Consider the following 57,671-nt stretch of genomic DNA (forward strand, 5'->3'; position numbering starts at 1 on the left):
TGCCGACAGCGTGATTGAGGAACCGGACGCGAACGCCAGCTTGCCGGCATCCATCAAATCGAACGTGGAGTCCTGCAGCACTTCCGAGTACATTGTCATCGCTTCGAATGGCGAAGCACACAATCCGCCCAGCACCGCGTTGGCGATCGTGCCGATACCCGCCTGAAGCGGCGGCAGTCGCGCCGGCAGGCGTGCGCGAGAGACTTCATGCTGCAGAAACTCGATTAGGTGCTGCGCGATGCGCGTGGTGTCGCTGTCCGCCGGCAGCACGGCCGAGGAGCTGTCCTCGTCGTTCGTGATGACAATGCCCGCGATCTTGTCCAATGGGATGTCGATCGTGGTCGTGCCGATCCGGTCACGCGGGCCGGCGATTGGCACTGGAGCGCGGTCGGGCCGGCGAGCCGGAATCCAGATGTCATGCAAGCCCTCTAGCTCCAACGGCTGGGCTAGGTTCAACTCGATGATCACCCGTTTGGCCAGGATGGCAAAGCTAGCGGAATTGCCAACAGACGTGCTGGGTACGATGCCCCCGGACTCGGTAATGCCGGTGGCCTCGATAATGGCCACGTCCAGTTGGCCGAGCAGATTGGCTCGCAGCATCTCGACCGTCTCGGACAGATGCTGGTCGACAAACAATGTGCGTCCTGAATTAATCTCGCGCCGCAACGTCGGGTCGGCCTGGAACGGCAGGCGGCGCGCCAGCATGCCGGCCTCGCTCAGTGCCTTGTCGTTGTCGTGACCAAGCGAGGCACCCGTCATCAATGTAATGCGAGGCCTCGTCGGCTCGGTGCGAGCGCGCTCGGCCAGCGCGAGCAACACCGCCTTGGGATCGCCGGCTCGCGTGAAGCCGCTGGTGCCCACGCGCATTCCATCGTGAACCAGGGCCGCCGCGTCGCGTGCGGAAATGAGGCGGTTACGCAGGCTCGCGCACCGAATGCGTTCTTCATACATAGCGTTTCTGCTCCAACAATCTGACGGGACCCTGATTGACGGGGACTTGCTGCGGCCACGCTCGATCTAGGCGGCGATTGGTCTGTGCGACCGCCCGCGGCGACATGCGACATGCGACATGCGACATGCGACATGCGACATGCGACATGCGACATGCGGCGTGCGACATGCGGCGTGCGGCGTGCGGCGTGCGGCGTGCGGCGTGCGGCAGGACCGACGCTCCTTCGTCACATTACGTCCCGCGGCCTACGCAACGGCACGCTGACGCGCGCTCTGCCCGTGTATACGCTGCTGCATACGAACATCTATGAGCTGTATCCGTCACGCCGTTTCGTCGATGCGCGCACACCGACCTGGCTGCCACTGCTGCGCGCATTGATACTTGAGCGGGTCACGTACATACCGGAACGGATCACGCGCGACTAAGATTGCTCGATGCGTACGACGTCGAGCAGCGCGAGCCGCCGGCGAATCGAGCCGCGAACTTCATCCCGGCCCGGTCCGCGCTCGCGGCTTAGCCGCCCAGCCCTCGTAAGCAACGAACGCATCGACGACTTCAGTACTTACCGCTACGCCGCGGCGGCGCGGCGGGCCCGCACCGCGCCAGCCAGCATCTCCAGCAGCGGCTCGGTCTGCGCCCAGCCTAGACACGCGTCGGTGATCGACACGCCCCATCGCAGCGGCACGCCGGGCCTCAAGTCCTGACGCCCTTCGTCGAGGTGGCTCTCGATCATCACACCGCTGAGGCGACGCTCGCCGCGCGACAGCTGCGCGGCCAAGTCCCGCGCGACGTCGGCCTGGCGCAGATGTGACTTGCCGGAATTTGCATGTGAGCAATCGACCATCACATGCTCACGCAGCCCCGCCGCCCTGAGCACCGCGCAGCTTTCCTCAATGGCGGCGGCATCGTAGTTCGGCCCATTCTTGCCGCCGCGCAGGATCACATGCGCGTCACGGTTGCCGCGCGTCTCGAAGATAGCCGCCATGCCCATCTTCGTCATGCCCATGAATGCGTGGCTGGCGCGGACGGCCACAATCGCGTCCGCGGCGACCTGCACGCCGCCGTCGGTACCATTCTTGAATCCAATCGGGCAGCTTAAGCCTGACGCCAGTTGGCGGTGACTCTGGCTCTCGGTAGTGCGCGCCCCGATTGCGCCCCACGCCACCAGGTCCGCGATGTACTGCGGGCTGAGCAAATCCAGGAATTCAGTGGCGGTCGGAAGCCCAAGACCGTTGATTTGCAACAGTAACTCGCGCGCGCGGCGCAGCCCCTCATTGATCCGAAAGCTGCCGTCCAGCCGCGGATCGTTGATATAGCCCTTCCAGCCAACCGTGGTACGCGGCTTTTCGAAGTACACCCGCATCACGATCAACAAATCCTCGTGCAGCCGGTCAGCGGCGCCTTTGAGCCGGCGCGCATAGTCGAGTGCTTGATCGTGGTCGTGAATTGAGCATGGGCCGACCACCAGAATCAACCGGTCGTCCCGGCCATTAAGCACATCGGCAATGCGCACGCGGCTGTGCTGGACGAGTTGCTGCACCGACGCCGGCGCCGGCAACTCGTCCAGCAACAACGCCGGCGGGATCAACGGCCGCACGGCGCCGATGCGTACGTCATCGACGCGGGTCGTGTCCTGCGTGGCGTCGGCCACGCCCACCTCCTGATCGTGTGACGGATTGTCGATGCGAGTCAAAATCGTCTCCAGGGAACTAGCGGCAAGACGACATTATCGCATTGGTGCGCGGCCCAATGCCCTATCGCTACTGCATCGCGACCTTCAGTCCCAGCGAGATGAAGATCACGCCGATGATCTTCTGTTGCCAGCGACGCAGCCAATGCAGCTTTGCGACAAGGCGCGCCAATGGCCGCATCGCGACGACGAGCAACGTCGTATACACCAAGCTCATCGCGACAAAAATCAGTCCCAGCACAGTAAACTGGACGAACGTCGCGCCGCGCGCCGGCTGTACAAACTGTGGCAGGAAGGCAAGAAAAAACAGCGCAGTCTTCGGATTCAGCACTTCGGCCGGCACGGCCTGAAGGAACGCCTTCAGCGGCGAGATCTCGGCTGCCGCAGGCGCCAGCGCCTGCCTGTCGACGTTTTTTTTGCGCAGCGCACACACGCCCAGGTACAGCAGATAGGCGGCGCCGACCAGCTTGACGATGTTGAACGCCAGCGCCGACGTCATCAGCAATGCCGACAGGCCCACAGCGGCAAACACCGTGTGAATGAAATCGCCGGCTGCCAAACCCAGCCCGGTCAGCACGCCGGTCTTGCGCCCGCCCTGCGCCGTGCGCGTGAGCACCAGCAGCACGGCCGGCCCTGGCATCAGAAACAGGCCGAGCACGACCACGACAAAAGTGCCCAATGTCGAAAGCTCAAACATCGCACGCTCCTTGGGTCAGCCGATTGATTCAAGCTGAGCACAAATCTGCTGAGCGATCGCCTCAAGCTTGCCCGGCTCGGCTGCCGCTTCTTTCGGCACTACCCATACGTGGCCGTTGGCCTGCGGCATCAGGTCCATAAAAGCCAGTACGTCGCCGGTCTCCGCAATTTTGACGCACGGCAACTCGCCGCGCAGGATGCGTGCGAAAGGGTTATTTAGGTCATAGGTCATCGCGGCTCTCACTCCGGGTCGTAAGCATGCAGAACGCAAGCGTAGCCGAGTTCCACCTGTTCCGTCACCTGGGCCGCCGCAAGGCGTGCCCGTCTGGCGCCCATGTTGACGCGCTACGCTTACGTTCCGCGCCTTGTTTTGCGCTTACGCCGACGTCCAGTCCCAGTCCCAGTCCCAGTCCCAGTCCCAGTCCCAGTACCAGTACCAGTACCAGTACCAGTACCACGCTCAGCGCGGCGGCTCATAATCGCCGAGACGTGGCCCGTGTGCTGCGGTCAGTGACATGATCCAGCGGGAAAGCGGTCGTATGTTTGACCATCTCCATCGCGAAGCTCGCGCTCACATCAAGCAGCTCGGCGACCTTGATCAGCCGCTTGTATACGTTGTCATAGCCGGCGATGTCGGGCACCACCACTTTCAGCAAGTAATCGACGTCGCCGGTCATCCGGTAAATTTCCACGATTTCCGGGATCGCCGTCACCCCCTTCAAGAAACGGCTCGTCCATCCGTCGTTGTGCTGGCTCGCACGGATTGTCACGAATGCGGTCAATCCGAGATTAAGTTTAGTCGGATCGCACAACACGACTTGCCGCTGGATCACGCCATCCTCGCGCAGTTTCTGTATGCGGCGCCAGCAAGGCGTCGGCGACAGATTTACCGCCTTAGCAATATCGTTCAATCCGAGGGATGCGTCGTGCTGCAACAACGCCAATATTTTGGCATCTATCTTGTCCATGGACGAATTAATTTTAGAAAATTTTTCTAGTTTTATCTATCATCGCGCAAAAATTTGCAACCCTTTTTCGCGCCCTCTATTATAAGATCGCCTTTGTCACGCACACGGCCGCCGGCTTGAGGCGCGTCGGCCTGTTGAATCAAACCTATCGACTCGAGCGCTGCCCATGAAAATCCTGTTCGTCGCGTTTACGCGGCACCCGGCTTCTGTCGGCGAAAGTTATTTGCAACACATGAGAGCGTCATTCTCGTTTGGCGGCCCGATGCTGCTGGCTGCGTTTGCTGCGCTCGTGCATGGTTTATTTCCGTTTCTGTTCGTCAAGACGGGCAGCACAACCGTGTCCCGGCTCTACGAGCGCATGGTGCTCCACCGGTCTGGCGATGCTCTCCGGCGCCAGCCGATATCCGGCCAGTCGCCGCACGCCTGAGCCACGCCTGTGCCGCACTCGCGCCACCATGCGGCACAAGCCCTAGGCAGACCTGCGACGTGGCCCCGGCCCGGTGGACCGGCACGCCGGATTCGCGCCGCTGTGCCCTCCCGACTGCCTGATGAGGCACCTATGGGCGGGTCACCATCATTGCGCGCTCGTATAAAATCACACGGTTGTGACAAACCGCAAGTAAGCATTCGCCTGGGATGGCTCGCTGCCGGACAGATGGTGGAACCACGCCCATTGTGCATCACGTCCCTGTAGCAGGATCAGATGTCCAGCCGGTCGCGAACGCCCACGCACGGGTCAGCGACTACAATAGGGACGAACTAGTATCGGGCCGCACCGATTGTCAAGGGATACTGAAGATTGACAAGCCTTTGGAGCCGCTCAAGCGCTGTGGCGACAACAAATTTCCCTCATTGTTCGTCTCGACGTGCATTGACGACCCGAAAACCGGCTCGGAAATGACCTTCGTGCAAACGAGCTACAAGCGCGAGCATCATCGTAACGATGATGCTATTCAACAGCCATGCCCACGCACATTTGAAAATGCAATCAAGCTCGCGCACGGCAAGTGGTTCCTGCGCGAAACGCAGACGTCGACAGTCTCGTTCGCCGCCGCGGCGTGCACGACGGAACAGCGCTCCGCGGCACGGGGTGTCGTACGCATCGGTGCATCTACCGAAGGTACGATCGTTGTGCAGGAGCCTGATATCCCGGCCGCTCACTGGCTTCGGGTGTCGCCCGGGCCGTCATCTGCTGGAGCAAGTAGGCGCGCACAGCAAAGTAATCAATGCCGTGCGCGCCGAGGTACGCTGTGCATTCATGCGCGCCAACGCCACGCGCCGTCCACAGCAGTCCGCGCAGTAAAGATCAGAAGCCCATCGTGAAGAACACCGACCCCATGTCCTGCGCGACAGCCGCACCACTTGCAAAGCGGCGGCGGTATCCGATATCCAAGCTTGATGCTTTCACTGGCGTCGCGAATCGGCCACCGACACTAATCTCGCTCCATTGGCGTGTCGACTCCGCGCCGACCACGAACGGATCGAATGATGGCACACTGGCCGACACCGGATCATTGCTCCTGCTCAATCGTTGGACATGCTTGACGCCCGCCGAAATGACCGTTTGATCTGTGAAGCGCAAGTGGCTGCTCAGACCCACTGTGCCGTATACGTTCCCGTCGGTACGAGCACTGAAACGAACTGGGAACTGGCCAGACGTCTCAGTGTAGTCACCGAGCTTTGTGCGCAAATAGTCAATGCCCAGATAAGGCATGATGCTGGCGTTCCGTACGGTGAACACGTAGCCACCCTGCGTCGATACTGCGCGCTGTGCAACCGTTGTGTCGCCTTTGGACCGGTCCACGCCGGAGGCAGTCAGATAAGACCGGTCGATGGACAAGTCGCCTTGCTGGTAACCCAACGCGACGCGGGCAAACACGCCCGGGCGAGTACGGGTTCCGTACTCGGCGAATAACCCGAACAAGCTGGCACGGTTACGCATTGTGTCGTTGCTTACGTCAAAGCGATAGCTCGGCGCCTGGTAGCCCAAGCCAGCAATCCAGTCGTCGTTGATTCGGTATGCCGCATTGAATTCGCCCTGCCAGTTTGCACCGTTCACTTTGCCCGCATTGTGGCTGTATAGCGCGCCAGCCGAAACGCACACGCCGTATTGGTCGAAGTTGCTGCAACGCATGCTATCCTGAACAAACGTTTGTACCGCAGATTGCAACACGGAACTGTACAAGGTCGCGTTGTTTAGCGAGTCGTTTAGGTCGAGCAAGCCCATAATCCCAGTCTTGCCCTCATCATCACGCGCAATAAATGACTGTGCACGTCCGTTGATGAAGCCTTCACCCACCACAATGGTACCGTCTTCCGACATGTGATCGGCACTGTACAGCACGTTGCCCTCCAGTAGAGAGTACGAAGCGATCATGTCACGCAGACGATCGTCGGGCGAAGGCTTGCCGTCGATCAATGCTGCGGCCTCGCGCGGCTTCGAGTCGACGGCCATGCTCTCTTGCTGCGCCGGTTCCTCTTCTACGTCACTCTGGATTTCTTCCTGCTGCCCCGCCTCCTCTTCGACAAGACTCTGGATCTCTTGCAACTGCCCCGCTTCCTCTTCGACGAGGCTTTGGATCTCTTGGTGCTGCCCCGCCTCCTCTTCGACAAGACTCTGGATCTCTTGCAGCTGCCCCGCTTCCTCTTCGACGAGACCACGGATCTCTTGATGCTGCCCTGCTTCCTCTTCGACGAGACCACGGATCTCTTGATGCTGCCCTGCTTCCTCTTCGACGAAACCACGGATCTCTTGCAGTTGCCCTGCTTCCTCTTCGACAAAACCACGGATCTCTTGCAGTTGCCCTGCTTCCTCTTGGACAAGACTCTGGATCTCTTGCAGCTGCCCCGCTTCCTCTTGGACGAGACCACGGATCTCTTGATGTTGCCCCACTTCCTCTTCGACGAAACTCCGGATTTCTTGATGCTGCTCCGCTTTCTCTTCGACGAAACTCCGGATTTCTTGATGCTGCTCCGCTTTCTCTTTGACGAAACTTCGGATTTCTTGATGCTGCTCCGCTTTCTCTTTGACGAAACTTCGGATTTCTTGATGCTGCTCCGCTTTCTCTTTGACGAAACTCCGGATCTCTTGATGCTGCTCCGATCTCTCTTCGACGCGATTCGACGCCTCCTCCTGTTGGCCTCCTTCCCGCCTTTGTTCTAACTGCATCTTTAAAGCGATCTGATTCAACTGTTCAGATGCCCGCAGCGCTTCCTGCACATATGGATCTAACTGCCGCACTTCCTGCCCTTTTTTCCGCTGCTTCTTCTGCGCCTTTTTACTTAGTCCTGCCGTCGGCCCAGAGTTGGAAGAACCCGATACGTGCAACTTGTTTTTCCCTTCTTCTGTAGCATTTACGTCCGTACTATCTACTGCGAAATAGACGACCGCGCACGACATAATCGCGCGCAGCACGCGGTTCGATGAAAATAGACGGGTACGTTCTGCGCATTGACCGGGAGTGAATTTTAATTTCATATCTTCAAAATAATGTTAATTTATTATTAAACTAACAAGTTAATAATTCTAAGACTATCCAAAACGACTTTTCCTGCTTGCACAAGCAGCAAGCTGGCTCTTTCACGCTGTCCCTCTATAAGCCGTCGACGGATGACCCACGGCACTCTAACGACTTACTGACGATTTGCTTACAGTGACTGCGCTATAGGGTAAGAAAATGTCGGATAAGGACCTGGAATGATCTTCTCAGCATCGAAGACGTTGAGCGCCATCTGACCGATGCCGACTACAAATCCACGTAATAGATTTAACTTCAACATTAATTACGGATTTGCAGAAAACAAATGCCGAAATGAGCAGATACGACGGCGATTGCGCTTGTCGACGCTCCGACCTGATCTTCGCCGCTATACTGCTTGGCAAGCCCAGTGACGTCGCCGTCTATCCAATGACGCAGGAAACGGTCTGGAGTTGGACATGGCGCGAGAGTAGCCTGCCGCAGAAAGGCTATTTCAACATGCACTTCGGCGCTGACCACACGGTGCCGACGACATCACGCTCGGACGTGATGTGCGGACACGAGTGCACGCAGTTCTCCACAGATTTTGTGAACGTCCCTGTGAATATCCTCGGGACAAGCGGCGCAAGTGCTTGAGCCCGCGGCATTTGTTCCCCACCGCGCAATAACGGGCAACGAGCGGCTGACCTTGAGCAGCTTGTGCCGGCCGGCACCGCTGTCGCGCCACATTGGTCGGCTCGATGATCACCGACCCAAGCGGCACATGCTACTTCACGGTGGATGGATAGTGCTATCTGACAGCGAATGAATAGCAGCCATGCGTGCGGTACCCGTCCAAAGCGACAGCCGCCAGTTCACGGCATGAACACCAGGCGCCATTGCATCGAGCGCGATCGAGATGCGCTCGTGAGCCGTCGGCTCGACGACCGATTGGGCTGGACATGCACAAGCGCAAGTGGCACAGCGGCAAAAACAACGCGACGAGCCACAGACACGCGAGCCAAGGCCGGCAAGCGAAGATCGTTTTCACGACGAACGCTCATTGAATTAAATGACACCACTCGGCATCCGACGGGTGTCGCAGCCACCAACGTTCAAGCATACGCCGGCTTATTCACAGATTTTGTTTGCAACGATGTGGAAAACCATTGGATACGCATGCTAAGTGCCTGTCACGCCAACAGGAAACGGGGCTGCTACGGCTTGATGCAGCGGCGTGCGGTACCGACGCAATCGCCGCTGCAATCGGGACAATAGTGGCGCGCGGCCAGGCCGGCGCCACGCCACCCTTCACTGCTGCATGGCACAGGCGTGCCGATCGACTCGCTCCCCTCCTGCGCATAGAACACGGGCTCGCCGGCCAAGCCGCTCGCAATCATTGAATCGATTTCCACGTCGCCGAACGCCGCCCGTAGCGCATCCACGAATGCTGCCACCTGCGGCATCGAGCGGCGCATGGGTTTGCCGGGCATTGCGGCACCTCCGAGAAACGTCACTTGCGCCAATAACTGTATAAATATACAGTATACGCACGCAAGGAGATAAAGATGGACGATGCATTTTTCTCGGAGCGGGCGTTCGATCGCGCCGCCGCCGATCTGCGGCGAATCGTGCATGCGATCGCCGGCCGATATCGGGTCCGCGGCGAGCCGCTGACATGGCGGCGCCTTCACGACATCGAAGCAGAGGCGCTGTCCGACCTCGGGCTGCGCTGCCGCCATGACGATTCGTTGCTTGCTCTGTTCTCGCCCTCGCCGGAGCACGACTTCCCGCACTCGGATGAGGTGGTATGCGTGTCAGGCGCGCAACGCGTGCCGCTGATCACGTGGTTCGTGTTCGACATCTATGATCTGGTCACGACGCCGGCGCCCCGGCCACCGCAAGTCCAATACGCAACGGCCGCAATGCCGTAGCCCGTGCAGGCGCGGCGGCAGCCGGTGCCAGTGCCAGTGCCAGTGCCAGTGCCAGTGCCAGTGCCAGTGCCAGTGCCAGTGCCAGTGCCAGTGTCGGTGCCATCGGACCGCACGCCGGTGTTTCGGTGCCGATACAGTGAGTCGATCAAAAGGACACCGCTCCACCAATACACATACACCCGCAGTCGGACCACGCTGCCTGGCATTGCCCTATGAAAGTGCGCGCGGCGACGCTCGTGCCATTGCTCTACCTGGCGTGCATCGCGATGGCCGCGCTGGCTTGCGCGGAGATGGCCACGGGTGATGGTCTAGCCATGGCGCCGAACTCGAAGGCTTCAACTATTCGGCAGCGCGGCTTGAACGGTATCCGAACTTGCGCGTGCCAACCGCGACGCGATGTCGCGCGCGACGCTGATCCAATTTGAGCATCTCGGTCACACGCCACACATGCAGGATCCACCAGCCTGCCACGAGGCACTGCTCGATTGGCTAGGCCGTGCGAATCGGTAGTTTGCCGCGGTGTCGTGTTATCCCCAGAATATGTTGGGAAGGCTGTGGATAAGCTGGGCATACGCAGCGCAAGCCGTTGACAGAACGGCAATTGCCGCCGACGATCGCACCGCGTGCAAACGCTGCCGGTCGCACCAACGCGACGTACCGGTTTGTGTCTAGGATTGTATATATGTACAGTATCACACAGTACTACACTGCATTGGAATGGCGTACGGCGCGTTGCCGGCGATACGTCCGAGGGAGGAGGTTGATTGCAAGCGATCCTGTTGTTACTCGTGCTGATCATACCGGCTTCGGCGACGTATGCCGACTCACGCTACGTTAAAGTCTGGAACCCGCTGGAAGCCCGGCTCGTCCATCCCTGCAAGTTGTCGCACAAGCCGGCGACGAGCCACAAGCATACAGCGAAGCAACCGCCCACCCGTATCGCCAAGGCCGCGGAGCCCGCACGTGGTGGGGCACTGCCGAGCATGGCCGGCTACGTGCCGCCCGGCCAGCCCTGGCATGCCGACCACATACCGCTGCCGCCCGCGCTTTAGCGCCGTACCGAAACAGGAGCTTGGCGTGCGCGCCATGTACATATAAATAGTCGCCATCCCGCCAGCACGCCATTGGGATGCCGTACGCGTGGCGCTCGTCGGCGAACGCAGGGTGACGCACGTACGCGCCATCAAGGATGGCATTCAGCGTTTGGCGATCATAAGCGCCCCGCCCCATGACGCGGCGTATCCGGGTGCGTGAGTCGGCGGTCGTGACGACCGGCGCACGGGTCAGCGATTCACTACGACCGACAGCCCACACGACCGCCGCCACACGCGATCCGCTCGATGACAAACTGGGCCCGCTCACTCACCGGCTCGCAAGGCAGCTCGACCAACCGGTAGTCCAGCGCCTCATATGTCGACACCATCACGTCGTACGTGCGCCGTGCTTCGTCGAAATCCTGCTTTCTCTCGGCATCCTGCACAAATATTTCGCGCCAAGGAGGCGCAATGAATACCCGACGGTTGTAGCGAAACGATTGCGCGGCGCGTAACACGTGTGGCGGTACTGGCAAGCCGCAGAGACGAAGATAGCCGACGACGTCGGGCACGCCTCGATCGAACAGGACCGGCATGCCACACTCGCGAGCCAAATGATACGAGCGCATTTCCCAGCACAGCATCAATTGCGCAAATAGCGCGGGATCATGCCACGGCAGCGCTGGACCGCCGATCCGTACCTGGTCCTGGATCACCCCCCTGCCTGCCTCGGCCGAACGTGCATAGCCAGCCGCCTGCAGTGCGTCGAGCAGCGTGCTCTTGCCTGACCCTGGTCCCCCGGTGATCACATGGAAGCGGTCCACACAAATGAACTCATTGTTTGCCATTGAAGTCGCCCCGATTCAATCCTTCGCAGCTTTAGCTATTCGCAGATCCACTATTTTCAGACCCAACTATTTGCAACTATTTGCAGATTCAACTATTTGTAAATTGCATCATTTGCAAGCTCCGCTGGCTCAGTCATGCGGAGATCCCTTTGCCCGCAAGCTCATCTGCCTGCGGATGCAGCCGTTTCCAGCCCCCCGCAGATTGAGCCGCTCGCCAACCCAGCCAGTCGCGGATTCCGCTACTGTAGATTCGGCTCTTTGCAAATCAGCCATATATTAGCCTGTCCAAATGCGGCATCCGGCTGGCCGCAGCACGCTGCCTTTTGCAAACAGCGTCCGCTTGATGCACTACGGGTCCAGCGCGAAGGTTTCCGCTGCTGCCGTCGCGGTTCCATCGTTCAAGTTGATGATCCATCGCCAGTACGCGCGCCTGCATCGTCACACGCCATAGGCGGTGCAGTTGCGGATCGCCGTTATACAGTTGAGTGACACGGAGCAGCAAGTCGTCCGGGGTCTGCGGCAACGACGATAGCGCATATGAGGTCATGTCAGCAGCACCGCGCAACACCAGCTGAATGATCGGAGCAAGCGCAATCGCCTCGCCACGCGCGGCACCCATGCCGAGCAGAGCGGGCGACCAACGGGTTCAATCAGCCGTCCCGGACCTGATACGGCGATGTCCCGCCGGCCTGAAGCACGTTCTAACTGTCAAAATGCGACTTGTCGCGATACAGCGACTTGGCCGCGTACATGAACAACGCAATGCGTGCTCTATACCTCCGGCCGATCTCGATCAGCGACGGGTGATGCATCGAGGTGCCGTCGAGCCTTATTGGCGAGGACGGATCGATGGCCAGCGCGTTGCGCAACCGGCTATGGCCGAGGCCTCAATGATCACTTGCACACACCAACTGACGATGGCCAGACACACATAGCGGCCAGTGGCCAGCGCCATGCCGTCGCGCCCCGCCGCGAAGGCATCAGACGCTTGGCAGCCTACGCGTCGCGGCGCGCTCCTCGGCGCGCGCGTCGAGCAACCGGCGCATCGTCGCAAACAGTTCAGGATAATCCAGCGGTTTGCGCAGGAACGCGTCGTAGCGGACGAACGCGGGCGGACTAGATTCGCCCGACACAAGAATGAACAACGTGTCGGCAAGCGCGGGATTATTACGTATCGCCTGACACAATGCGCTGCCTGACATCCTGGGCATGCGCCAGTCGGCCACGACAATATCGATTTGTGTCGCATCGAGCAGTGCCAGCGCGTGCCCGCCGTCAGTAGCGCTCTGCACCCTGTAGCCCTGCTGCGTGCAGCAAATGGCCCAGGCAGCAAGCGTTTCCGGGTCGTCGTCGACAAGGAGTACAGTCGTCGTCACGTTTAGCTCCAACCATCCGAGTGCCGCCGCTCCCGGATGCGGCAACTCGCGTGCACTCAAACATATAACAAAACATCCGCGTGCACGATCGGCGACCGGTTCAGCGGGCGGACGCTCGTGTGCAAGCAAGCAACACGCCCGCCAACGCGACGGCGAATCCGATCTATTGCACCGGCAGCAACATTTCGCCAAACGCCAGATAACTTTCTAATGCGGCCAGCGGTAGCATCAGGAGCAGCAGAGTCGTCGCCCATGATGCGTCACCGCGTCGCACCGTCAAACCAACAAGGTCGTCGCGACACCCGACAGCATCACGATGCCCTATGTCAGCAACGCCCACAGTTGCGGCGCGACGACAAAGCGGTGCTCGCTAAGCACCAGCGCGAAACCAGCGGCGATCAGCGCGACGCCAGCGCTCTGTCACGCGGTGGCGCTGGTCAAGTGCACGTTCGACAATGAAGTTTCTGGTACAGCGTCCCCACCGTGATCGACAATCCCGCGAAGGTCGCCGCGGTCACCACGCTCCACTGCGCGCCGTGCCGGTCGCGCCGGCGACCGCATGGGGCACGCAGCGGCGTCGTGTGCAGTGAGTTTAGGCAGTAGGATCACTAGCGGTTGCAGCGTGCCGACCAATAGATGTTTGCCCGTCACAGCGGTCGGGCCGGCGCATGCGCACGGCAATAAAACCCGTTGAACACAACGCGACAAACGCGGCAGCAACAACGAAAGCCTGGAAGACGTACTGTTCGCCAAAACCAGCCGTATTGCACTGTGTAAAGTTCGGGTTTCGTTCAACCCTGCATGCGCAACGCCTGGAGCAGCCTTGCCGCCAACCGCACGCCGCACAGCCGCCACGGCTGCGGCTTCCAGCCATGCGACGCCGCAGCCGCGCAGCGCCGATAACATGATCACCAGTTACTTGGAGTCGGTTGCCCAAGCCGGCACCGACCGCACGCCTTTTGCCGGAACCGATTGCGCGCCAACGCCCTGTCGGGTGGTGGAATGGCGATATGCATCGCCACTCCATGCGCCCTGCGGCAATATCGCATCCAAGCCGGTGATCGTATGCCGATTGAACACGGGTTGCGCGATGCCGGCGTTACGCTGAGCACAATAGTCGAGCCAAGCGGCGCGTGCATACTTGCCGAGCGCGAGAACCGCCAACAAATTGATTGTGGCCATCAGCCCCATGCTCAAGTCGGCCATCGACCAAATCAGCGGCAGCTTGCCGACGCAGCCAAACATCACCATGCCGAGCACCGCGAATCGAAACCCGACCAGCACATCCTTGCGCTGCGTGATGAACGTGACATTGCCCTCGGCACATGCGTAGTTCCCCATGATCGACGAGAGCGCGAGCATGAAGATGGCACACGTCAGGAACGTCGCGCCCCAATCGCCCACATGACTGGACATCGCGCGCTGCGTGAGCACCGCGCCCTCAACCGGCGCGCCAGGCTGGTACTCGCCGGACAGCAGAATGATCAACGCCGTCGCGCTGCAGATCAGGATTGTGTCGACGAACACGCCGAGCATCTGGATCAAGCCCTGCGTGACAGGATGGCGCGTGGTCGCGGTCGCTGCCGCATTCGGCGCGCTACCCATGCCCGCCTCGTTCGAGAACAACCCACGCTTGATACCGACCGAGACGATCTGGCTGATGGCGTAGCCTGCGACACCGCCGGCCGCCTGCTCGAGACCGAACGCACTGCGCACGATCAACGCGATCATCGCCGGGAACGAACTCAAGTGCGCCAACAGCACGTAGCCAGCCAGCGCAAGGTAGCCGAAGGCCATCACCGGCACGAGGAACTGTGCGATCCGTGCAATGCGGCGAATCCCGCCAAAGATCACCGGCGCGATCAACACGATCAGTAAGCCCCCCGTGACGATACGGTTCGTACCAAACGACGCATGCAGCGCGTCCGCGACCGAATTGGCTTGCACCGCGTTGAACACGAGGCCGAACGCAAGAATCAACGATGCGGCAAACACCATCCCGAGCCGCCTGGAACGCAATCCGACCCAGATATAGTAGGCCGGACCGCCACGGAAGGTATTGTCGTGATGGGACACCTTGAATATCTGCGCGAGCGTGGCTTCGACGAACGCGAGCGCCATGCCGAGCAGCGCGGTCAGCCACATCCAGAAGATCGCACCGGGGCCGCCGGCGCTCAACGCAACGGCGACACCCACGATATTGCCCGTGCCGACCCGGCTAGCAAGCCCCGTAGCGAAGGCTTGGAACGAGGAAATGCCATCGCCCTTGCGCTTGCCCTCACCATCGTCGCAAAACAACGTCTGCACACTCAGCGGCAACGCGCGAAGTTGGATGCCAGCAAAGCGCCATGTGAACCACGCTCCCGCACCCAACAACAGCGCGATCAGCATGTAGTTCCACAACACTGCGTTCAGGTGGCCAATGGTCGATGCCAGAAAAACTCCCACGCTCATTCCTGTTACAACCCTTACGAATTGATTTCAGCGTCCGAATTTTACACATAACAAGCCGCCGTAGGGGTGGTTCTAGGAGAATTAATTACGGGTATTCGCGGTACCGCCGCTCGGATCGGTATTAATTACCTGAATCCATAACACTGAAAGATTCGTTCGAGGAAGGCGGCGCCCATCACGCGCATCGCAGCCATGGCGGCTCGCCGAGGTTCCCGGCTTGTGCCAGCCAGGGTGACAAGCAGCGCGAGAAGGTACGTTAAGAACGCCAGAACTTAACTCATCGATAATTGCGGGTATTTCCTTATTGACGTCGCCTGTCGCGTTGCCCTAAACCGCTGGCGACCATTATTGACAGTCCACGGATTCCCCGTCGAATGCCCATTCGATTGGTCGGCTACACCGAAAAAACAGTGACACATAAAACGTATGCCCCGCCCTCCAACAGCACGCGGCCATTCGTTTCCCGAACCGTTTATGCGGATCCGACAGGCAGACAGAAACTGATGGCGGCGTAATGTGGACCCACCTCCTATCCTTCCGCCCATCATGAACATTAAGATCAACCTATTCCGCCAAGCCAGCCAATCCGTTTCGACACCCCGGGGCAATGTGATGACAACCAGCCATATCGCCGCAGGACGCGAGCGATCTTGGCAAAGCAAATTCGACGGCTTGCTTTCGCGCAACAAAAAGACGATATCGACGCAACCGCCAGCGGAAAAGCGGACCTCCACCGACTCAAAAACGTCACGGACAGCCCAGAATGTGGTCAAACGACTGAAACAGTTCTTCCGCCCATGCGGCTCAACGGAAAGCAAGCTTTTGTCGGAGAGCGAGCTTATTAAGCAGTTTCCTCAAGTTCCGCCACGCCTCGTCCCCGCTAACCATCACGTCGGCGCTGGCACAAAAGCTTCTACACCACCCGGCACGACAAAGAGTGCTCCTCCACGCATCAAGCCACCCAAGCGAACGGACTCGCTTGCGCATCTGAACGGCCATAAGGCTGGCTCGGCGCCCCGAAGCAGGGGTACTTCGTCAAAAGAGGCGTTGGCGAAGGTAAAAATAGGCCAAGTCAATGTCAAAAAAGTCAAATTCGAAAAAGTTGAAGTTGAAATTAAAACAATGAAGACTGAGTTAAGCACAAAGACTCTAATCTCCGAAGAGGAGAAAACAGCGAAAAAGTCGGGGCGCTGGCTACCTGTCGAGCCTGGGGATCTCACTCCGCCCATAGGGCTGAGCAAATCGAATAAAGGCCCCGTGATGGAATGACCCAGGAAAACCTGCTCCATATAGGGCCTTGCTGCAGCAGAAACCGGGATCCTGCGCATAGCGGCAAACATCGAGCGACGTGCCGAAGCCTGAGAATTTTAGTGTGCCGAGGGCATGAGACGATCAGGAGAATAAATAACCGCCCTATAATCAAAGCAACAGTGACTAAAAAGAGCAAGAACCTGAAGGCCCCGGAGTTGTTCCCCGATGAACTGATTGTTCAACTGCTGGCGCGGATGCGAAACAGGGATGCCGAGTCGATTCACGCACGCCATGCGTTGAGATCTTTTAACCGACCTCGGCACGCAAGATTCCTGGCACGTTCCCGTCTCTGGATGCGCCGCGTTTCGCCTCGCCCGCCAATATCTCGGATATGACCGAAACGGGCAGTCTAGCGGCCGTTACGCTACTCCTACTTTCTCTAGCATCGACGACCATCAGTGTGGACGAATCTGTTATTCGTTCCGTCCCATTTTCCGCACGATCGGTAATCCGGCATTTACTGCATCACGAAGTCTCGAACCGTTTGTATGGATCCGATATTTACACAGAAACTGATGGCGGCGTATGTAAACCACTTCTATTCCTAACCACCATCATGAACATCAAGTTCAACCCATTTCGCCAAGCACGCCAATCCGATCCGGCACCCCGGGGCAATGTGACGACGTCCGGCAACACCGTCGCGGGACACGAGCGGTTTCGACAAGGCAAATTCGACTTATTGCCTTCCCGCAAGAACAAGTCGATATCGACGCAACCGTTAACGGAAAAGCGGGCCCCCATCGACTGGAAAACGTCACGGACATTCCGGCATGCAGCCAAGCTACTGAAAAAGGTCTTTCACCCGTGCGGCGCGTCGCAAAGCAAGCTTAGTCAGGCTGCTACAACCCAGTTGACTATGCCGGAGAACGAACTGATTACACCGGAAAGCGAGCCCATTAAGCCGTTTACTCAAGTTCCGCCACACCCTGCCCCCGCTGACAACCTTGCCGGAATTGGGCCAAAAAACTCGGTACAAACTGGCGCGGTCGCGGTAAATGACACGACCATACCGTTCCGCCCACCGAAGTCAACAAAAAGACCGTCCATCCCGGCTTTCCGCCCTACCGAAGGCAACATTTCATCGAAGCCAACCACTCCGACAGCACCGCCCCGTCCGCCGAAATCGGATAGAAGACCCTCGCAAAGAGTTTTACTCAGCCCTAAACAAAAGGAATCGACATCTTTGCGCGAAAAGGCCCTGATGTCCAAAGGCTTGAAAACAGCGAAGGAGACAGGACAGTGGCTACCTGTCGAGCCTAAAAATCTTGCTCCACCAACAGGTCTACGCAAATCGGATAGGGCCCCCGTGACAAAATGACCAGAAGAACTTGCCACATGTGAGTCCTTCCCGAAGCGGCAGAATCGAGCCGCACAGCCACAAGCACCGGGCAGCATGCCGGCCCACATGGCTCCACAGCGACGTGTTGATGGCCGCCTCTCGACACGCCGCGCTTCGCTTCGCTCGCCAATACGTCGGATATGGCCGAAACAGCCAGTCTAGCGGCCGTTACGCTACTTCTACTTTCCCATTTCTACCGGCACGATTAGCAATCCGGCTTTCATCGCATCACGAAAAACAGGTAAGGAAACAAGTATGAAACCTCAGATCTCGCAAAACTTTTCTAATGCTATCCATAGACTGATTTCGCCAGCCAACACGTCAACACAATCGAATGGAGCGCCAGATCGGCGTGCAGCCGAGCCCAGCACAATAGATACTGGCAAATTCCGTGGACTTTTCTCGCGCAAGCCTCTCTCCAAAGAAGAACGCGACGCTCTCGATAAGAAAAAGGTGGATAAGGAGTGGCCAAAAATTAAAAAAGAGTTGGCCAAATCGAATAAATCTCAACGTCTTGAAATGGAAAAGAACAAAGAAAAAAAAGAAAAATGTCTCATAGCCATATACAACGAATTTTATGATCGAAAGGCTTTAATGAAAAAAAATCCACCAAAAACTTACAATATGAAAACACTAGACGGTGTAGAGCCACCACTGACCAACCTCGCTAATGTACCCAAAGAAGTGATCCGCTTGGTTTTTCCAGACCAGAACTAGATCGAGTTTTTCGGTGTTTTTGATCCGCTTGGGTTTTCTAGACCAGATCTAGAGCGAGTTTTCCGGCGTTTCGGGCCCAGCCGGACCCGGCAAAAGCGCCAGCAACGGGCAATTCAGCTGGCGCCAACTCTTTGAGAGCAAAGTGAGGAGGCGTTGCCGAGTACTTCTTTACGGCCGTCGGCGCGAATACCCAGCGCCAGATACACCGCCTTGTTCTTGACCGTGCCTTCGTCTCGGATCTTCAAGCGCAGTGCGTCGAAATACACGATCGGGTACATCGCTTCGAGCGGGCGCTGCTGCCATTGCGACTTCGGCCAGCACTTCATCGGTGACGGTAGAAATCAGCTCGGGCGACACCTGCAGCCCATACAGCGCTAGCAGATGAGCTTAGATCTCACGAACGCTCATGCCGCGCGCGTACATGCTGATGACGTGATCGTCAAAGCCCGGCAGCCGCCGTTGATATTTGCCGACCCATTGTGACTCGAACGTGGCCTGCCGGTCACGCGCAATATCAAGCTTTAACTCACCATCGGGCGTGATCACCGTCCAAGCATGCGCTGGGCCAGTTGCTTCTTCAACTGCCCGGCCAAGCCCAATTCGCTCAGAATTGCCTCGGCATCCTTGTTCTGTACCTGTATCAGCAGTGAGTCGATCAGCTCATTGGGGAACAGCTTTGGCGCCTTGGAATGCTTGTTCTTTTTGCTCACTGTTGTGTCGGTCATAGTACGTGATTCCCGTTATCGCCTCATGACCTCGGCACACTACACTTCTGACAGGCTCACACCATCTTGCACAGTGCACCGCAAGGAGCAACCAATTAATTCGCTTTGGTGACCAGCACATCGGATATGGCTTTTTTAGGCTATTTCACAGCATCTAAGCTATATATAGTTGGACAATACTTCCCTAACCTAGGACAGCTATGAACATTTCACTTTTTTCTTGTGTACCTTTGAGTCGCCGGTCAACTGAGCAAGTTCAAAGTACAGAAAATCGCAACAACAATAACTCGACTCTACCTACACAACAAGGTATGCCAAGCCACCTTAACCCGTTGAATTCCAAGAGCAGATTCGAAATCTCACACGGGGAAAAGTCAAACATATCTAATGACAGGAACAAAAACTCAGCTCCTACCAGAGCAGTTCCATCGTCGTTTAAAAAAGCCACCCCAAAAGTCCAAAAAACATTTTCTCAAAAACTTACCCGCGCAAACACCGAAATCAACGGATATAAAGATGATATCTTAAATGACATCTCAAAAAAATATCGCCAAATTGTTCCAAACAAAGAAACCAGAAAATACAAAAAATCCGAAAATCACAAGCTAGCAAAAGCCAGCGGGAAAAACAGCAAGGAGTTAGAAAATATTTTAGCGAAACTCGAAAAGTTAGAAAAAAAGGAAATTTTTTATGAAGAAAATAGAGCAAATTTTGATGAAAAAAAGATAGTTAAATTCAAGCAAAAATATGGCGAACACCTAAAAATTTACAACAACGCTCTACTCGACCTAAATTACATTGAAAATGGCAAAATACCTCCTCGCCAAAAAGACAAGACACCCCAAAAAAATAAATAATCTTGAGCTTCCTCCTCTATAATTTATACTTACAACAATGAATATCAATAAGACCGGAACCACATGAAACGGCACAAACATTGTCTGGAATCATAGATTTCAGACAATGTTATTTACTCGACCGCCAAAAAATATCAAAACACCAACCTTTCCACCCACAAACCGGAACAGTAACAACAAATCACCTGAACTAGCACATCCTTTTTTCAACGAAGTGGCGCGCCGTATGGCTCACACCACTTGACCTACTTTAACGCGAATGCAATCTGTTTTTCAGTGTATTTGCTCTTCTTCACGACATGATCTTCTGCTTGTCAAAGTAGCCTCATATGCCAGATTTTCTACTTCTGAATGGCCCAGTTTTTTATTTAGCTTCAAACCGACAAACCTAACCGTTTGTAAAGGTGCTCGCAGATCAAAAAAGCATCGTAAGGTGGAAGCCGGGCCCACCCAATGACTCAACACTGTCAACGCAAGTGCCGGCATAGACGTTCTGTTGACGTCTCTGCGCAGCTTAGCCGTCGCGTTCGGATGGCCAAGCCGTGGATTCCTTGAAGTCGCGCACACTCATGCATTCCCAAATCAAACTGACTCTTTCGACTGCACGCGCCAAGGCCAATCACTGGTCAATGCTGCGACACGCGCGACGCCTGATCCCCCCGGCAATCGCCTTGGGCGGCTGCGCGCTATTGCTCGTCCTGTTCCAGCATCTGTCTCACGCGGTCCATTACCGCTCGGTGATCCATCAGCTGCGCCAGCTAAGCGCCATGGAATGGACCGGCGCGCTCGCCGCCACGGTCATCAGCTATATCGGACTAGTCGGGCGTGACATGGCTGGACTGCACCACATCGGCGCGCGGGTGCCACGCGCATGGCTACTGCTCGGTGCGACGGTCGGCTCGGCCATCGGCAACGTAACAGGCTTCGGCGCGTTGACGGGCGGGGCCGTACGTTGCAGGATCTACGGCGTGGCGGGCGTAACACCGGCACGAGTCGGGCGCTTGACCGTCTTCACCGGCATCGGCCTGGCCGCGGCGCTGGTGCTAATGAGCGCAGCCGGCATGCTGTTCGCAGCCGGCCAACTCGAGTCGGCACTGCACCTGCCAGCATCCATGCTGCGCTGCGCGGGTGCGCTCGCGCTCACGGCGATCGCGGCATTGGTGGTGGCGTGCCGCCGCCAACCACGCATAATTGGCGGCGGCAGCACGTGGCGCTGGCTCGCGCTGACAATCCCGTCGCGGCGCAATCTGATCGCCCAACTAGGCTGGGCGATCGTCGACGTCGCCGGCGCCGCGCTGGCGCTGTGGGTTCTGTTGCCCGATACGTCAATCGGCTTCGCCACATTCATGACAGTCTATGCGGCGGCGTTGCTGCTCGGGATGGTCGGCCACACCCCTGGCGGCATCGGCGTATTCGAAGGCGTGGTATTGATCGCCTTCGGGCGAGACCTGCCGATGCCGCAACTGGTGGCCGCGTTGCTCGCCTACCGAGCCATCTACTTCGGGCTGCCGCTGCTCGTTTGCGGTGGCGCGCTGGTCATGTTCGAAGGACGCGCGCTCAAGCGCTTAGTGATGACTTCTCCTGCGCTGCACGCAGCACGCGGCTTCGCACAACTCGCCCCGCTATGGCTGAGCACCATCACGTTCGCGGTTGGCTGCATGCTAATCGTCTCCGGCGCGACACCGGCGTTCATGCACCGGATTGCTGTGCTGAGCACACTCGTGCCCCTGTGGGTCCTTGAAAGCTCGCAGTTGCTCGCCAGCGTACTCGGCGTGCTGCTGTTGTTCGTCGCCCGTGGACTGCTGCGCCGGCTCGATGCCGCATGGTGGCTAGCCTTGCTGCTGGCCAGCGTCAACCTCGGGCTGTCGCTGGCCAAGGGGCTGGCGTTCATCGAAGCCGGCGTGCTTGGGATCTTGGTGCTGCTGTTGATCGCGACGCGGCACCACTTCAACCGCCGCTCGTCGCTGTTCGCCGAGCGCTTCACGCCCGGTTGGCTCGTGTCAGTCGGCATCGTGATCGTCATCGCGGCGTGGATCATGCTGTACGCGTTCCGCGACGTGCCGTACACCCACGAGCTATGGTGGCAATTCGCGTTCGACGGCCGGGCCCCGCGCGCACTGCGCGCTACGTTGGCGGCCGCGCTGTGCGCAGCGGCTTTGGCCTTCTGGCAGTTGCTGCGGCCGGCGGCCGGCCGCTTCGTGAAGCCGGCCGAACAGGATCTTGCCGACGCGGCGCGTATCGTGCGCGCGCAGGAACGCAGCGACGCAGGGCTCGCCATGATGGGCGACAAAAGCTTCCTGTTCTCCGCGTCGCGCCAGGCCTTCCTGATGTATGCCAAACGTGGACGCACGTGGGTGGCGCTGCACGACCCAGTCGGCCCACGCGCCGAATGGTCCGAGCTGATCCACCGTTTCGTCGCGCTGGCGCACACGCACGGCGGCCGCGCCGCGTTCTACCAGGTGCGCGCCGACGCGCTACCGTTCTACCTTGATACCGGCTTACATCTGCTAAAGCTAGGCGAGGAAGCGAACATCGCGCTGGCCGACTTTGATCTGAAGGGATCGCACCGCGCCCATCTTCGCTATGCGCTCAAGCGCGGTGAACGCGATGGGTTGGCCATTGAAATGATCGAACCAGCGCGCATGCCAGCATCCCTGCCAATGCTTAAATCGATCTCCGATGCATGGCTGCAAAGCCGCGTGGCGCGAGAAAAAAGCTTTTCGGTGGCCGCATTCAACCCGGCGTATCTTGCCGCGCAATCGGTTATGCTGCTGCGCCAGCACGGCCGTCCGGTAGCGTTCGTCACGTTCATGACGACGGACTTACACACTGAGGCGACCGTTGGCGTGATGCGCCACCTGCCGGATGCGTCCGGATACGCGATGGACTATCTGTTCACAAAGCTGGCGCTGCATTTGAAGGATGCCGGGCTGCGCACGTTGAGCTTGGGCATCGCACCGCTGTCAGGCGTGCAGCCGACGCCATTTCCGTCGCTTTGGCAGCGTGTCGCGCGACTCGCCTGGCACCTTGGCGGACGCTTCTACAATTTCCGCGGCCTGCGTGGGTTCAAGAGCAAGTTTCAACCGCGCTGGGAACCGCGCTACCTGGCGGTGTCCGGCTCACTTGGCCTATTCGTGACACTGGCCGACATCTCGCTGCTGGCAGGAGGCTGGCGCTCGTGAAAATCCGCTTTTTGATTACCGTCGCGACTGGCGCGATCGTCGCGTATGCGCTCGCGCTGCCCGATGCCCACGCCGCCACCCCCAGCACGCTGCCCGGCGGCCGCTATGGCGAGGTCACGCTGACCCGTCCCGACGGCCCCTTGCGCGGCTTCGTCGTGCTGTTCTCCGACGCAAGCGGCTGGCATGCCTCGGATCATGATACGGCACAGGCGTTGGCGCGCGATGGCGCGCTGGTCGTCGGCGTCGATACGCATCGCTATGCGGTGAATCTGGCTGCCAAGCCGCAAAGCTGCCAGCATCTGGTGGGCGACGCCGAAGCCTTGAGCCATCAGTTGGAACGGCAGTTAGATTCGTCCCGCTATTTTGCGCCAATCGTCGCGGGAACCGGACAAGGCGCGACGCTGGCCAGACAGATCCTAGCCCAGGCGCCAGCGAACACGGTAGCTGGCGCACTGTCGTTGGATCCAGCGCCCACGCTGGACGCGCGGTTCCAGCCGTGCCCGCCTGATCCGACAGTAAGCCGCGGCACCGGGCTGCCCGGCTTTTTTGTGACGGGTACGGCCGCGGGCAAGAGCCAGGCAGAGCAACTGCGCACATGGGCGGCGCCATACCTGCGCGCGCCGTCCACCCGCGACGAAGATGTCTCCGATCTGCCACTGGCCGAATTGCGGGCGCCTAAGCCCTCCGGCATGCTGGCAATCGTAATGTCTGGCGACGGCGGATGGCGCGACCTGGACAAGACCATCGCAGAAAATCTGCAAAAAGACGGCGTATCGGTGATTGGCTGGGACAGTCTTCGCTATTTTTGGAGTCGCAAGACACCGGAGCAAGCCGCGCGCGATCTCGCACGCGTGCTGCGCGTCTACGGCGCCCGTTGGCAAGCGCGGGACGTCGCGCTGATCGGCTATTCGTTTGGCGCCGACGTCATGCCATTCCTGTATAATCGCTTGCCGGAGCCATTGCGCGAGCGCGTGTCGTACGTGTCGTTGCTCGGCTTCGCGCCAGCCGCCGACTTCCAGATCCGCGTAACGGGCTGGCTTGGCATGCCGGCCAGCACAGACGCACTGCCCGCTAAGCCCGAGGTCGTGAAGCTGCCCGCATCGATCGTCCAATGCGTGTACGGTGAGCACGAAACCGACACGCTGTGCCCAGCGCTGGCTGACACTGGCGTCGACGTGGTGCAAATGCCCGGCGATCACCATTTCGGACGCGACTACGATACATTGACGCAACGGATCCTGGCCGGCTGGAAAAAGCACATCGCGCAGAAGCACATCGCGCTTCGCCGCTAGCGGCTCGCTGTTTCGCGTCGGCGGCGACGCGTGTCTGGCCGATCAAAACCGGTGACGAACCCCCACGATGGCGAGCAGTTGCGAATTGGCTCCGGCCTCCACGTTGTACGAGCCGATCACGGCTTGCGCGGGCCCCAGGCCGTTCTGACCGCAGGCACGCTGATAGCCGAGTATCGAATACATATCCGTGCGTTTGCTTAGCAGATAATCGACGCCGATGTTGACCTGCTGGTACGCGGCCGACGAGGCGCCGCTGGACCGGGTGTAGTTGTATCCCACCAGCGCTTGCAGCGATGTCAATCCCTGCCAACGTGCGAATATCGAGCCGTTGCCATACTTCTGCGCCTTGGAGAACCCAGACGAGGCATCCGGATTGTATTGTGAAAAACTGAAAGCGGCACCCACTGTGACGAGGCCGAACACGTATTGCCCCCCTGCCCTGAAGATGCCGACCGAGCGCGCGCGGGCGTATGCCGAATTGACCGAGGTGTTGAATAGCGAATCGGACGACGACATGCCTCGCGCCGAACGCACCGCATTGCCATTATCGATATGCAGGAACCCCGTGCCCAAACTCAGCGGCCCGCCCGCATACACCAGCGCACCGGCATACGCCTGACCGGACCCGGGTGCCCCGGCGATTCCGCCAAATGCGTACATCGCCTCAACGCTCACCCCGCTCCAATTCGGACTCGCCCACTTCACCGCGTGGTTGAACGTGGCACTGCCGCCACAGCTGTCGACATCACCCGGCGTCACAAACACCCCGCTGTACGAACCAGCCGTCAGCGGTTGCAGCAGATCCGACACCGGGTCATTTTGCCGGCCAAGCGTCACCGCGCCCCAACGCTCGTGCGACAGACCCACGGACGCCTTGGCCCCGAACATCTGACCACTCCTGATCGACTGCCCGTGGCCGATGTCGAAGTCGTTCGCGACCGCGAAGTGGGCCGCGAGGCCGCGACCAAGCGCCTCGGTACCCTGCAATCCCCATTCGTTCGATGACAGCGTCCCGGGTGACATCTTCCATTGTGAATGCTGCCCCGCGCTGTGACGAATATACGCGACGCCCGTGTCCACGGTGCCATGCAGCGTCACCGAACGCTGCGCGTGGACCGTCGTGGCTAAAACCGTGCAGATAGTGGTACTCGTGGTCAATACAGCTCTACTCAGCATCTAGTTAATTAGCCTTACAGATTTTATTTCCCTATGCGCCGTTAGCTGGGCACCCCGGCCCGGCCGACAGCGCGCGACGCGGCATCGAATTCGACCAGCCCAAGGTCATCAGTGACTATTCGCGCAACGCTTACGCACCGATCTGCTTTATCGAGGGCAGGCCCAACCGCGTGCGCGCGGCCCCGTTCCACCGATTGACGGGCACAGACCCACCTTGCGGAACGTGTCCACGATCCATTTGCTATAGCGAAAGTCGGTCCCGGCGTGACCAGCATGCGAACCACACCAGGAGAGCACGTAGAAAAACTCGCTGCACGAAAGCTGACGAATCGGCGGGGCTGCGTCCATCCTCCCCACCACGCAAACATCCCGATTTCGCCGATGCACAAGGAAGCAGGCCTTCGCGGCTACCAGGGCGCAGGCCCGCACGAGCGCGAGAGCGCTAGGCAGCCCAGCAGCGATTCTTGACGCGCGATGACTGAAAAGCAAAGCACACAAAAGCGTTTGCCATCGCGTGGTCTGACGACTTTTGATCACTAACCCATCACGATACACCGGCAAGGTCCGAGCGTCACTGCCAAATAGCGCATGACCGCCTCTATGCGGCCGTTGCGAGACGAGCTTGCTCAATGCTCCGAGTCAAATTGAGCAGCCAAAGTGCTTCTTCGGCAGGCAAGGCGATTGCACGGTGCGGTAACGCGTCGCTGCCTCGCCGGAACGGCAAAACAGCGGAACGCTGAGACAGTCCCCGCTCACCATCCTTGGTGCGGCCACGGCTCGGCGCACGCCGCGTCTCCGCAGGTTAATTGACAGCACTGCACAGTGAGCGTCTGGGCGTGTATGCGAAGGACGAAGGACAATGTGCGACCTCAATGCGCAGCTCGGCCCTGCGCAAGCGGGGATACAACGCTACGCACGGATCCGAACGCGTGGTGCAGGCGTTGCAAGCAAACTGAAGCAGGCCGCCCGGCCGCCGTGAATCGGCCGAGCGGCGAGGACAGACTACGCGGTCGCCTCGATCGACTGCTGCGGTGCCGCGTCGGTCGGTGCAGAGGTGCGAATCAGGTGCTCGAACGCGCCCAGTGCCGCCTTCGCGCCTTCGCCCACGGCGATCACGATCTGCTTGTACGGAACTGTCGTCACATCGCCGGCCGCGAATACGCCCGGTAACGACGTCTGGCCCTTGGCATCGATTTCGATCTCGCCACGCGGCGACAGCGCGACACCGCTGCCCTTGAGCCATTCGGTGTTCGGCACCAGGCCGATCTGCACGAACACGCCCTCCAGCGTTAGATGGTGGCGCTCGCCCGACGAGCGGTCCAGGTAAGTCAAGCCATCAACCTTGCTGCCGTCGCCAGTGACCTCGATCGTCTGCGCATGCGTGTGCACCGTCACATTGCCCAAGCTGCGCAGCTTGCGCTGCAGCACCTCGTCGGCACGCAACTGGCCATCGAACTCCAGCAACGTCACATGCTTGACGATGCCCGCTAGATCGATCGCGGCCTCGACGCCGGAATTGCCGCCGCCAATCACCGCCACGCGCTTGCCCTTGAACAGCGGACCATCGCAATGCGGGCAGTACGCGACACCACGGTTGCGATATGCGCGCTCGCCAGTCACGTCGATCTCACGCCAGCGCGCCCCGGTGGCAAGCACCACGCTACGCGCACGCAGCCGTGCGCCGCTGGCCAACTGCACTGCGATCACGTCGCCGGGCTGCAATGATTCAGCGCGTTGCAAATTGATCACGTCAACGTCGTAACATTTCACATGCTGCTCAAGCGCCGCAGCAAACTTCGGCCCGTCCGTTTCCTTGACCGAGATGAAGTTCTCGATCGCCAGTGTGTCCAGCACTTGTCCACCGAACCGCTCAGCGACGACGCCGGTGCGGATACCCTTGCGCGCAGCATAGATCGCCGCGGCGGCGCCGGCCGGCCCACCGCCAACGATCAGCATGTCGAACACGTCCTTCGCGTTGAGCTTATCGGCCACGTGCGCGTCGCCACTGCTGTCCAGCTTCGTCAACAATGCCTCGACACCCATGCGGCCCTGGCCGAACACCTCGCCATTCAGGTACAAGGTCGGCACCGCCATGACCTGCCGCGACTGCACCTCGTCCTGAAACAGCGCGCCATCGATTGCCACATGGCGAATCCGAGGATTAATCACCGACATCGCGTTCAATGCCTGGACAACCTCAGGACAGTTCTGGCAAGACAGCGAGACATAGGTCTCGAACACGTAGTCGCCGTCCAGACTCCGGATCCGCTCGATCACGTCCGGATCAAGCTTGACCGGGTGGCCACCGACTTGTAGCAACGCCAATACCAGCGATGTGAATTCGTGACCCATCGGAATGCCAGCGAAGCGCACCGCGATATCTGTGCCGGCACGCCGGATCGCGAATGATGGCACGCGCTCCACGTCATGGCCCGCGTGCTCGGTCACCACGATGCGCGTAGACAGCGATGCGATGTCTTGCAGCAGTGCGCGCAACTCGCCTGATTTATCGCTGTCATCCACGAACGCGTCGATCTCGATCGCTTCGGTGACGTTATCCAGGTAGCTTTTTAATTGGGTCTTGAGATTGGCGTCAAGCATCGCGAGGATTCCAACGGAGGGAGCGCAGAAAGGGCGTGCCGGGCAGGCGGCACAGCACAGTGCCGTGCCGCGCCGCCGCGTTCATGCGCCGTCCGGTGACGGACGGCGCATGAACGTCAGATCTTGCCGACCAGGTCCAGCGACGGCTTCAGCGTCTCGGCGCCCGGCGTCCACTTGGCCGGGCACACTTCGCCGGGGTGCGACGCGACGTACTGCGCAGCTTGCACCTTGCGCAGCAACTCCTTCGCGTCACGGCCGATGCCGTTATCATGAATCTCGTACAGCTTGATCTGGCCTTCCGGGTCGATCACGAACGTGCCGCGCAGTGCCAGGCCTTCGTCCTCGATCAGCACCTCGAAGTTGCGCGCCAGCGTAGCCGTCGGATCGCCAACCAACGGATACTTGATCTTGGCAATCGTTTCCGACGTGTCGTGCCAGGCCTTGTGCGTGAAATGCGTATCCGTCGACACGCCATAAATCTCGGCACCGAGCTTTTGGAATTCAGCGTAGTGGTCTGCCAAATCACCCAACTCGGTCGGGCACACGAACGTAAAGTCAGCCGGATAGAACACGACGACCGACCACTTGCCCTTCAGGTTTTCTTCCGTGATTGTCACGAAATTGCCATTGTGGTAGGCAGTTGCCTTGAACGGTTTGACTTGCGTGTTGATAAGAGACATTGCACTTTTCCTTCTTGGGTTGAAGACGACCATCCCGAAGCTTACGACAAATGGTGCGGTGCGGTGAAGTTGTTTAGTTGTATCGGACCGATTGGTCGCATCTATCGCCGAGGCTGTTTCGGAATATGAAACGGGCGTGAGTGCTCGTGCGAATGAGTAGGGACCGTCCGCGCTTCATCAGTGAGTACATTAGCCTGTAAACGGAAAGGGGCCCTATTCAAGCCTGGCCGGTCAAATGCCGAATGAGGCACACTTCGCGACGCTGCCCGCAATCAAATCGGCAGCATGACTGCCCCGGATGCTGCACTTAAAATTTCATAACACTGTCCGAGCAGCTAAGACCACCTCCTTCTCATCGCACAACTTCCGCAGCAACCAACAAGAGCGAGCAGCGCAAGACCATCGAGTACAGCCCCTCGTCGCGAACATCGGGTTTCTCTACCACGTGTAGAGGATGTCGCGCAAGAGCGAAGGGCAGGGACGCTCCGTTTCGCCGCTCAATCCAGTGATCGATTTTTATTCAAACCAGCATCTTACACTGAAATATGGCGGATTTTTTAAGAATTTAGGCCAATTAGCAAAGCCTATCGCTTCGGCAAAGTCTGAGGCAAACTACTGCCGGCAACTCGTTAGCGCGATCGCTATAACGGCCGCGACTTAAACCAACTCGGAGCGGTGCTGCTCCCTACAGATAGAACGGAAGCGACGGCTTGCTTTTACCAGCGTTATCAGGGTTGCATAGTAGCAACACGTATTGGGCGATTGCTCAGTGTGGAGAAAATAGTGGTTCGAGGCATTGCTGCTGTCTACGCAATATACCTGTTACTGCCCATCCTATTGTTGAGCATCGGCAGTGTGGGCGAGTTATGGATGAATTCCTTACTCCCTAGCGGGATAACGGGTCAATGGTATGTCGATGTTTGGCTGGATTCGTCTTTTCGAGATGCATTTACGACGAGCCTCGTGGTGGCGCTAAGCGCGTGCACGATCAATACGATTTTAGCCATCCCGCTTGCGTACTCCCTATACCATAAAGCTGGACGGGGCGGAAGCATCGCGGCTAAAATTGTGAGTATGCTGCCTACAGCTGTACCGACCATCACATTGGGTTTTGGCTATATCATTGTATTTAATACAGATATTTTCCCTTGGCTTGGAACCTTGCCATTGCTGATCGTAGTACATGCTGTCCATACGCTACCATATCTTACTAATACTTTGCTGACTGATCTTCGACATCTGGACTTGGCAAGGTTAGAACAGGCAGCCGCGACGTTAGGGGCTACAGAATTACAGCAGTTTTTTGGAATTTTCATACCTAATTTACGACAAAGCCTATTAAGCGGTCTCGTAATGGTTGCTGCCATTTCGGTAGGCGAATTTGGTTTATCCAATTTACTTGCCAGCTTCCAGAATCGCACTTATCCAGTTGTCTTGTGGCAGGCTTTTTATGGTGCAACCGGGTTTGCTTGTGCGGCCACCGTTATTCTTCTTGTGTTAGCCAGTACGGCGGCATTTATTTCTTCTACCGCCATCAAAAAATCATGAGCCTAGTTCTGAGTCAAGTGAGTTACCAATACCCGGAGACTGGGCATGGGTTAACTGACATTTCGTTTGAGGTAAAGACCGGTGAAATGGTTGCTGTAATTGGTGCAAGCGGTTCTGGTAAGTCAACACTTCTAAAACTTATTTCGGGTCTAATTAGCGGAGCATCGGGGTCAATCATCCTAGATGGCGAAAATTTAGCAAAAAAACCTGTACATAAGCGCAATATTGGAATGGTATTCCAAAGTTATGCACTTTTCCCACATTTCAATGTGATCGAGAACGTAGCATACGGACTCGCATTAAAAAAGATCCCACTGAAAAAGCGATTAGCTAAGGCAGCCGAATTATTGGAAACAGTGGGTTTAGGAAATTTTTCCACCAGACCAGTTTCCAAACTATCAGGCGGACAGCAGCAAAGAGTTGCGCTGGCTCGAGCTTTGGCGATCGATCCCAAAGCGTTATTGCTCGATGAGCCATTGGCTGCACTCGACGCAGGCATTCGAGTATATTTGGGCGATCAGATCCGGTCAATTCAGAAAAAATTTAACATAACAACTATATTAGTCACACATGATCAAGAAGAGGCGTTGAAGTTATCCGATTATGTTGCCGTGCTTAAAGATGGCAAGCTTCTACAGTTTGGCTCGCCGAAAACAATTTACCGTTATCCAAATAGCCGGGCAGTAGCCGAGTTTGTAGGGTTATCGACATTGCTTCCTGCGAAAGTTTCAGCATATAATCAAGTAGATCTAGGATTCGCTCAAATCGCTGCCAATACTGATGGTCGCCGTTCGGGAGAGAAAGTACTTGTTCTGATCCGTCCTGAGCATGTGGTGACAGATCCTCCAGAAGGAACGTTGAACTATTTGGCAGGTTGTGCAGTTAACCAGCGTTACTTGGGCTCAGTGGTTCGGTACGACTTTCAAGTAAACGGCGCATCTAAACCGATCCTAGGCGAAGCAATCGAGGTGCCGGTAAACAGCATTTCTATCCCACCACAGGGTATTCAATTGCTTGATGACGACCCTTCATAAAAGATCTTATGAAACGCAGACAATTTGTTCAATCGGCAGCTCTAGTGCCATTTGCAGGGTTTGAGTCTCCTGCTTCTACTGCGGCTCCTACTCCTGCTAATGCTTGGGAAAAAGCGCAGCTTTATCCTGGTGAGCTTGCGCTTTACGAGGCTGCCAGGAAGGAGAGAGAGGTCGTTTCGTGGGATACGGGGCCAACATGGGCTAATTGGAAGGCGTTATTTGATGCGTTCAGCAAGCGCTATCCGGGAATCAAATTGCACTATAATGATTTGGGTTCCGCTGCGACTGCGGCCGCACTGGTCAAGAGCCGGCGCAGGCCTCAAGCAGACACAGCCTATTATTTTGCGGCGTCCGCAGTAGAGGCTGTAGACCAAGGCGTGGTAGCGCCTTTCAAACCGATCCACTTCGATACGCTGCCCGAGGTATTTCGGGATCCGGAAGGCAAGTGGTTCACCGTCCATACGCTAAACTTAGCATTCGTCGTGAACAAAAAGCTGGTGCGTAATACGCCCACTTCTTGGGCCGATTTGCTTAAGCCAGAATACAATAGTAGCATTGTCTACCTCGATCCCCGCTCCGCGGGTGTGGGCCAAGTTGTCGCCTTCGCTGCAGCCTACGCCAATGGAGGTTCAGTGGACGATGTTAAGCCCGGCATCAATTATTTGAAAAAACTGCATGCCACAGGCAATGTCCTTCGAACTGAAGGAATAACGCCTTATTCGAAATTCATGAAGGGGGAGATACCAATCTGGATCAGTTATGAGAATGATGGGCTTAAGGCTAAATACACAGAAAAGGGCATGACCGATGTTATCGATGTCGTGATTCCTAAAGAAGCCAGTGTTGCCGCACCTTATGGCATTAGCCTCGTGAAAAATGGTCCGCACCCGAATGCGGGCAAATTGTGGCTTAATTTCATCATGAGCAAAATCGGACAGCAATTGTTTGCCGAAGGTTTTGTCCGACCCTCGGTGAAAAGTATTCCACTGCCTCCCGATATTCAGCAAAAGATGCCAGAAGCGCCACAAATACGGCCTCTTGATGTAATCAAGGCGTCTGCTCGCAAGAGCGAAGTCGATCGTTTATGGGCGAAAGCCGTTTTGATAAATAATTCATGAAGCGATTTGGTCTGCTTCCAGCTTGGGCGTTTCTCATCTTGTTTTTTGTTTTGCCGCTCCTTGCTCTCGTTCCAGAGACCGCTAGAAGCGGCGGCGAGGCATTCGGCCAAGTGATTACCGACCATTTATTCCTAAGCGCATTTAGGAATACGGTGATACTCGGTCTATTCTCCGGCGGCATCTCAGCTATCGTCGGTACCGTGATTGCCATCGAACTGGCGAGGCAGCCGGAATCCCGCCGCCAGTGGCTAATGATGTTACTAGGGATTCCACTTGCTTTTTCGGGTCTGGTTATTGCTTATGGCTTTATTCTAGCTTACGGTAGGGCGGGCTTTGTGACGCAGCTTATAGCAATGTTGGGGGGCGACCCCGCTCAGTTCGGAGGATGGCTTTACTCAATTGGCGGGCTTGCTTTAGCTTACGCGTATTATTTGATTCCGCGCGTGGCATTATCGCTTTATCCAGTCTTCGCCAACTTGGATGAACGACCGTGGCTCGCAGCGCGTACGCTGGGCGCCTCGCGTACACGCGCATTTTTCGATACGATCATACCTGAGGTTGCGCCATCGATCATTGCGAACGCTTGCCTCGTTGCGGCTTTGGCCATGGGTACTTACGGTACGGCGCTTGCTCTGGTAGGAACACAAGTAAATATTCTGCCATTGCTATTGTTTGCCAAAATCAGCGATAGTTGCGCTGATTTGGCTGAAGCATCAGCCATTTCTCTAATATTATTGGGTCTTTGCGTTTTTGTCTTGGGAGCGGGTAATGTTTTTACAAACCGGCGCGAATATGCCACTGCCAAAAAAAATTAACAAGCAGCTTCGCCGGTTGATTGAAATTCAAGCGGGGCCTCATCGTAACCCTCAGCCTGTAGGAATAATTGGGCCAAGTGTTTGTGACGAGGTATGCCGCTCGGCAGCGTACAAAGTGGCAAGCGTTTTGGCAAGTGCCGGCGTGCCTATCATTTGTGGAGGACGGGGTGGTGTAATGGAAGCTGCATGCCATGGCGCATATGACATGGGAGGAATGACTATCGGTATTCTCCCAGAAGAAGACCGTCGTAGCGCTAACAAATATGTTACGTTGGCGCTTCCTACAGGAATCGGTGAAATACGCAATGTGCTAATTGTGCGCGGTAGCGTGTGCGTGGTTGCCATTGGAGGCGGAATGGGAACGCTTTCTGAAATGGCATTGGGCGTGAAGTGGGGGAAAGCCGTTTTCACATTATACGAAGAGTTTAATCTACCCGGAGCCCAGGCAGCGGAAAGTATCGATCAGCTTCTCGGATGGGTGATCGAATATCTAGTCCGTGAGTCTGGTGCTGGACTTCAATAATAGTATCGAACTTTGCACTTTTCGTGGACCGGCGGTGACACCGCCGCCATTGGATTATGCCACGGGAACGTTGTAGCATGACTGTTCTGCTTTGCCAAGCATAAGCATCCAAGAGTGGAACGCTGCAAATATTGGCCGATTCATCCGGTTTGGATTGAAGCATAGGTAATGTCCGAGGTTAAATTCCAGCGCTGGCCCCAATTGCAGCACGACGCCTTGCGCAAGCTCTTCTTCTACAAGAATCCGAGGCACAAGGCCTACCCCTAGACCGTTCACGACTGCTTGGATTATGGCAGAGTATTGAGTAAAGCGCGGTCCTGAAAGAGTACTTGTTTCGTCTATGTTCCAATGCGCTGCCCATTTCCGCCAGGCAAAAGGCGCTTCTTCGTGGTGTAATAACGTCTGCTTTAATAGGTCGCTCGGTTTAAGGGGACGGCCTAGTTGTTGCTCCAGCTTGGCAGCGTAGATACAGATAAATTCTTTGCCTGCAATGTAAATAGAGACGACTGATGGCCAGTTACCTGCGCCAAAACGGATAGCCGCATCAATGTCAGCTGGCTGCGAGTCGTTCAGCCTGAGATGCTGGCCAAAACTGAAGGTGACGCCAGGATGAAGCTTGCGGAAGCTGGGTAGCCGCGGAATAAGCCACTTTGTTAAAAAGGTGGGTACGCTGGCTAGAGTTAGTATGCCTGCGCTAGACTCGTCTAACCTGGCTTCAAAGGTCGCGGATTCAATAACACGCAGACTTGGAGATATCTTTCCCCAATATTCCCGCCCTACAGCGGTCAGTGTGACTCCGCGTCCCGCTTTTTGAAGCAAAGGGCGCCCCACGAAGGACTCTAAGCTGGCAATTTGCTTACTGACGCCACTGACCGTCACGCACAGTACGTTAGCTGCACGTGTGAAACTTTCATGCTTAGCGACTGCATCGAACGCAAGCAACTCTTGGATGGTCGGGCATGCTCTCTTCATTGGCCTAATTATTTCCTGTCACTCAACCTTGAACGGTTAAATATTCACTGGTCGCAAGTGATTCAGTCAACTTAAACTAAGAGATCGTACAAAAAGAGCCACAAAGGGCCGCTAACTTTTCCAGGCAAGAGGTAGTTCAATGCGCTGTGTAGCGACTTCTTGTTATAGTCCTGACGCCATGCCGCGGCGATTGCGCGGGCATGGGCCAGCATTGTGGACCCGGGCTCGTTGAGACATTCGTCACGGAACTTACCGTTGAACGACTCGATGTGCGCATTTTTCGTCGGCTTGCCCGGCTGAATCAATTTCAACGTCACGCTATTGACGTACACCCATCGGTCAAGCACCTGATTCGTCAATTCCAGTCCCTGGTCCGTGCTCAGCGCTTTGGGACAGTCCCGGAAACACGCTGCTCGGCCAACACTCGAGCAACATACACGCTCGAGATGCCGTGGCTTACGACGATATCGACGGCCTCCTTGGAGGAATCGTCGATGCTGGCCACACTTCAAACGCCGCCCGTTCGACAGCGCGTCCATCACGAAATTAATTGATCCAACTTCATTCGTCCCGCTCGGCAAAGTCAGTTGCTCACGTTCATTCACGGCGCCGTAGTGCCGACGACGGCGCCGCACGGCGAGCGCTGCTTCGCGATAAAGACGAGGCATGCACTTGTGGTTCGCATGGATACCGTCACGCTTCATCAACGCGTGCAATCGCCGATAGCTGAACCGCCGAGGCTCATGCGCCAGCTCCACCAGGCGCGCCGTCAGCACTTCGCTCTCGTAGTCCGGCTTCCTCTCGTAGTCCGGCTTCGCTTCGTCATGCAATACGCTGCAAAAAACCCAATAAGCCGACAGGCGCGGCGCTCTAAGATGTTGGACTTCTCCCGCATCGCCTCCACTGCTTCGCGTTTGGCTTGCGAGCTCAGGGCTTCCATGTCGAGCATCGCCTTGGCTAGCAGCTTCTTCAGCCACCCGACGAAAGCCGTCAACGCGGAAATTTGCTTACGCACGCCACTGACAGTAATGCATAAAAAAACTTGCTGCTCGAGTAAGGCTCTCATGCCTAGCGACAACATCGAACGCCAATAGTTCCTGCATTGCGAGACATGCTCTTTTGAGTAATGGACAGTTTTCTGTTGCTCAACAATCGGCATCCAAATATTCAATGGTCGAGATGCCTTTTGTCAATTACATTTTCATCTCGACCACAACATTTTCGCTCTAAAGCAGACGGCGGCTCGTGCCGACGGGCAGCATCTGCTGACGTTGCGAGCGAACCATCGATCTCCCTGATGAAGGCCGGCAAACACACTGAACTCTTTAGCATATTTATATTTTAGCAATACTAGGATTAAGCATGCTAAATAGTTTGAAAAGGACGGCACGAGTATTTTTCGTCCATATTCTATGCGGATTTAGCATCTCAGCCCATGCCTACCAATATGATTCGCCAGAATACGTCGACCTTCGTGACGGCAGGGTTCTCCAATACATTGACAATGAGCTAACAGTACTGAAGGACAACGGCAGTCAGCGAATGGTGCTTCATATACCAATATTGTTACGCAAAACATTGCTAACCGCGTCGAGCTTCACGTTCCCCACAACGCATTCAAGGGTCATCGACGGAGAAGAATACGTCCTCACGCTGATCAGCCACCGTTCCAACCGACGTCCAAACCAATATTGTTCTTCGGGAAATGAAGTCGTCCTATATGTGTTGCGGATAAAAGATGGCACCGCAGAACCCGTCTTTTCCTTGCTTGTAGAAAGCTGTATGAAAGACATCCATCTGGAAAGAAGTCCAGTACGACTATCGCGCTATATCGAGATCGATTGGGGAATCAATCCCGTTGGGATACAAATCGATTGGTTGTACCATGGAGATTGGCTACCTGTAACACGGTATTTTTTCTATTGCAACGGAGAATTCGTTCAAAAGCCTTGTCCTCGCACTACAACATCATCAGCCAAATCACTTGACCAACCGCGAAGCAGGACACCGGCCTCGCACATCAGCATTGGCCGACACTGGTTGATGTCACGTGCTGGATAAAGCGCGCATCACGCCTCTCGCCGCACATTGCCTGTAGCTAATCGCTCCGCTACGTCCGCGAACAGCGCCAACGCTGGGGCCGCCGGCTACACGTGCGCACCGGACTCAGATCATGGTTGTGCCAACTCAATGCGTTGGACGGATGGCCCCGGGCGTACAGCATGGCGGTGAGTGAGCGGCACCGCGAACGGCGGGTGCTGTGTCATGCGCCCACGTAGGCGAGACGCTGTGCACGCAGCCGTGCGTCATCAGCATCTCGCAGGTCATGCACGTTTTGGAAGATTAGGCTGCGGGCGACAACGCCCTCACGCACGCTGCGGCGCCTAGTCTCGGCGCAAACCAGCACGCCAAGCACTGCGGCCACACCGCCGACCACATAATATGACGCCAGCCGCTCACCGAACAATACGATCGCCAGCACTGCCGTCGTGTGAACCATACGGTGTACATGCGCGGCGCGGTCCAAATGAACACCCTTTGTCGTCTAATTCCTGTCAATAAGCTCCCTCTCTGTTGCAATTCTTCATAGAGGCCGTCTCGTTGTCGTCTACGTGGTCGCAGTGCGCCACAACGTGCCGTTTGAAAGTCGCTACAGCGTTCCGATGTGATTGCCGCGGTGGGACCGCAAAAAGGGTGAAGGAATCGCTGCGGCGACGTAATCAGCCTGAATGAAGTATTCGGGTCTGGCAGTGCAAATAGTCAAATCGAATCCACTATGTCATTGCCTTGAAGTCTGTTTGTCCCTTCCACATAGAGAGCAGTACGGTCGCTAATTTGCGCGCGGTGGCGATCATCGCCTTGCGAGCGCCAATGCGAGGAATAAGCGTCAGTGCCCATCGTCTCAGATCGCAGTCCTGCCGGTATCGGGAGATTAGAGAGGACGCCGCTTCGAACAGTAGATGGCGCGTAAGCCGGCATCCTGCTTTCGAAATACCTGCGTTGCGATCAACATTGCCGGATTGATATTTCGTCGGCGTCAGCCCAAGGTAGGGTCCAATGTCACGCACGCTTCGGAAGCGCTCAGCATTGTCAACAGTCGAGGCAAACGCCACTGCAGTCAGCGAGCCCACGCCGGGCACGCTCATCAAGCGTCGGCAGACCGGACTTGCTTGAGCCACGCGACGGATGGCCTGATCCAGTGCATTAATTTGAGTTCCAATATGGCGCAAGCTATCTATTAGGATATCAAGTACGCCTTGTACGAGAGATGAGGGGGCATGTTTTGCTCGACAAGCCGTTCGAATGTAACACCTTTACCTGCAGGCAGGATGACACCAAACGTCTTAAGTACGCCCCGAATCTGGTTATATAGACCCGTTCGCGTGCTCACAAGTTTTCCTCGCGCGCCCAGTAGAAGCCGCACTTCGTGGCTAGCCATGCTCTTGACCTCAACACCCCGGTACCATCCGCTGCGCGTGAGCTGAGCGATGCCGCGTGCGTCGTTAGTATCCGTCTTGTTCAGTTGGGTCGCCAGAGCCGCGTGGACATGGCGAGCATGAATGCAATCAACCGGGATACCATCGGCTCGTAAGCTATGGTATAGTCATACGGCGAGTGGCCCTGTCTCCATGCCAACCCGCACCGCCTCCGGCGCATGTAGGCGTATAGCTCGGGCGATCTCTTCAGGGTTCGAGATGACGTTTCCGTGCCATACAGTCTTCCCATCGCGACCAACAACGCAGATTGCCGTAACCTTTTGGGATACATCGAGACCCACATACGTTTCCATGTCCGCCTCCAAAGTAAGTCACAGAGACAATTACAGCATGTGGATACAGACGCGACTCCAGGGTTGCCAGCCCGCAATTGCGTGCTGAATGTGTCGCCGCTATTGCGCGAGTTGATCCTGCTCGCATCGAGGCGTGCCATTGGTTGATCCTGGCTGCATCGGGCGTGCCATTGCAATATGATCCGGACAGCCGGAATGGGCAGTCGATGCGGTTCCGGCCGGACGAGCCGCGCGAACTGCCTGTGTTGCCATTCCACCCACCGTGGCCGCAGGCGCCAGGCTTGCGCGGGTGTGTCAGCGGCTATCCGAGCATCCAGACGACGCGACGTCCGCCAGCGAATGGACCGCCTACTGCTGTCGCTCAAGCACCCCGCGCAGGGCGTGCCGCCGTCGAGCTTCTACCGCTGAAGCAGTCCGGCGGCGGGGCAACGGAGTAGCGCTGCGTGACGTCATCTGCTGACCTGCTCCTCAGTGATGTCAACCTTGTGCAGATTGGACACGTACAACAGGATCAATGACACCCACGTCGCACCATACAGGAACATGAAGCAGCTTGAGCGCACCTTGAACCAGTCGAGCAGCACGCCAAAGATGATCGGCAGCAGGAACCCGGCGAATCCGCCCGCCAACCCGACGATACCCGAGACCACACCCATTTGCTGTGGAAAATCGTCCGCGACGTATTTGAACGTAGACGCCATGCCGAACGCAAAGACGACGCCCAGCACGAACAGCAGGCCCAAGTACAATGGCAGCGGCATATGCAGATGGAAATGCATCGGCCCAGCCACGCCATGAATCGTGAAATCGATATCCGGGAAGGAAAGCAGGAACAACGCGGCCCACGCAACCCACAGCCCCCACCACGTGACGTTGTGCGCACCCAACTTGTCCGCGAGTACGCCGCCGACCGCGCGCAGCACGGAACCCGGCAACGAAAAACCAGCTGCCAGCGCGGACGCCGCCGCCACCGAGAAGCCGTATTGGCCCTTCACGTACTGCGGCACCCACAGCGACAGCGCGGTAAAGCCGCCAAAGCAGATCGAATAGTACTGGCAATATTTCCAAACCCTCTCGTTGCGCAAGACGGCGAACTGCTTTAGCCATGACCCGGCCGGTTTGCCGGCACCTGGATCGCGCGCCGCGCCGAGCCAAAAAATGACCGCCGTGACCCACAGCATCGCCGCATAGATCTTCGGTACTGCCCGCCAACCGTATGCGGCCTGCAACGACGGCGTGATAAACAAGTTGACTGCAGCGCCGACCGTGCCCGCGCCGAATGTCCCCATCGCGAAGCCACGCTTGGCCGCGGGAAAGAACCGTGCGACATAAGGGGTACCGACGGCGAACGATGCGCCGACCGCGCCAAGGCACAACCCGATAATGAGGAACTGCCAATACGCGTTCGCGTAGCTCACAAGAAATACCGGTATGGCCGCGCACACGAGCAGCGCCGTCATCACCACGCGGCCGCCGAACCGATCGGTCCAGACGCCGAGTGGCAACCGCAGCAGCGCGCCGGTGAGCACAGGCGTCGCCGTCAACGCGCCAAACTGCGCACCGGACAACCCTAGTTCTTCACGCAGGCATATGCCAAGTACGCCCAACATCATCCAGACAATGAAGCACACCATGAATGCCAGCGTGCTGACGGCGAGCACTCGATAAGCAAGCGCCATATCCCGGCTCGTCGCGATTCCGGTGGGTTGGCTCGACATGATTTTTCCCTTGGTTCGAACTGACCGAGGAAGAGAGTGAACCCGAGCAGCCGTTGCCGAACGAGAAGCCACGCGATGAACGCAGGTCAAATGCATTCTCCGCATATTCGCGGTGCGTACTCGGGTTCACAAAGCGGTCCTCATCATTGGCGATCGCCATGTCGCGGTACATGCCCTCGGCTTGGGCGCGCGTCAGGTCCACTTGCTCGAGCAAGTCGGGTGCCTCCTCGCCGTCCACGTGGCGCGCGCGCATGTACGCGCGCATCGCCAGCATGCGCAGCAGCGCCAGCCGCACCGGCTCTTCATCGCCGGCGGTCAGCAGGTTGGCTAGGTAGCGCAGCGGGATGCGTAATGCATCGATATCGGGCAACGCACCATTCAAGATGCGTGATGCGCAAGGATAATTAACGATACAGCAATGGCTGGCGGCTGCGCATCGCGGCGGCGGCACAGTACACTATTAGTGGCGTAAGCCGTCAACCGGCCAGACTGTGCCCAAGCCCGGCTACGTGATCGCGATTCCACAATGGAACTGGATGGTCAGCACCGGCCTTTACCTGGACGACGTCGATTGCGCCTTGCGATGGATGCCCGATGGCTGTCCATGGGCACCCTCCCTCAGCGCCGGTCCGATGTATCCGACGGCCAGTCCACACGATCACGCAACGCTGCCTCTGCGCCAGCAATGAAGAGCCGCACACTGCGCTCGAACAGTTGGTCCGGATGTTCATCGGACAAGGTCGCCCAGCCACGCGCAAGGAGCGGATAGGCAACGGGGTCCGGGCCCGCCTCGCCGCGCGCCATCGGTGCGTCGGATCGCGCTACCGCCTGCTCTTCCAGTACCCAGCCTACGATGAAGCGACCCAGCGAGAACATCAATAGCCGGGTTGTCGCTGGCCGGATATGGCGCTGCCATGCGTTGTCACAGGCATTCGTGATCGGACCACTGGTCGGACGGATCGGAGAATGGCGTTCGCTGCTTTTAGGCGTGGCAGCCGACGCGGCAGGACTTGCGCTGCTGGCGGTAGCCTCCAGCGCGTGGGTGCCGTTCGCCCTGCTTCCGCTGTTCGCGGCAGGCGGGATGACGATGCCGGCGCTGCAAGCCATGATCGCGCGCCAAGTTAGCGATGAGGTGCAAGGCGAGTTGCAGGGCGCCCTTGCCAGCCTGTCCAGCCTGATCGGCGTAGGCGGGCCCGTTGCGGTCACCGCGGTGTATGCGTGGAGCGTGACATGGTTCCCGGGACTAGCGTGGGCATTGGGTGCGGCAAGCTATCTGCTAGTGGTGCCGTGGCTACTCAGTGCACGGATGCGCGGGCTGGCCGCCGCCGCAACGCAGGCTTCGCGTCGCGTGCCCTAAGACAACCTGAGCGGATACCTACCTTCTCACCGGTCCGTGGCGATCCGCTTGCCGGCGTTGCGCCTGTCCAGTTCCGCATGCGTGCGTTCAAGCTCCTCGACCATCAGCGCCGCATCGGGTAGGACGGTCTGGTATTCGGCGGCCAGTACCGTGTTGGGCAGATTGCCTAGCGCGTAATGGGCCTCGGCAGCCCCTTTTTGCGCACACAGGATCAATCCGACCGGCGGGTTCTCGCCGGGTTTCATCCAATGTTCGCGCGCGTAGTTCAGGTACATGTGCATTTGACCGGCGTCAGCATACGTGAACCGGCCCACCTTCAAGTCGATGACGATCAGGCACTTGAGGCGCCGATGGAAGAACAGCAAGTCGATCCTAAACCAGCTATCGTCAATCCGGAGACGGCGCTGTCGCCCGACGAAGGCGAAATCATCGCCCAATTCGAATAGGAAATCCGCCAGATGCTGAATCAACGCTTGTTCGAGGTCCGATTCGGAATACTCGTCCTTCAGGTCAAGGAACTCGAGCACGAACGGGTCGCGGATCGCTTCCTCGGGCGTCGGTTCGTCCTTCGGGCGCGCGCGACTGCCCCGTCTTGTCGAGCAGCGCGACCTTGTTGCGTGATAGCGCAAGCCGCTCATACAATTGGCTGCTGATCTGCCGGTCCAGTTGCCGCACCGACCACCCCTGACGCAATGCCTCGCTCTCGTAGAATGCTCGCGCAGCGGGCGACTTAACCGACAACAGGCGCACATACGCGGACCACGGCAGCGCGAAACGCGCGGCCAGTTGCGCAAACTGCGGGGACGACGTCGTGCCGAACGCGGCCAACAGGGATTTGCCAGACGATGTCTGGCCTTTTTCCGCGTCAGCAGATTTGCCAGACAGTGTCTGGCAAATCTGCTCCAGCGGCCAGGCCAAGTAGAACGCGCGCATGCTAACTAGGTTCGCTCGACTGAAGCCGCGGCCGAACCGGCCGGTCAAGTCCTTGGCCAGGCGCGTCAGCAACGCCTGTCCATACGTCGCCCTTTCGGCGCCACGCTGCTCCACCGTGACGATGCGCCGACCGATCTCCCAATAAGCAGCCGTCATCGCCGCATTGACGCTGCGCGCCGCAGTCAGGCGCGCGGATTCAATCACGCTGACGATTTCCCGGTGCAATCCGGTATAAGTGTCGATGTCCATTTCTGTACTGGTCATGGTGCGCTCATCCGTGCGTTTAAGGCTCGCGCGTGCCGCGCAGGGTCGCAGCACGCTGTTCGCGATGGCTTAGCATCGCGAACACTGTATGAATAGGTCGGGGTAGCCACTTAGCTCCACCCGTCTGGAATCACTGGATGGACAGGTAGGGCTATCTCTTTAGCTCCAGCCACGCCAGAGTAACTGTATGGATATACAGTATCCGTATCCTACACCGTCTCAGCGCGGTGCACTACACCCGCATGCCCTCGCTATTAGGTCAGCAGAACTTATCCTGTGTCTCAACTTTTCGGACACGAGGTCGGATGTCGGACAGGGCGACACCCAATCCCTGCGCGCAACGGCTTCAACGCCTGCGCAACGTCCTCAACATGCGCCTGAGTGCACCTGGCGCGGACGGCGGCGGCGACACGGCTTGCGGTGCCGCGGACGATTTATCCTGCGCCAGCGACTTGAGCGTCAACGCGAGTTCAACCAATTCCAGTTGATAGGCATACCGCTCCCGCAAGACCTTCAACATCATCGCGCCCAGCGATAAGCAAAAAACAAATACCAGCGCCCCCAGGAACACGGCACTCAGATAATTGCCGGCGCGCATGCTCTGCGCAAGCGTCCTCTCCAGCCAGGGCAAACCACCAAAGTCCTTGACGCTCGAGAACGTCAGTGCAATTAACGAGAAAATCGTTGTCTTTTCGCCGAACCATCGAGCAACCTGTCCATCCACCCGCGCCGCCTTGACCTTGAGCCAGTGCTTTGCATACTGCAATTGCGGCTCGGGCTGACGCAGCAGGAATTGCACCGACCGCTCGTCCGTCGCCACCTCTCCCAGCAGGCTCACCGGCCTAGTGCGTTTCCATCCGACCAAGTCGAACACCGCCAGCAGCGGCAGCACAAGCAACGACAACCACATCACAGCCAGCAACGCGTAGCCACAGGCGACCACAATATTGACAAGCAGGCGCGACAACGGCGCCACGCATGTATGCCACCACGCAAACCCGCCCAATATCACGAGGTACATTACGACAATGCCGAACAGGCACTTGCCGGCGCGCTCGACACAATATTTCCAACGTGGCCGGGGAGGCTGATACGGTTTACATGAAGCAAGGTGAGTCAAGATCTCGTTGATATCAAGCATGGCGAATACGCAATCCGACAATAAGCCAGCGCTAAAGATAGCGCAACACTTGTCGATAATCACTCAGCTATGCCAGCAGCACTGACGGCCGAACCGCATCGAAGCAAGCCAGAACTGACAGACCGAAACTGTGGTCGTGCCGTGCCGGCGCCGTCGTACGCCTGTTGGTGGCGTACGGCATCGTCCCACGACGGTTTGCCACCGTGGCGTGCGCCGACAACATCCGCTGGCCATCGGCAACGATGCCACAATTCGCGCAGCCAACCGGCGCGACAATACTGGTGAAATATTGAGGATCCGATTACGCGCCAGCGATCCGGCTAATCGGCGCCCGGCCGCGCGACACGATACAGCAAAGGGCTTGGGCAACGGCGCACCGTCCGGATGCACGACCCTCACCGGGATGCGAGCAACCTTGTCGTGACTGCGCGCGCCGCGCTGCTCGAGCGCGGGCAGGCTCCGGTACGGCGTCACCGCTCCCCTCGTCAGTCTCCGAAGAACGCGTTCAACACCCGGTTGACCTCGGCAGCCGCCTCCATCTGCACCATGTGCCCCTTGCCTTCGATGACGTGCGACTGCACGCCCGCAGGCAGCCCTTGGGCGTGCAGCGCCGGAATGATGCGGTCCTCGCTGCCCCAGAGCACCAGCGTGCGCGGCGCCAGCTCGGCGAGCCGGTCACGGTACACATGCTGCTGGACACCATCGCTGAACGTCGCCGCAGCGATCTTGGCGAGCGTCTCGTTCACGCCGTCCAGACGCTTGTATTTGACGATGTCCTCGACCAATTGACGGGTAACCAGCGCGGGATCCGCGAACAGCTTCAGCAGGTGCGGCTTGAGCGTATTGCGACTGGTCCCGGCAACGAACCCGGCAAGGTAATCCGCGTCGATCTCGCGGCCCAGCCCAGCGCTGGCGATCAGTGCCAGCGACGCGACTCGCTGCGGCTCCAGGCTGGCGATCTGCAGCGCAACGGCGCCGCCCATCGAATGGCCCACCAGGTGCGCGCGCTCGATTCCCTCTTCGCGCATGAACGCGGACACATACTGGGCAAGCTCGTCCAATGTGCCGGCTTTCAGCGGCTTGCTCGATTCCCCGTGCCCCGGCAGATCCAACGCCCATACCGCGCGGCGCGCCGCCAACTCAGCGTGGTTGAACAGCCAGTTGTTCAGGTCACCACCGAACCCATGGATCAGCAACACGGGAACGCCGCCGTCACCCTGCTTCAAGTAGCGGATCGTATGCGAGCCGACGATGCGCTTGTGCGGCTGTGGTCCCGCGTCAGCCGCATCGGCCGCAGCTGGCACAAAATCGCGCTGGAACGCTGCGACGGCTTCGTCGATTTGGGCATCGCTCGCGTCGGCATCAGCTACCACTGCCAACAAGGCGCCGACCGGCAACGTTTCGCCTTCGACGGCAATCTGCCGGCGCAGCGCACCGTCAAATGCACATTCCACGCCGGAGGAAATTTTTTCTGTCTCCACGTCAAGCAGTTCATCGCCCTTGGATACCTTGTCGCCGATCTGCTTGAGCCACCCGTTGACCTGGCCCCGCTCCATCGACAGCCCCCATTTGGGCATCGTAATCATGTGAATTGGCATCGATCAGCCCCTTACCTTGGTAACGGCCGCCGCGATCTTCTCAGACGACGGGATGTACATGTCTTCCAGCACGCCGGCAAATGGCGCTGGCGTATGCGGTGCGGTAACCAGCTCGATCTGCGCCTTGAGCGATTTGAATGCGCGCTGCGCGATAAGCGCGGCAATGTCGGTCGCCACCGAGCAACGGGGGTTGGCTTCATCGACGACCACGACCCGACCGGTACGCGACGCGCTCTCCAGGATCGTTTCCTCGTCCAGCGGCGACGTCGTGCGTAAGTCGATCACTTCGACGTCGATGCCTTGCCTGGCTAGCGCGTTGGCCGCTTCCACCGATTGGTGCACCATCCGTCCATAGGTGATGATCGTCGCATCGTCGCCGTCGCGCACCACGTTGGCCTCGCCAAACGGAATCGCATAAGGCTCTTCCGGCACGTCCCCTTCTTGGCTGTACAACAGCTTGTGCTCGCAGAAAATCACCGGGTCGTCATCACGGATCGACTGAATCAGCAGCCCTTTCGCGTCATAGGGCGTGGACGGACAGACCACCTTTATCCCGGGCACATGCGTGAACAGCGACGTGAGCATTTGCGAGTGTTGGGCGGCGGCACGCAGTCCCGCACCCTGCATCGTGCGAATCACCACCGGGGTGACCGCCTTGCCGCCAAACATGTAGCGGAACTTGGCCGCCTGGTTGAATATCTGGTCGAAGCACACTCCCATGAAGTCAATGAACATCAGTTCGACGACCGGCCGCATGCCGCACGCCGCGGCGCCGACCGCCGCGCCAATGAACCCACCCTCGGACAGCGGTGTGTCGAGCACCCGCCCAGGGTACCGATGGAACAGCCCCTTGGTCACCCCAAGCACGCCGCCCCACGCGTCCTGCTCGCCGGATGAGCCCGCGCCGCCGGCGTTGTCCTCACCCATCACGATAACGTTTTCGTCGCGCGCCATCTCTTGGCTCAACGCCTCGTTTATGGCTTGTTGATAAGTGATCTTCCTGGCCATCCCCGCCTCCTGGTAGCTAGTTTCGAATTGGATCGGAGCGCGGCGCGTGCACGCCGCACGTCACTTCTCGCATCGCGCCGCGACGTCTGACGGGGCATTGTCCCGCTTCGCATCGCATCCATAACGCCCACCTCACGGATAAGCGACGTAGACGTCGCTCAGCAAGTCCGCTTCGGTCGGCAACGGAGCGGCCTTCGCACTGCGCACCGCGTCATCGATCAGCGCCTTGACGCGCTCATCGATCGCGCGTAGCTCATCCACCCGGACCAGTTCGCTGCGTACCACGCGCTGCTCAAAATGCTTTAAGCAGTCCTTTTCTTCTCGGGCCTTCTGCACTTCGCCTGGTTCACGGTACGTCTGCGCATCGCCCTCGAAGTGCCCGTAGTAGCGCGTCAGCTTGACCTCGACCAGCGTCGGGCCGCCGCCGTTGCGAGCGCGGCTAATGGCTTCGCCCAGCGCCTCGTACACGGCGAAGAAATCGAATCCGTCCACGATCACGCCGGGCATGCCGAAGCCGTTGGCGCGGTCGGCAATGTTGTCGGCCGCAACGGACCATGATGCCGATGTCGCTTCAGCGTATCCGTTGTTCTCAGCCACAAAAATGGCTGGCAGCCGCCAGACCGAGGCCAGGTTCATCGATTCGAAGATCACACCCTGATTGGACGCGCCGTCACCGAAGAAGCACACGCCCACACCGCCGGTCTTCTTGAACTTGGCCGCCAGCGCGGCGCCACACACCAGCGGCGCGCCCGCGCCAACGATGCCGTTCGCGCCCAGCATGCCGCGCGATAGGTCGGCAATGTGCATTGAGCCACCTTTGCCCCGACAAACGCCGGTGCGACGGCCGTAAATCTCGGCCATCATGCCGTGCACGTCGACGCCCTTGGCAATGCAATGACCGTGGCCACGGTGCGTCGTCGCCACATAATCGATGTCGTTTAGGTGCATCATCGTACCGACTGCGGATGCTTCCTCGCCCGCATAAAGGTGAACGAAGCCCGGGATCTCACCGGTCGCAAATTCGACATGCAAACGTTCTTCGAACTCGCGGATCGTGCGCATCGACCGGTACGCGTCGAGCAATGTCTCGCGGGTAAGCTGGCCCGATATGGACATGGTTGTACCTCCTATGGGTGGATCGTGCTAGTTGAACAACGCTGCTGCGCGTTCACGCAGGCATTGCCGCGCCGCGCTGAAACGCAGGGTTCGCTCGACATCGACCGTCAGCGGCCCCTCCCAGTCGAGCGAAACGACATAGGTTTCGCCTTTCTCAATTTCGATCTCGCGCTCGCCGTCGAGCGCCAACGTGCCGTAACCGACGTCGAGCATGACCTGCTGGCCGACCTCCAACCGCTCACAGTCAGTCATCCACACGGTGCCGATCTGGCCCGGCGCGATGGGCGCGACCAGCGGCACGCCAGTCGGCGGCGCATCGGCAAATGTCATCTGCAAGCCATGCGGCGCAGTGCGGGCCACCGGCGCCCACGCGGCGCCGATCGACGACAGGCCAATGGCGTCGGCAGCGGCGAAGGTCAGGAATAACGCGTGAATGTCGGACGGATCGGATAGCGCACGCGCGCCGATGAAGCGCTGCCGACTCACGCACAGGTCAACCAGCGCAATCTCCTCATGTCCGCGCTTGCGCCCGGATACACAGCGCACCACGAGGCGTTTGTTGCGCGACAGCGCCACGTCCGGGGAAACCGCGCCGGTCGCGACCAGGGCGCCGGCCAAGCCCGCCACGGTCGCCTCGCGCAGATCCGGGAAGCTGTTATTTGTGCCGGTGGACAGCGTAAGCAGCGGCACATCGCGGCAATGCATCGCCACCGCGCGATGGGTACCATCGCCACCCAGCACGGCGATCAGCGACACGCCACGCTCGACCATATACGCTACCCCCGCATGCGTGTCGGCCACACTCTGCGTCATGGGCAGGTCGGCAAACTCCACCTCCGGCCACCGCTCGCGTCCGCTCAGGGCCGCATGCGCCTGCACAGCGCGCAACACGAGTGCCGCGACACCCGTTTTGTCCCGCAACGTCAATACGCGACGCACGCCCAACGCACCCAGCCCTGCAAATAGCCGAACCACCATATTCGCTTTTTCGGCAGTCGGGAACACCGACGCATGCGAGGTCAAGCGACGAATATCGCGGCCGGATGCAGGATTGGCGATGATACCGACTGCCGGAACGATGCTTGACACGGTGTTGTCTCCTTGCCCGGCGTTGCCGCCCGGCGTCGCTGCTCGTTAGCCTGAGTAGACATGTTGCTTGCGTGCGTTGTCACTGCAATATGCATGCCAATATGGGCGAGACACGTTCGCGCCGGCCGTGCAACCCCATTGCGATGAGGCTGCGCGGCCAATACGAAGAAGCTACGCGCGCGGTGGCGCTACATTGTGCGTCTCTGTTTAGCCGTCTCAATGCGTTGCCGCTCGTATGCGCATGCGCGCATCGACGTGCGACACAGCGTAACAGCATCAAGCCGTGACAAGTCCACCGCGACAGGGGCAGTGCGAGCTGACGCGCGAGCGCGACATGCCTGGATCAGCGTGAGACGAGAGGCGCCGCATCGTGAGACGATCGTCTCAAGTCACGGTCGTGTTGCAGCGCAGCGTGTGCCAAGGGCGATGAATATGCTACAAACGGCTCAACTGCAGGTCCTTTGCCGGAGTTCGCGATGCCGCACGTCTCATTCAACCAGCATATCGAACGCGTGCGCAGCGCGATCGAAGGTCGCAACGCACCACTTGACAACGAATCGGCGCGCCTCATTTCGTCTTGGCAACGTTCGCTCGAGCGGTACCGGCTCGATCCGTCCTCGCGCGTAGGGCCGCGCGTCGTCACCGCCAGCGAACTGCGCGAGTTACGCGAGCGCGAAGAAGCATTTTTGCGTGCGTCGGGCCAGTGCCTATCCAAGCTGCACGAGGCGGTCCGGACCGCAGATTATTGCGTTTTACTAACTAATGCACATGGCGTAACGATCGACTATCGGATCGACCGCGATCGTCGCGCGGATTTCAAGCACGCGGGCTTACACATCGGTTCGTGCTGGTCTGAGCAGGAGGAAGGCACGTGCGGTATCGCTAGCGTGCTCGCCGACCTAGCGCCGATTACCGTGCATAAGTCGGATCATTTCCGCGCCGCATTCACCACGCTGACGTGCAGCGCGTCGCCGATCTTCGCGCCGGACGGGAGCCTGATTGGCGTGCTCGATGCGTCGGCAGTTCGCTCCCCGGACAATCGTGACAGCCAGGGATTGGTCTATCAATTAGTACAGCAAAGCGCTCGATTAATCGAGGATGCCTACTTCCTGAACCAGACCTCGTATCATTGGATCCTATTCGGCCACAGCAGCCGACACTTCGTCGAGGCGCGGCCGGAGGTGCTGATCGCATTCGACGAAAACGGCAACCTCGTTGCGGCCAACGCCCACGCCCGCGAGACCATTCCAGGGCTCACCGGCGACGCCCTTGGCCACCTGGCTGACTTGTTTGACGTGCCGCTTGCGCGCATACTTGATGCGTCGAACCTGCATGACGTGCTGCCGTTGCGGCTGTGCGCGTCGGGAACGATCCTGTATACGCGGATCCGTAGACCGCAACAGCGCGGGCAAGCGGCGGGCACCTCGACCTCAGCGCATGTTGTCGAGCCAGCGGCACCAGCACGGCTTGCGTCACCGTTGCGCGCCGCGCCGCTGCACGATGCTCGGGCGCCCGGCCTATTCAGCATGCCATCTGGTATGCCAGCCGGTCGGTTGTCCGATACGTCAGCCGGCGCTGGACCACTGAAGGCCTTCGCGCAGAGTCAGGACCGGCAGGTCGCCCAGGCGGCAAGCATTGCGCTGCGCGTCGCGGAACGGCGCCTGCCAATCCTGATTCTCGGAGAAAGCGGCTGCGGCAAAGAGGTCTTCGCACGCGCGATTCATCAGTCGGGCATTCGATGCCAGCAACCCTTTGTAGCGGTCAACTGCGGTGCGCTGCCGGAGTCGCTGATCGAAAGCGAGTTGTTCGGGTATGCGGCCGGCGCATTCACGGGCGCACGCAGCAAAGGCACGCGCGGCAAGATCGCGCTCGCGCATGGCGGCACGCTATTTCTAGATGAGATCGGCGACATGCCGCTGTTACTGCAAACACGGCTGCTACGTGTGCTGGCCGACGGCGAGGTACTACCGTTGGGTGCCGAGACGGCGACCCGCGTCGACGTGAACGTGATTTGCGCGACACACCGCGACCTGGGCGCAATGGTCGCGCAAGGCACGTTCCGCGAGGATTTGTACTACCGCCTCAGCGGTGCGGTACTACGGCTGCCGCCGCTTCGCGAACGTATCGACATTCGGGCGCTGATACAGGCCGTTTTCGACGACGAAGCGCGTGCCGTCCCGCATAGGCTGGTGCTGGACGCCACGGTGCTCGAACGCCTGTGCCATCATCCCTGGCCCGGCAACGTGCGGCAACTGCGTCACGCATTGCGCTACGCATGCGCCGTGACCGACACAAACCGGGTCGAATGGCGCCATCTGCCAGCCGAAATCGCAGCTGAGCTGGGCTCACCGGCGACGCCACCGGCGGCGCTCGAATCGCTGACCGACGAGCGCGAACGTATCGTCGCTGCGCTGACGCGGAACCAATGGCGCCCCATTCCGGCGGCGCAGGCACTCGGCATATCGCGCGCGACGCTATACCGGCGCATCGCCAAGCTGGGTATTGTCCCACCCCATCGGCTGCCGGCCGCATAGTGCCACGTAGACTGTGCGGTATCCTGTTATTTAGCCGGGTGTCTGCCTCGCGCGCCTCGCCGGGCGACTGACATACTTGTGCTGAGTCGCCGCCGCGCGCTGGCAGGCTTCACCAGGTACGGTGTCAGTTTAGTGCTATGCGTCGGCGCATTGCGCAACCTAGACGCGACCTGCGCCGGCACCTATTTCTTGGTGGCACCGCTGTTTGGTTGCACCGGTGTTCGGCGTCGTATTGTCGCTCATGCTTTGGCTCGCGATGCCCGCTCTCCGCATGGACATGGTTTCGACTGGGACGGACCGGCGTCGCATAGCCATCCTTTCCACCGCGAGCCGACTACGCACGTTCACCTGTGTTTCCCAACATCCATCATCGGCATCACCCTCGATCGCGGGGCGCTACGCAAGCTTTGTGCGCATAAAGTTTTGCGCTGCATTCACGCCATTAACGTGCCGTCGAGTCGTCGTAGCCATTTTTACCATACGTTGCTCATAAAACAATTATCGTCAAGGGAAGCTGATACGGCGCAGCGCACCCGGATTATTTTCCACATCACCGAGTTCAACGATGGCGGCATTGAAAGCGCACTGATTCAGTGGTTACGCGTCTTCGATCGCAAGCATTTCGATGTGACGCTGTCAGTCATGTTCACGTCGGCCGCGCTGGAACACCGCTTTCGCGCGTCGATCCCGGCCGACGTGCGCATCGAGACGCTAGTCGATCGCGGATGGCTGGATTTTTTCCAAACACGACGACATCTGCGCAAGCGCAGCAAGCTCGAACGCGTCGCGCGCGATATCTTCAATACGGTTGTCGTGCGCCGTTATGTGTCGCATCGCATTGCCCAGCTTGCACGCGAGCATCATCTAATCGTCGATTTCGATATGTCGCTGCGCCGCATCGCAGGGCGATATGGCGTCGGATGGCTCGGAGTCAATCATTTCAGCTTCAATGCGCGACTTGGTGGCCGGCTCCGCAAGATCCAGCGCTTGCTGAAACAATATCAAGCTTACGATCGGATTGCGGCGCTGAACGAGCACATGGCCGACGAAGCGCGGGCAATGTTCGGCTCGCGGCTACCTCCGCTACTGCTGCTGCCCAATGCGATCGATATCGCGGCGATCCGTGAACGCGCGTCCAATCAGATCGGCAGCGCGTCAATACCTGATGAACCCTATATCGTCTCGGTAGCCCGCCTCGATGAAATTTATAAAGACCATCGTACGCTGTTGCGCGCGTACCAACGTCTGGTGACGGCACACGCCGTACGCGAGCATTTGGTGATCGTGGGCGACGGGGCGTTTCGCGCCGAACTCGAACAATTGGCGCGCGAGCTAGGCATCAGCGAGCGCGTGCACTTCACCGGTCAATTGAACAACCCGCATCCAGTGATCGCTGGCGCGACGCTCCAGGTCCTAAGCTCGCGCTCCGAAGGCATGCCAATGGTGCTGCTCGAGGGCCTCGCGCTGGGCAGGCCGATTATTTCGACCGACTGCCCGACCGGGCCCAGCGAAATCCTCGACGGCGGCCATGCGGGCATCCTCGTTCCGGTCGGGGACATTGACGCGATGGTGGACGCGATGCGCACGGTGCTGACCGACCCCGCGCTGCGTGCTGGGCTCGCCGAACGCGCTCGCCAACGAGCACAGCATTACGGCATTGACGCAAGCAACACGAGGCTGAAGGCGTACGTCGACACGATCCTCGCATCCAGACGCGCCGTGCCGGCTACCGGAACAGCCTGACTAGCGTCGAACAGCCGTCTTCATATCAATTGTGCTCTTGATTCGTTCGCGGCCAATTTTGCCCGGCGTATGCTATAGGCATCACGCTAGCTTGCAAGATACCCATGGGGATATGCCGCAGTTACAAAGGCTACACGATATTGCCCAGCGCAGAGCCGCTGGGCAACGGCCTGTATGCCGCCAATCTCGACCTTGAAGGCCAGCAGCATGGCGCACGGGCCCACGTGGAGCACTTCGAGGCGCTCGACTATTTTTTCGAGGCCGAACAGGCCACCGCGTACGCATTGCGCTGGGGAAAATTGTGGATTGATACACAGCACCGGCTCAAAGCGGCATGAGGTGACATTCGGCATGACGATGCCATGAGCCGGCGCGCGACGGCGGATCGAAGGCCGACTTGACGTTACCGGCAAGTCGGGCCACGCTCACGGCACTGGCTTGGCTACTGGCGATCCAACGCCGGCGGCCGCCAGTTCGAGCGGCGCATCACCGAACTCGGACCATAGATCCGCATGACCATCCTGAAACGGCCGGTCGGCGATACGAGCCAGTTCGCCGCAGCGGGGCGCACCGGCGCGGTTGGCTGCACGATGATGTCAATCGAGCCGTCCCGGTTGCGCACTAGATGATCGCGGTGGGTCAACACGACATGGCGGTTGCGCCACCCCTGCCTACGCGCGCCGCCGCCGGACGATACACCGACGTCGCCAACGCCGTCGTCATCCAGCGGCTCCGCGATGAGCGTCCAGCCGCCGGCTGAGACGGGCAACTGGTTGCGCGTAAAATGCATGACGTAGCCGTTCTTTCCTGATAGCGGGCAGTTGTCGCGGTCCACATCGGCGACCGGCATCAATACATCCTCGGTCAGGCCCGCGCCGGGCACCACCGTGGCCACATACGCGCGATACGCATAATCCTGTCCGTAGCTGCCCGCCTCATCATCGAACCAACGCCATCCGTTCACCGCCACGACACCGTTCGGGGGCACGCTACGCACACGTGCCCTGCCCTGTTCGATACCGGCCGCAAGCGCCTTTGCCGAGGCGAGCGACAGTGCCGGAGGCCGGCCCGGCACGATGCCAAGCTGCTTGAGCACCTGCAGCGCATGATCATCCGTATCCGCCACCGGCGGGCTATCGACCAGCGCCGCGGACAAGCGGGTAAAGAAGGCCTGGGCGTCCATCTGGTCGACGCGGGCAAGCGCGGCGGCAACGGTCGAGCCCTCATCGGCCGGGCGGTATGCGTCATGCACAGCGCTACCAGCCATGCGGCTGCCTGCTGACGTGCCGGCCGACGTCGGCGAAACGCGGTCGAACACCGACGACGGTACGGCGCCGTGCTTACCCAGCCACACAGTCAGTGGCGCAACCCGTGGAATCGCAGTCGGCTTGCGCGACCGTGCGGCGCCGTGGGCCACGCCCGCTTCTACCACGCGAAGCATTAGATAACGGGTCGGCGAATCGACGCGTGCGACGCCAGGCGGCAAGCTGCCCGTCCAGCCTGGTCCGACGAACGCGATGGTTTGCGCGCGAGAGCCGGTCGTGCGGGTGCCAGCCGATACGGCGACATTGGTCCACATGTCATTGGCTTGCACCAATGTGTAGCGACCATGCGCGTCGGGCAGCGACAGCACGACCGGTTCAGGGTCGAGATCTAGCCACCCGCTGCTGACAAAGCCCGGCTCACCGGACGTCGCCGTATAGAGTTGGTTGACCGGACGCGTCGCCGTCTGCGCGTCGCGCAGCACGTCCATCACTACCAGCGGATAGCCGAACACATACGAATCGGCCACCTCTGTCGTCGTCCAGCCGGCATGACTCGCGCCCGACAGCGAAGGCCCCGTGCAGCCGATAGCCAGCACGGCGGCGGCCAATGCGCCACAATATGAAACAGGAGTAGGCACGCGTGCGACGATGCGCGACGCATGCCGCAGCGACTTGAGTTGCATCACCAGGATTGCCTCGTATTTGTTATTCGCAGACCACCCGATGCGGCCCATTCCGCCCCGGACCCCGTGCTGCGACCTGCGGCCGTGGTCCTCGGCCGGCTGCACACTAGAAACCGCGACAAGATTGTTGACATGCGGCTGGCTCTTGTCAATCGGCCACCTCATGCTGCGCCTACCCATGGATGAACCCGTGTTTTTGCCACCACCATTCGAAAAAACGCGTCGATGGGCTGCGCAGGCTGATCATCGGCAGCACGAATGCAGGGTGGTACAACTGTCGTTCGATCAGCGCTCTCATCAACTACTCCGCTTGCGGTGCAATATCGCCTCATGCATCGCGGCCACCGGGCCGCACGATATCGCTGTTCCTACGTCGATGCATGGCATTGTAGGAACTGCGCGAGACCGGATAAATCGGCTGCAACGGAATGGACTTGTTGGATTGGATGAACAATCGGCGCGGCGGCCATCCATCGGATGACCGTCGCATCGCTCCAGGGCGGTCAGCGAAAAGTCTTTAGCGCGCAGCCAGCGGCGAGGCCGATTGCGTCAAGGACGTCGGGACGTCCCAGCCGCCGCCCAGCGCGCGTATTAGGTTCACCGTGTACACTGCCTGCGCACCAGTCAGCTGCACGGCCGCACGCTGGCTCTGTAGCACGGTGCGCTCCGAATCGATCACGTCCAGATAGCTGACCGAACCCTCACGGTACTGCGCACGCGACAGCTGTGCAGCCCGCCCCGATGCCTGCACAGCGTCGTTCTGCGCCTGGATACTGCGCGTGCACGATCACCGACGGCGGCACGACCTCCGGATACTCGGAAATTGGCAGCTGGAACAGGGCAATCACGCCGGCCAGCAACACCAACACCGATAGCACCCCGGCGAAGATCGGCCGGTCGATAAAGAACTTTGAAATATTCACGCTGATTTTCTTTTACATCAGCCCATCATCTGCACGGCATTGACCTTCACTGGCTCGCCAGGGCGCACCCGCTGCAGTCCGTTCACAACGATGCGCTCGCCGGGCTTGAGCCCCTTGGTGATCACGCGCAAGCCGTCCTGCTGGTTGCCCAACTGCACTTCGCGGTATTCAGCGCGGCCTTGCGGCGTGACCACCAGCACGTACTTCTTGTCTTGGTCCGTGCCGATCGCGCTGTCGCCGATCATCACGGCCGGATGCGGCGTGCCGCCGCCGACTTTCACGCGCGCATACAGGCCAGGCAGCAGCGAGCCGTCCGCGTTGTCAAAGCGCGCGCGCACGCGAATCGTGCCGGACGCCGTGTCAAGCCGGTTATCGACCGAGGCGATGACGCCATGGCGCGAGTAGCCCTCCTCATTGGCCAGGCCCAATTGCACCGGCACGCTGCCCCCACCGTGACCATTACGGCTCAAGTACTGCAAGTACGCCTGCTCGTCGACGTCGAACGATGCGTAGATCGGCGTCATCGACACTAGCGTAGTCAGCGGCGGCGAGCCGGCGCCGGCCGACACGATGTTGCCCACCGTCATCTCCGCACGCGATACACGGCCGGACACGGGAGCGACGATTCGTGCGTAGCCCAGGTTCAGGCGTGCGGTTTCTAGCGCGGCCTGCGCGGCTTTCAGGTTCGCCGCGGCCTCGCGCGCCGCATTGTCCTTTTCGTCGTATTCGCGCTTGGAGATTGCGTGCTCGACGATCAGCCGCTGCGCGCGCGCTTGATCGGTGCTCGCATAGTCGTTGCGGGCCCGCGCAGCGGCGAGCTGCGCCTGCGCGCGATCGACCTCGGCCTGGTAGGGCCGCGGATCGATCGTGAACAGCGGGTCGCCTTGCTTGACCAGCTGTCCATCCTTGAAGTGCACGGCGACGATCGTGCCGGATACGAGCGGACGGATGTCCACCTTTTCGATCGCCTCGAGACGGCCCGAGTACGACTGCCAGTCGGTGATCGTTTTGGCCACCACCAGTGCGACGTCAACCTCCGGTGCACTGGGCACATTGGCGGCCTTGGCTTGCAAGGCCGGATCGTCATGCAGCGCCATCACACCGCCTAGACCGCCGATGGCGGCTAGCGCCGCTAACGCAAGCACCAGATGCCAGTAGCGCAGATTACGGATCATTGTCATATCGAGCTTCCTCTATTTACTTTGC

The 57,671-nt window shown here is 58.9% G+C and carries 46 protein-coding genes and 12 pseudogenes (1 of these 58 only partly in view); 23 read left to right on the top strand and 35 right to left on the bottom strand.

Features of this window, described 5'->3' with window-relative positions; all coding sequences use genetic code 11:
• Window positions 1-951, bottom strand: the 5' portion of a protein-coding gene (locus tag IHE30_RS09365) for a succinate CoA transferase (protein WP_337690102.1). 546 nt of this gene lie to the left of the window's left edge; the window shows 951 of its 1,497 coding nt (coding positions 1-951); its start codon is at window positions 949-951; its stop codon lies off the left edge, out of view.
• 132 nt (window positions 952-1,083) lie between these two features.
• Between IHE30_RS09365 and IHE30_RS09370 the strand changes: the two genes are divergently transcribed.
• Window positions 1,084-1,377: a hypothetical protein gene (locus tag IHE30_RS09370; RefSeq protein WP_337690103.1), complete on the top strand. Its 294-nt coding sequence runs from the start codon at window positions 1,084-1,086 to the stop codon at window positions 1,375-1,377.
• Here the strand turns inward: IHE30_RS09370 and IHE30_RS09375 are convergent.
• From IHE30_RS09375 to IHE30_RS09395, 5 genes and pseudogenes are all read right to left on the bottom strand, one after another.
• Window positions 1,374-1,499 carry a hypothetical protein gene (locus IHE30_RS09375; protein WP_337690104.1) on the bottom strand — a complete coding sequence of 42 codons (126 nt, stop codon included), beginning with the start codon at window positions 1,497-1,499 and terminating at the stop codon, window positions 1,374-1,376. The genes IHE30_RS09370 and IHE30_RS09375 overlap by 4 nt on opposite strands.
• Window positions 1,500-1,520: 21 nt before the next feature.
• Window positions 1,521-2,645, bottom strand: a complete 1,125-nt coding sequence (locus IHE30_RS09380) for a 3-deoxy-7-phosphoheptulonate synthase (protein ID WP_337690105.1) — start codon at window positions 2,643-2,645, stop codon at window positions 1,521-1,523.
• Between the two features lie 67 nt (window positions 2,646-2,712).
• The gene (locus tag IHE30_RS09385; protein WP_337690107.1) at window positions 2,713-3,339 is read right to left on the bottom strand and encodes a LysE family translocator; all 627 of its coding nucleotides are present in this window, start codon (window positions 3,337-3,339) and stop codon (window positions 2,713-2,715) included.
• A 51-nt stretch (window positions 3,340-3,390) separates the two neighbouring features.
• Window positions 3,391-3,570, bottom strand: a pseudogene (locus tag IHE30_RS09390) (HIT domain-containing protein); the annotation flags it as partial.
• 241 nt (window positions 3,571-3,811) lie between these two features.
• On the bottom strand, window positions 3,812-4,306 hold the full coding sequence (locus IHE30_RS09395; RefSeq protein WP_337690110.1) for an Lrp/AsnC family transcriptional regulator: 495 nt from the start codon (window positions 4,304-4,306) through the stop codon (window positions 3,812-3,814).
• Window positions 4,307-4,472: 166 nt separating this feature from the next.
• On the opposite strand from IHE30_RS09395, the gene IHE30_RS09400 reads away from it, so the two are divergent.
• Window positions 4,473-4,733 (top strand): DUF6356 family protein, encoded by a 261-nt coding sequence (locus IHE30_RS09400; protein ID WP_337690112.1) that lies wholly within the window; start codon window positions 4,473-4,475, stop codon window positions 4,731-4,733.
• Between the two features lie 879 nt (window positions 4,734-5,612).
• Here the strand turns inward: IHE30_RS09400 and IHE30_RS09405 are convergent.
• The gene (locus tag IHE30_RS09405) at window positions 5,613-7,784 is read right to left on the bottom strand and encodes an autotransporter domain-containing protein (protein ID WP_337690115.1); all 2,172 of its coding nucleotides are present in this window, start codon (window positions 7,782-7,784) and stop codon (window positions 5,613-5,615) included.
• A gap of 334 nt (window positions 7,785-8,118) precedes the next feature.
• Here IHE30_RS09405 and IHE30_RS09410 point away from each other — a divergent pair, with 334 nt between their 5' ends.
• Window positions 8,119-8,421 (top strand): hypothetical protein, encoded by a 303-nt coding sequence (locus tag IHE30_RS09410; protein WP_337690116.1) that lies wholly within the window; start codon window positions 8,119-8,121, stop codon window positions 8,419-8,421.
• A gap of 560 nt (window positions 8,422-8,981) precedes the next feature.
• On the opposite strand, the gene IHE30_RS09415 is transcribed toward IHE30_RS09410, so the two are convergent.
• Window positions 8,982-9,257 (bottom strand): hypothetical protein, encoded by a 276-nt coding sequence (locus IHE30_RS09415; protein WP_337690117.1) that lies wholly within the window; start codon window positions 9,255-9,257, stop codon window positions 8,982-8,984.
• Between the two features lie 75 nt (window positions 9,258-9,332).
• Between IHE30_RS09415 and IHE30_RS09420 the strand changes: the two genes are divergently transcribed.
• From IHE30_RS09420 to IHE30_RS09430, 3 genes are all read left to right on the top strand, one after another.
• Complete coding sequence (locus tag IHE30_RS09420; protein ID WP_337690119.1) at window positions 9,333-9,698, top strand: DUF2471 family protein; 366 nt, start codon at window positions 9,333-9,335, stop codon at window positions 9,696-9,698.
• Between the two features lie 212 nt (window positions 9,699-9,910).
• On the top strand, window positions 9,911-10,123 hold the full coding sequence (locus IHE30_RS09425; RefSeq protein WP_337690121.1) for a hypothetical protein: 213 nt from the start codon (window positions 9,911-9,913) through the stop codon (window positions 10,121-10,123).
• Between the two features lie 339 nt (window positions 10,124-10,462).
• Complete coding sequence (locus IHE30_RS09430; RefSeq protein WP_337690305.1) at window positions 10,463-10,750, top strand: hypothetical protein; 288 nt, start codon at window positions 10,463-10,465, stop codon at window positions 10,748-10,750.
• A 49-nt stretch (window positions 10,751-10,799) separates the two neighbouring features.
• Here IHE30_RS09430 and IHE30_RS09435 read toward each other — a convergent pair.
• The 4 genes and pseudogenes from IHE30_RS09435 to IHE30_RS09450 form a co-directional block, all read right to left on the bottom strand.
• Window positions 10,800-10,928, bottom strand: a pseudogene (locus IHE30_RS09435) (pyridoxamine 5'-phosphate oxidase family protein); the annotation flags it as partial.
• Between the two features lie 64 nt (window positions 10,929-10,992).
• Window positions 10,993-11,580: an AAA family ATPase gene (locus tag IHE30_RS09440; RefSeq protein WP_337690123.1), complete on the bottom strand. Its 588-nt coding sequence runs from the start codon at window positions 11,578-11,580 to the stop codon at window positions 10,993-10,995.
• Window positions 11,581-12,560: 980 nt separating this feature from the next.
• Window positions 12,561-12,956 carry a response regulator gene (locus tag IHE30_RS09445; RefSeq protein ID WP_337690124.1) on the bottom strand — a complete coding sequence of 132 codons (396 nt, stop codon included), beginning with the start codon at window positions 12,954-12,956 and terminating at the stop codon, window positions 12,561-12,563.
• Window positions 12,957-13,871: 915 nt separating this feature from the next.
• The gene (locus IHE30_RS09450) at window positions 13,872-15,404 is read right to left on the bottom strand and encodes an alanine/glycine:cation symporter family protein (RefSeq protein WP_337690125.1); all 1,533 of its coding nucleotides are present in this window, start codon (window positions 15,402-15,404) and stop codon (window positions 13,872-13,874) included.
• A 552-nt stretch (window positions 15,405-15,956) separates the two neighbouring features.
• Between IHE30_RS09450 and IHE30_RS09455 the strand changes: the two genes are divergently transcribed.
• The 4 genes and pseudogenes from IHE30_RS09455 (at window position 15,957) to IHE30_RS09470 (ending at window position 18,780) form a co-directional block, all read left to right on the top strand.
• Entirely contained in the window at window positions 15,957-16,679 is a 723-nt protein-coding gene (locus IHE30_RS09455) for a hypothetical protein (RefSeq protein WP_337690126.1), read from the top strand.
• Window positions 16,680-16,840: 161 nt separating this feature from the next.
• A pseudogene (locus tag IHE30_RS09460) lies at window positions 16,841-16,942 on the top strand (transposase); the annotation flags it as partial.
• A gap of 179 nt (window positions 16,943-17,121) precedes the next feature.
• Window positions 17,122-18,042: a hypothetical protein gene (locus tag IHE30_RS09465; protein WP_337690128.1), complete on the top strand. Its 921-nt coding sequence runs from the start codon at window positions 17,122-17,124 to the stop codon at window positions 18,040-18,042.
• A gap of 276 nt (window positions 18,043-18,318) precedes the next feature.
• A complete protein-coding gene (locus IHE30_RS09470) occupies window positions 18,319-18,780 on the top strand; it encodes a hypothetical protein (RefSeq protein WP_337690130.1) in 462 nt (153 codons plus the stop codon).
• Window positions 18,781-18,935: 155 nt separating this feature from the next.
• Here the strand turns inward: IHE30_RS09470 and IHE30_RS09475 are convergent.
• Window positions 18,936-19,505, bottom strand: a pseudogene (locus IHE30_RS09475) (IS256 family transposase); the annotation flags it as partial.
• A gap of 200 nt (window positions 19,506-19,705) precedes the next feature.
• Here IHE30_RS09475 and IHE30_RS09480 point away from each other — a divergent pair.
• From IHE30_RS09480 to IHE30_RS09490, 3 genes are all read left to right on the top strand, one after another.
• Entirely contained in the window at window positions 19,706-20,362 is a 657-nt protein-coding gene (locus IHE30_RS09480) for a hypothetical protein (RefSeq protein ID WP_337690132.1), read from the top strand.
• Window positions 20,363-20,991: 629 nt separating this feature from the next.
• On the top strand, window positions 20,992-23,544 hold the full coding sequence (mprF, locus tag IHE30_RS09485) for a bifunctional lysylphosphatidylglycerol flippase/synthetase MprF (protein WP_337690290.1): 2,553 nt from the start codon (window positions 20,992-20,994) through the stop codon (window positions 23,542-23,544).
• A complete protein-coding gene (locus tag IHE30_RS09490; protein ID WP_337690133.1) occupies window positions 23,541-24,836 on the top strand; it encodes a virulence factor family protein in 1,296 nt (431 codons plus the stop codon). The genes mprF and IHE30_RS09490 overlap by 4 nt, the downstream gene beginning before the upstream one ends.
• 42 nt (window positions 24,837-24,878) lie before the next feature.
• On the opposite strand, the gene IHE30_RS09495 is transcribed toward IHE30_RS09490, so the two are convergent.
• The 3 genes from IHE30_RS09495 to ahpC all read right to left on the bottom strand — a co-directional run bounded on the left by IHE30_RS09495 (window position 24,879) and on the right by ahpC (window position 29,293).
• On the bottom strand, window positions 24,879-25,994 hold the full coding sequence (locus IHE30_RS09495) for a porin (RefSeq protein ID WP_337690134.1): 1,116 nt from the start codon (window positions 25,992-25,994) through the stop codon (window positions 24,879-24,881).
• Window positions 25,995-27,014: 1,020 nt separating this feature from the next.
• Entirely contained in the window at window positions 27,015-28,613 is a 1,599-nt protein-coding gene (gene ahpF, locus IHE30_RS09500; RefSeq protein WP_337690135.1) for an alkyl hydroperoxide reductase subunit F, read from the bottom strand.
• A 116-nt stretch (window positions 28,614-28,729) separates the two neighbouring features.
• On the bottom strand, window positions 28,730-29,293 hold the full coding sequence (gene ahpC, locus IHE30_RS09505; protein ID WP_041754923.1) for an alkyl hydroperoxide reductase subunit C: 564 nt from the start codon (window positions 29,291-29,293) through the stop codon (window positions 28,730-28,732).
• Between the two features lie 783 nt (window positions 29,294-30,076).
• On the opposite strand from ahpC, the gene IHE30_RS09510 reads away from it, so the two are divergent.
• The 5 genes from IHE30_RS09510 to IHE30_RS09530 are packed head-to-tail and all read left to right on the top strand — an operon-like array spanning window position 30,077 to window position 34,331.
• On the top strand, window positions 30,077-30,841 hold the full coding sequence (locus tag IHE30_RS09510; protein WP_337690137.1) for an ABC transporter permease: 765 nt from the start codon (window positions 30,077-30,079) through the stop codon (window positions 30,839-30,841).
• Entirely contained in the window at window positions 30,838-31,875 is a 1,038-nt protein-coding gene (locus IHE30_RS09515; protein ID WP_337690139.1) for an ABC transporter ATP-binding protein, read from the top strand. Before IHE30_RS09510 ends, IHE30_RS09515 begins: the two co-directional genes overlap by 4 nt.
• A gap of 8 nt (window positions 31,876-31,883) precedes the next feature.
• Window positions 31,884-32,993: an extracellular solute-binding protein gene (locus IHE30_RS09520; protein WP_337690141.1), complete on the top strand. Its 1,110-nt coding sequence runs from the start codon at window positions 31,884-31,886 to the stop codon at window positions 32,991-32,993.
• Window positions 32,990-33,808: an ABC transporter permease gene (locus IHE30_RS09525; RefSeq protein WP_337690142.1), complete on the top strand. Its 819-nt coding sequence runs from the start codon at window positions 32,990-32,992 to the stop codon at window positions 33,806-33,808. Before IHE30_RS09520 ends, IHE30_RS09525 begins: the two co-directional genes overlap by 4 nt.
• Complete coding sequence (locus IHE30_RS09530) at window positions 33,762-34,331, top strand: TIGR00725 family protein (protein ID WP_337690143.1); 570 nt, start codon at window positions 33,762-33,764, stop codon at window positions 34,329-34,331. Before IHE30_RS09525 ends, IHE30_RS09530 begins: the two co-directional genes overlap by 47 nt.
• A gap of 54 nt (window positions 34,332-34,385) precedes the next feature.
• Here IHE30_RS09530 and IHE30_RS09535 read toward each other — a convergent pair whose 3' ends face one another.
• From IHE30_RS09535 to IHE30_RS15170, 7 genes and pseudogenes are all read right to left on the bottom strand, one after another.
• Window positions 34,386-35,303, bottom strand: coding sequence for a LysR substrate-binding domain-containing protein (locus IHE30_RS09535; protein ID WP_337690145.1), 918 nt, complete (start codon window positions 35,301-35,303; stop codon window positions 34,386-34,388).
• A gap of 71 nt (window positions 35,304-35,374) precedes the next feature.
• Window positions 35,375-36,276, bottom strand: a pseudogene (locus IHE30_RS09540) (IS3 family transposase); the annotation flags it as partial.
• A 1,290-nt stretch (window positions 36,277-37,566) separates the two neighbouring features.
• On the bottom strand, window positions 37,567-37,803 hold the full coding sequence (locus tag IHE30_RS09545; RefSeq protein WP_337690146.1) for a hypothetical protein: 237 nt from the start codon (window positions 37,801-37,803) through the stop codon (window positions 37,567-37,569).
• A gap of 274 nt (window positions 37,804-38,077) precedes the next feature.
• Complete coding sequence (locus tag IHE30_RS09550; RefSeq protein WP_337690147.1) at window positions 38,078-38,533, bottom strand: transposase; 456 nt, start codon at window positions 38,531-38,533, stop codon at window positions 38,078-38,080.
• An 8-nt stretch (window positions 38,534-38,541) separates the two neighbouring features.
• Window positions 38,542-38,895: pseudogene (locus IHE30_RS15165) on the bottom strand (IS110 family transposase); the annotation flags it as partial.
• 647 nt (window positions 38,896-39,542) lie between these two features.
• Window positions 39,543-40,772: an MFS transporter gene (locus IHE30_RS09555; protein WP_443193638.1), complete on the bottom strand. Its 1,230-nt coding sequence runs from the start codon at window positions 40,770-40,772 to the stop codon at window positions 39,543-39,545.
• Window positions 40,672-41,193: pseudogene (locus IHE30_RS15170) on the bottom strand (hypothetical protein); the annotation flags it as partial. The gene IHE30_RS09555 and the pseudogene IHE30_RS15170, both read right to left, overlap by 101 nt.
• Before the next feature lie 94 nt (window positions 41,194-41,287).
• On the opposite strand from IHE30_RS15170, the pseudogene IHE30_RS09565 reads away from it, so the two are divergent.
• Window positions 41,288-41,500, top strand: a pseudogene (locus IHE30_RS09565) (cache domain-containing protein); the annotation flags it as partial.
• Here the strand turns inward: IHE30_RS09565 and IHE30_RS09570 are convergent.
• A complete protein-coding gene (locus IHE30_RS09570) occupies window positions 41,430-41,687 on the bottom strand; it encodes a TetR/AcrR family transcriptional regulator C-terminal domain-containing protein (protein WP_337690306.1) in 258 nt (85 codons plus the stop codon). The pseudogene IHE30_RS09565 and the gene IHE30_RS09570 sit on opposite strands and share 71 nt — an antisense overlap.
• Between IHE30_RS09570 and IHE30_RS09575 the strand changes: the two are divergent.
• Window positions 41,684-42,168 (top strand): annotated as a pseudogene (locus IHE30_RS09575) (tetracycline resistance MFS efflux pump); the annotation flags it as partial. The gene IHE30_RS09570 and the pseudogene IHE30_RS09575 overlap by 4 nt on opposite strands.
• Window positions 42,169-42,194: 26 nt before the next feature.
• On the opposite strand, the pseudogene IHE30_RS09580 reads toward IHE30_RS09575, so the two are convergent.
• The 6 genes and pseudogenes from IHE30_RS09580 to IHE30_RS09610 form a co-directional block, all read right to left on the bottom strand.
• Window positions 42,195-43,365, bottom strand: a pseudogene (locus tag IHE30_RS09580) (PDDEXK nuclease domain-containing protein).
• A 346-nt stretch (window positions 43,366-43,711) separates the two neighbouring features.
• Window positions 43,712-44,506, bottom strand: coding sequence for a hypothetical protein (locus IHE30_RS09585; protein ID WP_337690149.1), 795 nt, complete (start codon window positions 44,504-44,506; stop codon window positions 43,712-43,714).
• Window positions 44,507-44,991: 485 nt separating this feature from the next.
• Entirely contained in the window at window positions 44,992-46,104 is a 1,113-nt protein-coding gene (locus IHE30_RS09595) for an acetoin dehydrogenase dihydrolipoyllysine-residue acetyltransferase subunit (RefSeq protein WP_337690151.1), read from the bottom strand.
• Between the two features lie 3 nt (window positions 46,105-46,107).
• Complete coding sequence (locus IHE30_RS09600) at window positions 46,108-47,112, bottom strand: alpha-ketoacid dehydrogenase subunit beta (RefSeq protein WP_337690154.1); 1,005 nt, start codon at window positions 47,110-47,112, stop codon at window positions 46,108-46,110.
• A gap of 132 nt (window positions 47,113-47,244) precedes the next feature.
• Complete coding sequence (locus IHE30_RS09605) at window positions 47,245-48,228, bottom strand: thiamine pyrophosphate-dependent dehydrogenase E1 component subunit alpha (protein ID WP_337690156.1); 984 nt, start codon at window positions 48,226-48,228, stop codon at window positions 47,245-47,247.
• Between the two features lie 27 nt (window positions 48,229-48,255).
• Window positions 48,256-49,317: an ATP-NAD kinase family protein gene (locus IHE30_RS09610; protein WP_337690158.1), complete on the bottom strand. Its 1,062-nt coding sequence runs from the start codon at window positions 49,315-49,317 to the stop codon at window positions 48,256-48,258.
• Window positions 49,318-49,793: 476 nt separating this feature from the next.
• Between IHE30_RS09610 and IHE30_RS09615 the strand changes: the two genes are divergently transcribed.
• From IHE30_RS09615 to IHE30_RS09625, 3 genes are all read left to right on the top strand, one after another.
• Window positions 49,794-51,851, top strand: a complete 2,058-nt coding sequence (locus tag IHE30_RS09615; protein ID WP_337690159.1) for a sigma-54-dependent Fis family transcriptional regulator — start codon at window positions 49,794-49,796, stop codon at window positions 51,849-51,851.
• A 483-nt stretch (window positions 51,852-52,334) separates the two neighbouring features.
• A complete protein-coding gene (locus tag IHE30_RS09620) occupies window positions 52,335-53,594 on the top strand; it encodes a glycosyltransferase (RefSeq protein WP_337690161.1) in 1,260 nt (419 codons plus the stop codon).
• 104 nt (window positions 53,595-53,698) lie between these two features.
• Window positions 53,699-53,932 carry a hypothetical protein gene (locus tag IHE30_RS09625; RefSeq protein ID WP_337690162.1) on the top strand — a complete coding sequence of 78 codons (234 nt, stop codon included), beginning with the start codon at window positions 53,699-53,701 and terminating at the stop codon, window positions 53,930-53,932.
• Between the two features lie 104 nt (window positions 53,933-54,036).
• Here IHE30_RS09625 and IHE30_RS09630 read toward each other — a convergent pair whose 3' ends face one another.
• From IHE30_RS09630 to IHE30_RS09650, 5 genes and pseudogenes are all read right to left on the bottom strand, one after another.
• Window positions 54,037-55,707, bottom strand: a complete 1,671-nt coding sequence (locus tag IHE30_RS09630) for a DUF1254 domain-containing protein (protein ID WP_337690164.1) — start codon at window positions 55,705-55,707, stop codon at window positions 54,037-54,039.
• A 7-nt stretch (window positions 55,708-55,714) separates the two neighbouring features.
• Window positions 55,715-55,840, bottom strand: a complete 126-nt coding sequence (locus tag IHE30_RS09635) for a hypothetical protein (protein WP_337690165.1) — start codon at window positions 55,838-55,840, stop codon at window positions 55,715-55,717.
• A 219-nt stretch (window positions 55,841-56,059) separates the two neighbouring features.
• Window positions 56,060-56,314 (bottom strand): annotated as a pseudogene (locus IHE30_RS09640) (TolC family protein); the annotation flags it as partial.
• A pseudogene (locus IHE30_RS09645) lies at window positions 56,304-56,465 on the bottom strand (efflux RND transporter permease subunit); the annotation flags it as partial. The pseudogenes IHE30_RS09640 and IHE30_RS09645, both read right to left, overlap by 11 nt.
• A 17-nt stretch (window positions 56,466-56,482) precedes the next feature.
• Complete coding sequence (locus IHE30_RS09650) at window positions 56,483-57,646, bottom strand: efflux RND transporter periplasmic adaptor subunit (RefSeq protein WP_337690166.1); 1,164 nt, start codon at window positions 57,644-57,646, stop codon at window positions 56,483-56,485.
• Between the last annotated feature and the right edge of the window lie 25 nt (window positions 57,647-57,671).

Origin of the sequence: Mycetohabitans sp. B46 (assembly GCF_037389205.1) — a bacterium.
Classification (GTDB): Bacteria; Pseudomonadota; Gammaproteobacteria; order Burkholderiales; family Burkholderiaceae; genus Mycetohabitans.

What these genes read in the sequence shown, in the direction of transcription:
- ahpC (WP_041754923.1), bottom strand. Translation starts at nt 29,293, where the DNA reads ATGTCTCTTATCAACACGCAAGTCAAACCGTTCAAGGCAACTGCCTAC.
- IHE30_RS09530 (WP_337690143.1), top strand. Translation starts at nt 33,762, where the DNA reads ATGTTTTTACAAACCGGCGCGAATATGCCACTGCCAAAAAAAATTAAC.
- IHE30_RS09635 (WP_337690165.1), bottom strand. Translation starts at nt 55,840, where the DNA reads ATGAGAGCGCTGATCGAACGACAGTTGTACCACCCTGCATTCGTGCTG.
- IHE30_RS09480 (WP_337690132.1), top strand. Translation starts at nt 19,706, where the DNA reads ATGAACATTTCACTTTTTTCTTGTGTACCTTTGAGTCGCCGGTCAACT.
- IHE30_RS09400 (WP_337690112.1), top strand. Translation starts at nt 4,473, where the DNA reads ATGAAAATCCTGTTCGTCGCGTTTACGCGGCACCCGGCTTCTGTCGGC.
- IHE30_RS09455 (WP_337690126.1), top strand. Translation starts at nt 15,957, where the DNA reads ATGAACATTAAGATCAACCTATTCCGCCAAGCCAGCCAATCCGTTTCG.
- ahpF (WP_337690135.1), bottom strand. Translation starts at nt 28,613, where the DNA reads ATGCTTGACGCCAATCTCAAGACCCAATTAAAAAGCTACCTGGATAAC.
- IHE30_RS09555 (WP_443193638.1), bottom strand. Translation starts at nt 40,772, where the DNA reads ATGGCGCTTGCTTATCGAGTGCTCGCCGTCAGCACGCTGGCATTCATG.
- IHE30_RS09515 (WP_337690139.1), top strand. Translation starts at nt 30,838, where the DNA reads ATGAGCCTAGTTCTGAGTCAAGTGAGTTACCAATACCCGGAGACTGGG.
- IHE30_RS09425 (WP_337690121.1), top strand. Translation starts at nt 9,911, where the DNA reads ATGAAAGTGCGCGCGGCGACGCTCGTGCCATTGCTCTACCTGGCGTGC.
- IHE30_RS09520 (WP_337690141.1), top strand. Translation starts at nt 31,884, where the DNA reads ATGAAACGCAGACAATTTGTTCAATCGGCAGCTCTAGTGCCATTTGCA.
- IHE30_RS09415 (WP_337690117.1), bottom strand. Translation starts at nt 9,257, where the DNA reads ATGCCCGGCAAACCCATGCGCCGCTCGATGCCGCAGGTGGCAGCATTC.
- IHE30_RS09600 (WP_337690154.1), bottom strand. Translation starts at nt 47,112, where the DNA reads ATGGCCAGGAAGATCACTTATCAACAAGCCATAAACGAGGCGTTGAGC.
- IHE30_RS09470 (WP_337690130.1), top strand. Translation starts at nt 18,319, where the DNA reads ATGAAACCTCAGATCTCGCAAAACTTTTCTAATGCTATCCATAGACTG.
- IHE30_RS09405 (WP_337690115.1), bottom strand. Translation starts at nt 7,784, where the DNA reads ATGAAATTAAAATTCACTCCCGGTCAATGCGCAGAACGTACCCGTCTA.
- IHE30_RS09395 (WP_337690110.1), bottom strand. Translation starts at nt 4,306, where the DNA reads ATGGACAAGATAGATGCCAAAATATTGGCGTTGTTGCAGCACGACGCA.
- IHE30_RS09545 (WP_337690146.1), bottom strand. Translation starts at nt 37,803, where the DNA reads ATGGTTCACACGACGGCAGTGCTGGCGATCGTATTGTTCGGTGAGCGG.
- IHE30_RS09605 (WP_337690156.1), bottom strand. Translation starts at nt 48,228, where the DNA reads ATGTCCATATCGGGCCAGCTTACCCGCGAGACATTGCTCGACGCGTAC.
- IHE30_RS09570 (WP_337690306.1), bottom strand. Translation starts at nt 41,687, where the DNA reads ATGTTCTCGCTGGGTCGCTTCATCGTAGGCTGGGTACTGGAAGAGCAG.
- mprF (WP_337690290.1), top strand. Translation starts at nt 20,992, where the DNA reads ATGCTGCGACACGCGCGACGCCTGATCCCCCCGGCAATCGCCTTGGGC.
- IHE30_RS09625 (WP_337690162.1), top strand. Translation starts at nt 53,699, where the DNA reads ATGGGGATATGCCGCAGTTACAAAGGCTACACGATATTGCCCAGCGCA.
- IHE30_RS09650 (WP_337690166.1), bottom strand. Translation starts at nt 57,646, where the DNA reads ATGACAATGATCCGTAATCTGCGCTACTGGCATCTGGTGCTTGCGTTA.
- IHE30_RS09585 (WP_337690149.1), bottom strand. Translation starts at nt 44,506, where the DNA reads ATGCTTGATATCAACGAGATCTTGACTCACCTTGCTTCATGTAAACCG.
- IHE30_RS09595 (WP_337690151.1), bottom strand. Translation starts at nt 46,104, where the DNA reads ATGCCAATTCACATGATTACGATGCCCAAATGGGGGCTGTCGATGGAG.
- IHE30_RS09535 (WP_337690145.1), bottom strand. Translation starts at nt 35,303, where the DNA reads ATGAAGAGAGCATGCCCGACCATCCAAGAGTTGCTTGCGTTCGATGCA.
- IHE30_RS09420 (WP_337690119.1), top strand. Translation starts at nt 9,333, where the DNA reads ATGGACGATGCATTTTTCTCGGAGCGGGCGTTCGATCGCGCCGCCGCC.
- IHE30_RS09370 (WP_337690103.1), top strand. Translation starts at nt 1,084, where the DNA reads ATGCGACATGCGACATGCGACATGCGGCGTGCGACATGCGGCGTGCGG.
- IHE30_RS09385 (WP_337690107.1), bottom strand. Translation starts at nt 3,339, where the DNA reads ATGTTTGAGCTTTCGACATTGGGCACTTTTGTCGTGGTCGTGCTCGGC.
- IHE30_RS09615 (WP_337690159.1), top strand. Translation starts at nt 49,794, where the DNA reads ATGCCGCACGTCTCATTCAACCAGCATATCGAACGCGTGCGCAGCGCG.
- IHE30_RS09375 (WP_337690104.1), bottom strand. Translation starts at nt 1,499, where the DNA reads ATGCGTTCGTTGCTTACGAGGGCTGGGCGGCTAAGCCGCGAGCGCGGA.
- IHE30_RS09440 (WP_337690123.1), bottom strand. Translation starts at nt 11,580, where the DNA reads ATGGCAAACAATGAGTTCATTTGTGTGGACCGCTTCCATGTGATCACC.
- IHE30_RS09630 (WP_337690164.1), bottom strand. Translation starts at nt 55,707, where the DNA reads ATGAGGTGGCCGATTGACAAGAGCCAGCCGCATGTCAACAATCTTGTC.
- IHE30_RS09525 (WP_337690142.1), top strand. Translation starts at nt 32,990, where the DNA reads ATGAAGCGATTTGGTCTGCTTCCAGCTTGGGCGTTTCTCATCTTGTTT.
- IHE30_RS09410 (WP_337690116.1), top strand. Translation starts at nt 8,119, where the DNA reads ATGAGCAGATACGACGGCGATTGCGCTTGTCGACGCTCCGACCTGATC.